Here is a 56,627-nt window from a genome sequence, read left to right as displayed (position 1 = left end):
ACAATTGAACCTGGCTTTTATCAAGTACCAGCAATTTTAAATGATGCCAATCTGCGCTCAAAATATCAGAATGTAGTGAATTGGCAGCGTTTATCTGAATTTGCCGATGTGCGCGGAATCCGCATCGAAGATGATGTATTAGTTACAACAGCAGGTAGCGAAGTATTAACAGCCGCATTACCAAATAGTGCCGATGCTGTCGAAAATCTAGTCAATGCCTGAGTTCATACTGACAGGTATCTTTTGTGGATGCCTAATTACTGGATTCACCTTTGATGAAGCGGATCATTTGATTTCGCACATCACGTTTAGCTCGTGAATCCAGCAAGATTCCTAACATAGAGGCATCGCGCTCATCGTCGGTGTTCATCTGTTGTGCTGGATCTCGATTTACATGCACTTCGGCAATCTTTACGCTTTCTCCAACTACCTCAAAACGCACTTTGAAAATGCAAAAACCAGTCCAACTACGATGCAAGTATAGCCAAGGAGCCTCATAGAAAATAAACCACTTATCTTCCATCTGCTCTGGAATGACTCCAGCAGCAATTCTGTCGAATTCTTCCTGTGAGTAAAGTTTTTCTACCGTTATATTTGTGGACGCAGAAGGCATAGGTTCTGTTTTCCAATCATTCCGTTTGGCTATTCGCATAGTAAAAATATAATATGATGCCTCATGATATCTAAAATAATTCCAAATTCATGATCAAAAACCCCATAGGATTACTACTCAACGTAGTTCTTATCAGCTTCGGACTATTGCCATTATTAGCTCAAGCACAGCAGCCTGTTTCTGATACCCAAGTTGCGGCGATGGTAGAGGCGTTGCGACGGGCTGCACCGCAGACAAAAAATCCCAACGATGGACTTTACAGCGAATGGCAAGTTAAACCAGAAACCCTCAAAGGCTGGACAAAAACTTGTCTCAAACGAGAACTAACACCGACGCAGTTTGAAAACAGCCCTGCGATCGCTCGCCAAGTTGTATCCTGTATCATGCGCCGTGAGTTAAGCAATCAATTGGGCGCCACCAACAACAATGAAATTGCATCTGTGCGTGGCGCAGCGTGTTGGTGGATGACTGGTAACTATACAGGTTGTGACAAAGGCTTTACTGCTGACTATGTGCAAAAAGTTGTCCGCTTTTATCAACAACAGCGTTCAAAATAAGGACTAAAGTCCTTACTACGAACTTGCTTACCCATCAATTTCAACTTGACTAGATAATTGTTTTACCTTTTCTGTAACCCAATCAACACGATCCTTTCCCCAAAATCTTTCGCCTTCCACTACCCAAGTTGGGACTCCAGGACAGCCAAATTGCTCATATTCTGCCAAAGCTGCCACTGCTGCTTGTTTAGCTGCTTCGCCGTATACTAATTCCAGAATGCGATCGCCATTCAGCCCAACATCATTTGCAACTTTCCTAATCACAGACTCATCGTTTACATCAAGTAGGTCAATATACGTCGCTCGAAAGAAAGCTGCATCAAGCAGATGTTCCTTCCCACTTCCACAAGCAGCGTAATACGCTCTCGCCGGAAGTTCTTCCCGACCAAACTTCATTTTCTCCCAACGCTTGACCCACCTACCAAATTCTTCATACTCCTTGAGCCGAATTTCAATGCCGTACTTTTTCGCCCACCGCAGACAATCTTCTTTGTGATACGACGATAACAGGGCGCTTTCACTTCGTCCTTGCAGGTCAGCTACCTTTATACCTCGCTCTTTCGGTATGTAGATTGGTCGTCGTTCAATATCAACTGGCAATCCCTGCAATGCTTTTTCGGCAAGAGCAATACCAATATATGAATTTGACGAGTGGTATATCGAGTAGGAGTAAACTTTGATTCGCTGTGACATATTGGCTCCCGTAGCCACCTAACTCATAATATTACGAATTAGCGAGTATTCAAACATCGGAGTCCTCATGCCCCATGCCCAATAAAGGTAAGTATCTGGTTGCTACAGTCGCGGTGAAAAATATTAAGCTGGTAAATAGCACGTTTAAACTTTAAACGGAAATTCCGAATCGCATTCATCGGCGGTTTAGAATTCCCCATTTGCGAACTACCTGTAATTACATTATGTTTGATGCTCTATCTGACCGTTTAGAATCCGCCTGGAAAAAACTGCGGGGACAGGACAAAATTTCTCAATCCAACATTCAAGATGCTTTGCGCGAAGTGCGCCGCGCCTTGTTGGAGGCAGATGTCAATCTCCAGGTAGTCAAAGATTTTATTAGCGAAGTCGAAGCCAAGGCACTAGGAGCCGAGGTGATTACCGGTGTGCGACCTGACCAACAGTTCATCAAAATTGTTCACGATGAACTGGTGCAGGTGATGGGAGAAGAGAATGTTCCCATAGCAGAAGCCCAGGAACAGCCTACTATTATTCTCATGGCTGGGTTGCAAGGTACTGGTAAAACTACAGCTACCGCTAAGTTAGCCTTACATCTCCGTAAATTAGAGCGTAGCTGCTTATTGGTGGCGACAGACGTATATCGCCCAGCAGCGATCGACCAGCTGGTGACGTTAGGTAAGCAAATTGACGTACCAGTATTTGAACTAGGAAGCGACGCCGATCCCGTAGAAATTGCTCGACAGGGTGTAGAACGCGCTAGGGCAGAAGGTGTAAACACAGTAATTATTGATACTGCTGGACGCCTGCAAATTGACGAAGAAATGATGGCGGAATTAGCCCGGATCAAAGCAACTGTCCAACCCCATGAAACTCTGTTGGTGGTGGACGCGATGACTGGTCAAGAGGCAGCCAATCTTACCCGCACTTTCCATGAGCAGATCGGAATTACTGGGGCGATTCTCACCAAGTTGGATGGTGATAGCCGTGGTGGTGCAGCGCTTTCGGTGCGAAAGATTTCGGGAGCGCCGATTAAATTTGTGGGCGTGGGTGAGAAAGTCGAGGCACTGCAACCGTTTTATCCCGATCGCATGGCATCGCGGATTCTGGGAATGGGTGATGTGCTGACCCTGGTAGAAAAAGCCCAAGAAGAGTTTGACTTAGCAGATGCGGAGAAAATGCAGGAGAAAATTTTGTCAGCAAAGTTTGACTTTACTGACTTTCTCAAGCAGTTGCGGATGCTGAAGAATATGGGATCTCTGGGAGGCTTGATCAAGATGATTCCAGGGATGAACAAGCTCTCAGACGATCAACTCAAGCAGGGAGAAACCCAACTGAAGCGCTGTGAGGCGATGATTAACTCCATGACTCGCCAAGAACGTCACGACCCCGATTTATTAGCCAGTTCTCCCAGTCGGCGGCGGCGGATTGCTTCTGGCTCAGGGTATAGAGAATCTGATGTCACAAAACTAGTGGGTGATTTCCAAAAAATGCGATCGCTCATGCAGCAAATGGGTCAAGGTGGCTTCCCTGGAATGCCGGGAATGTTTGGCGGCGGCGGTATGGGTAATGCCTTCGCAGGTGCAGGCGATCGTCCCGCAGCCCCCGGATGGCGGGGTTATGGTGGTGGTGCCCCAGCCACTAAAAAGAAAAAGAAAGAGAAAAAGAAAAAAGGCTTTGGCAATCTTTAGTCGTTAGTTATTAACTAATGACCAATGACCAATGACCAATGACTAATAGCAGCAAATGCTAGGCAGTGCTAAAATTAGCATTTCGGCCTCAGAATTTATCAGCAGAGGAAACTGACCCTGAATTTCTCGGCAGCAGCCAGATTTAGGTTACTTCCTCAAGAACTAGCTGCTAATTAATATCTAAACAACAGGAGAATGATTCTTCAACCATGATCAAACTGCGCTTGAAGCGATTCGGTAAAAAGCGGGAAGCAAGTTACCGGATTGTCGCCATTAACAACCTCGCTCGCCGCGATGGCCGCCCACTAGAAGAGTTGGGATTCTACAACCCCAGAACCGATGAAGTGCGACTAGACGTTCCCGGCATCGTCAAGCGACTACAACAAGGCGCTCAACCCACTGACACCGTCCGTCGCATTTTAGTAAAAGCCAATGTTTTTGAACAGGTCAGTGCCACAGCCGCATCATAATTCCGAAACAAAATTCCCAACAGCTAGTCCCAACTATGTTGAGCTGGTTCGGTTTTTGGTGCAGCCGTTTTTGGAATCTCCAGAGACATTAAGCGTCGATTGTGAAATTTCTCAGGCCCTCAACCGGGTTTGGGTTCGCATCGCCTTTGAAAGCACAGATAAAGGGAAAGTGTTTGGTCGAGGGGGACGCAATATTCAGGCGATTCGTACAGTAATTGCCGCAGCCGCAGCCGCAGCTGGGCAATCAACATACCTGGATATCTACGGCAGCACCACTCCGGGCCGCGAGGGTATGTCTTTTGATGAAGAGACAGAAGAGCGATCGCCACCGCCGACTAGGAGAGAACCGCGTGGAAATGATGGGCCTAGACCCATTGTTAAACCCCGCCTCCGCTAGGTCAAAACTAGAGAGCAAGTCTGAGCGGTTGTAGTTACCTCCGCTCAGAATTTTTGTAAAGATGGAAAGTCAAAAGGGCGAATAGAATTCGCGGCTACACAAACTCTCGTCCGCGGAGGCGGACTAAGAAAAATTGAGGTTTTGAAACCCACGGAGGTGGGTTTTGCTTATGTACACACGGTTTCTAAGCGCCCTTTTAACTACAGCCGATTTATTTATTGCAAAGATTTTTCCAAAATGTAAGTAATAAAAGCGTAATTTCGCCGTTAGCGAGAAAATACCAACCTTTGTCAAATACAGATCCTCACGAATTAAGAAATACTATGGCAGGTGCCTTAACAATTCAGCTGCCGAATATTCCCAGTGCGATCGCTCTTGCAGGAGATGGAGAAGAAAATCTCAAAATCCTATCTCGGCAGACAGGAGCCACTTTAGTGCTACGCGGACAGGAATTAGTGATTTCTGGTACCGAAGGGCAAATTGATGTGGCTTCTCGATTAGTGCGATCGCTTGAAGACCTCTGGATTAAAGGCAATACCATCTCCAGTGCCGATATTTTAACAGCTCGTCAAGCCATAGATAGCGATCGGCAAGGGGAACTGCAAGATTTACAGCGAGATGTCCTCGCTAAAACTCGCCGAGGTGAAGAAATCCGGGCCAAAACCTTTCGCCAGCGTCAATATATCGACGCACTCCGTAGGCGTGACCTCACTTTTGGTATTGGGCCTGCTGGTACCGGTAAGACTTATCTCGCTGTTGTTGTCGCCGTGCAAGCACTCCTTGCTAACCAGTTTGAAAAGCTAATCTTAACTCGCCCTGCCGTCGAAGCCGGTGAAAAACTCGGTTTTTTGCCTGGAGACTTGCAGCAGAAAGTTAATCCCTATCTTCGCCCACTTTATGATGCTATTTATGAATTCATCGACCCAGAAAAAGTACCCAGTTTAATGGAACGCGGTGTGATTGAAGTCGCACCACTCGCCTATATGCGAGGACGCACCCTCAATAACGCTTTTATAATTGTCGATGAAGCTCAAAATACTACACCCGCTCAGATGAAAATGGTTTTGACTCGTTTGGGTTTCCGTTCGCGGATGGTGATTACAGGCGACATGACACAAACTGATTTACCACTTCACCAACAATCGGGCTTAGGAGTGGCTTTACAAATTTTAAAACACGTTGAAGGCATTGCCTTTTGCGAATTTTCCCAAAAAGATGTCGTGCGCCATCCTCTAGTTCAGCGCATTGTCGCTGCTTATGAACAATACGAAAAATAGTCATTAGTCATTGGTCATTGGTCATTAGTCATTGGTCATTGGGCATTGGGCATTGGGCATTGGGCATTGGGCATTAGTCAAAAAACTAACAAAGGATAACAATTTATGAGTACTACTTTGAAAGAATTTTTAGCAGCTTGCGAGACTTTGGGAACTTTGCGCCTAATTGTTACTAGCAGTGCTGCTGTATTAGAAGCACGAGGCAAAATAGAAAAGTTATTTTATGCAGAATTGCCTAAAGGAAAGTATGCTAATATGCATACCGAAGGCTTTGAGTTTCACTTGAATATGGACAAAATTACTCAGGTGAAATTTGAAACTGGTGAAGCGAAGAGGGGGAACTTTACAACCTACGCTATTCGATTTTTAGATGATAAACAGGAGCCTGCTTTAAGCCTCTTTTTGCAATGGGGTAAACCGGGAGAATATGAACCAGGACAGGTGGAAGCTTGGCAAAGTTTACGGGAGCAATATGGGGAAGTTTGGCAACCTTTACCAGCAGAGATTTAATATAGTTAAACTGATAAGGGTGGAGGAAATCGGATATCTGCACTGAACTGCTCCACATTAACGCTGCGATGAATCGGTAAAACATATTCTAAATTTTCGTGAGGCCGGGAAATAATATGATAAGAAAGCACCTCGCCACCGTTAACTCGCAGCACCGCCTTTATTCCTGCTGTCACCGCCTCATTCACCTCGCCCATAACCCCCCGAATTAATACGGTAATTCGTCCCAAATCAGTATTTTCATAACCAACAAGGGTTACACGGCCAGCTTTACACATAGCATCTCCCACTTCCACTGCTGTGGGAACGCCATAAACTTCAATCATGCCTAGTGCCAATGTCATACTGTTACCATAATCTGGGATTGTAGGATTAAGTATCTTACTACAAACTTTTAATTTTTTACACAAACTTACCAAGCCCCAACTCTTAGAGAGGCTGCGCCAACGGGGCGGGAACTCTTAGAGGTTGTTTGAAAAGTTTTTCGCTGTGACTTTAGGCACTTTTAGATCCCCCCTAACCCACGCCAGGTGCTTCAAGTCGGCGGAGCCGCCCAACGCACTGGCTCCCCTTAAAAAAGGGGGAACCGGAATCAAAGTCTCCCTTTTGAAGGGAGATTTAGAGGGATCTAAAACTTTTGATACCAACAACAGGACTTTTCAAACATCCTCTTAAGAGGGAACTCTTAACAGAAAAAGAATTAGCCCCGAATATAGGGTAACAGCGCCCTATATTTATTTATGAAAAGAGATAAAAATATTTGAAACCAGATAAGTAAGCCACGATGTTTCAATGCGTCATTATTCAAATCCCCTAATTTTAATTATGGGGTATCGAACTGTTCCCTCTTCCCTCTTACTTAATTAAATAATAAACGTTAAATACAAAACTGCTAATGCTTGTAATGAAGGTAATTTGGAGTTTTTGCTTGCTAGTTTTATTCCTCCTGTGGGGTGGTGAAGCTCTTGCAGGAGAGTTGTCTGAACGGTTAGCACATTTTCCCCAATGGGAAAAATTAACTTCAGTGCAACCGGCTTCTGGTGATTTAGTTTACCCGAAATGGATGGCTGGTTCTTGGCAAGTTACGAGTACGTTGGTAGATTTAGTTGCGCCTTTAGCACCAGATATCGTAACTCCAGGGTTTGAAGGTAATCGCCGACAATTAAATCAGCCTGTGAGTTTTGTAGTAAGATTTGTGAAAGAGCAACCACATATTCCTGGGTTCAAAATATTTCCTCAGATAGATTACAAATCCCCAATTTTAATAGCAGATAGAGCCTTTAATAGCTTGAATTTAGCAAGGGCTTATTTAGGGGATGAAGCAGTGTTATTAGTGAAAGTAGATCCAGATTCACCTAATCGTCAGATTACGTTCTTGCGTAACAGTCGCCAACTAGTTTCCATTGTGACTGCACGGGGCACAGAAACTACCCCTGATGGCAAGTTCATCACCACAGAAGTGTTTCAACAACTATTCAAAGGCGGTTCACGCCCTTATTTAAACTCTGTAGAATCTACCACCGCTTATCATAAACTTCCAACAGCTAATCCGGCGATTGAGGCAGATCAAATTACTGCTGTCTATCTTTCACCCCAAGATCCAGATTACTTTAAAGCTGGTTCTCGACCAGTTGCCCTCTATCGCTATCGCCTAGAATTTGTTCCCGCACAAATGTCTACTACTCCAAAAGAGTGATTTAAACATATATCCCTTGACTAGTTTGTAATACGTTTGTAGTATATTAATTCCAAGTTTACGATCGCGCTCTTGGACGGTGTGCATGATGGCCAAATTTCAAGATATTGTCAATTACTTTCGCTCTGACTGGAAGCTGAGTGTTTTCAGTATTACAGCATCCAGCATTTACGAGATTATTGATTTGGTTGTCCCTTATGCGATCGGGCAGATTTTAAACGTTTTGTCTGCTCAACCTTTGGATAAACCACTTCAAAGTGCGATCGCAACTGTTTCTGACATCACCAATTACCCAGTTAGTAAAAGTCTATCTTTGAGTGTATTACTGGGTTTAATTTTTGTTGTCACCGTAGTGAGAGCGCCAACACAACCTTGGTTAACTAATTGGTTTCATTGGAGTATAGCCTTAAGGTTGCGTCGCCAGAAAGCCCAAACAGCCATAGAAAAAATTCTTACTCTCCCACTGGAATTTTATGATGAAAATAACCCCGGACGCATCGCTGGAAGAATAGCTAGAGGTCTAACTAACCACACTTTTACGTACCCCGAAGTTGCCGGACAGTTGATTCCTAGACTAGCTCGTGTACTGGGAATTTTCGTGTTTATCTTGGTGATTGAGTGGCGAATTGCGATTTTATATCTGATTTCTTTTGTAGTTATTCTTAGCTTGAGCTTGAGAAATTTACAGCAGATAATTTGGCACGAAACTCTTCTGGATAAATATTCAGAAGATACGGAAAGCCGCAATTCTGAACTGATCACCAACATCAAAACGGTGAAAGCTTTTGCTACAGAAGCTAACGAACTGAAACGGCAAAAGCTACGTTTGGATCGTGAACTAATGGTGGTTGAGTATCGCGTCCACAAAGGTTATGTGAAACTAGCTACATGGCAAAGGACTGTAATTCAGTTTTGCGTGTTTACTATCCTGGGCTTGACTCTAGCAGCAACTGTAAATGGAAGAATTTCTCTCGGTCACTTTGTCATGACCTTAACTCTTTCTAGCATGGCATATGCCGAATTAGAACCTATTAACACTTTGGCAGAAGTTTTTGCCCGTCGTTATTCTTCCATGCTACGGTTTCACGAATTTCTCCAAGAGCCAACTGCATCTGATTCAGCGAGTCTTTTAGAAGAGAGCAACCAGACAGAATCACCTTATAAATTTACTGGAAAAGTTGAGTTGTCGCACCTCAGTTTTGGATATGATGCCAACCGTCAAGTTTTGCAAGATATTAACTTGTTGATTGAGCCATACCAAACAGTGGCATTAGTGGGGCGTTCGGGTTCTGGTAAGTCTACTTTAGTGAAATTGCTGTTACGATATTTTGAACCTCAAGAAGGTCAAATTCTGATTGATGGTCAAGATATTCGCACTTTGGATGTGGGTAAATATAGACGAAGGCTAGCGATCGTTCACCAAGAAGTAGACGTTTTCAACGGTACTATATTGGATAACCTGACTTATGGTAGGACAAATGCGAGTTTGGAGCAGGTTCACGAAGCCTGTAGAATTGCCAGAGTCGATGAAGTAGTGCAGCACTTACCCCAAGGTTATTACACCGTCGTGGGGGAACGAGGTGTCAGGCTATCTGGAGGACAAAGACAACGCTTGGGAATTGCGAGGGCGTTGCTAGTGGAACCAGACGTACTGATTTTTGACGAAGCCACCTCTAGTTTAGATTATGAGTCTGAGCGTTCAATTCAGCTAGCGATGCGATCGATTCAGGGCACTTGCACCACCATCGTCATTGCCCACCGTCTAAGCACAGTGCGGGAAGCTGATAAAATTGTGGTTCTGGAGCAAGGAAAAATTGTAGAAGTGGGTAGCCACGATGAACTCTTGCGTCACGAGGGTATTTACCGCCGCTTGCACTCCCTGCAAGAAACAGGAGAACTCCTGAGTTAAGGGACATACACATTTAGGATTTTGGATTTTAAATTTTAGATTGACCCCACGAATTAATCGACCTTATTGAGAATAAGGTCGATTTTTTTCCAATTGTCCCCAACAGTATTTTGTACAAGACTGGAAATTCTGAGGGCAAAACTCATACAGTCAGAAGCTTTCACCTGAAGTTGACACCAATGTACGGCGGGCTACGCCTACGCCTACGCCAATTAGACTCTCCGTACAATTTAGTTCTAAATAATACCTATTTAATCAATCAAACAATTTGACATATCAATAACACAAAATTGACATAAACTAAATTAAACCTTTTGAATAAAGCAGCAGTCTAAATTTATAAATCAGTTCAGTTAAATTGCTGAAAATCAACTCACAAAAAATTTAACTGACTTAATCCCAGATAGTTGAACAAAGGAAAATTAGTTATGAAACGGATGCTTGCAGGTGTATTAGTTGCTTTACCACTGTTCATTGCTGCCATGCCAAAACAGGCATCAGCATTAGTAATCGATATTGGTGGGCATCATCATCAAAGGTGGATTCCTGGGCATTGGGAGAGAATACATCACCATAAGGTATGGATTCGCGGTCACTATGAACGTTAGTAATGAATTTAGCTAAATTCACAACCACCTCTATCCAATAATTTTTTTATTAGATAGAGGTGGTGAATTAGCATAGTTTAAACCAAGGTAACTTTGCTGGATAAATAAGTTGGATGCGCCTATAGAACTTACCCAAAACCGCGTTGTAGGGGCAATTCATGAATTGCCCCTACGTGAATAAAGCGCAGCCTCACATAGAATTGGTATAAGGACTTTAGTCTTTATCTTAAGCACTGAAGTCCTTAATACGTACTAGGCAAAGTTACTGTGACAATTCACAATCCTTACCATTTAAACGTTAACACTGGACTTAACCGAACACCGTACTGAAAAAAGCCTGCAAAGCTTAAAACTCAAGCTCTCTAAGGAACACAGGCTAGAACAATGTTTTATTATTAGAATCCATAAAGAGAGCGGTAGAGCCGTAAATAATCCATTCCCCACTGCTAGAATACTAATCAATAATCGAAGTCTTCCAATAAGAAAAACTAAGATTTACTCTTATTGGCTTCTTTCTGCGCCGCCTCACTGTATTTCTTATATAGTTGAGTACGAATTTTAGCTTCCTGATAACGGCTGTGGTTTTGTGGCACTGTGCCCATTAAATCTGAAGCCCGTTGCCACTTAGCAGCTATCTCTAACCACTGAGTTGAGGTTGTGGCTGTTTTACCAGATGTAGAAGCTTGATTTGCAATTCGTACAGATATTGGAAATGGGTCATTAGATGGCTCAGAAAGGCTATTGTTAGGAACACGAGATGGTGTTTGGGCTTTCCTATCGTTAGTCTTTTCTGTAGTTAAAGATTTGGAAGTTTCTAGTTGCATTAGGTTTTTCAGTTTATTACCTAATTGGGCATAAACAACCCAACTAAGCAACAACAGTGAGCATAAACCAGCCGCTGCTAATATCTTTGTTTGAGGTTTATTCTTGTGCTTTTCTTTGTTAATAAGTACTAAAGGACGAGAGACTGAAGTTTTAGGGAAATTTGGTTTTCCTAGTTCAGCTTGAGCTTCTGTTAAATCTTTAATTAGTTGCTTTACAATATTGGGCTGAATTAATGTGATTTCCTGTGACCAAAGCAATTGGTTGTCGCGATCGCTATCTATTTCCTTTAACCAAAGTAATTGTTGTTCCCGAACAATTCGACTGTTGATATTGACTCGGCGAATCTGACGCGGGGCGATGGACTCAAGAATTTGCTGGATTTGTTCTACGAGGGGAGATTGCTCAAGTTGCTCTACCCTAGCCGCCTCGCACAGAAGTTGTAAGACACCATGAGAAAAAATGGCTCTAGTTCTGACACCAGACTTGGCTAGCTTTTCGTTCAATAGCTGAATAATCGCAGCAACGCTACCTTGGTGAGCTTGCCAAGCGATATCGTTTATTCGGTCTACCATCTGAAATTTAGTGATAGCTCTTCCACCCTGACTGATTAACGTACTCATTAATTTAGGGACTCTTTTCTACTGACCTTGATCTTGTCTTCGATTTTACGAGTAAAAAGATGAGTTGCCAAATAAAATCATAAATATAGAGCCTTTCTTCTCGTTCGGCAAGGACGCTCGATTGCGCTCAGTTAATTTGATATAGTACATGATGATGTCTTTTAGCGATCGCCTTTGCTCAGGTTAAGTTCGGCGAATGGATTCTGCGATGGTGTGAAGCACCCCATAAGCGATCGCAAATCTATCGCTAGATAGTATCAGGGTCAACACCATGCGATCGCACAACTGGCACAGCGCTTAATGTTTTGTTACAGGGTAGCGATGGAGCGATGTCTGGCGACAAGCCGCTTCTCTACAAGAGGTTACGCCAACGCCAACGCGTCTACGCACAGTCTAAAGCGTTGTAAGTTTGACTTCAAGAAAGCAAGTGATATTGGGACAATCAAAGTTTGGCAAGAGGTTTAATCAACTCTTCACCATTTTCAGTGCCTCAAGCTTGTGCATAAATAATCCTTTTTGGGAATGTTTCAACTGGAGAAGGAAAGTAAAGTTTGAGATTAAAACAACCTGATATCAAGGGTTTTGCTTGATATCAGTTATAGAACTTTACAATGTGTCCCATTGTTCACAAACCAAACAAAATAGCTGTATCAGGATACTTTTGTGAGGAATTCTCGCTTTTTTTGCCTTTTTTCTACAATGGCAAGATTATTTAGCACAGCGATCGCTACATTAGAAGATATATAAACAAAAATCATTGTTGGTTTTTATTCGTCCGCAGTTCACACAAAACCATGAGTGCAAGTACCCTTATTTTCCACAATCCCTTACTCCAAGGCATTGGTTTACCTCCTTTTGCAGAGATTAAACCAGAACGAGTAGTACCAGCCTTCAATCAGTTGCTGGCAGAACTTGACCAGCAGCTTGCCACCTTAGAGGCTAGTGTAGAGCCTACTTGGAGTGGTTTAGTAGAACCCTTAGAAAAGCTGACAGAACGGCTTACTTGGAGTTGGGGGGCGGTGAATCATTTAATGGGTGTTAAAAATAGCCCAGAACTGCGCGAAGCTCATGAAATCGTACAGCCACTAGTCGTACAATTTATCAACAAGCTCAGTCAAAGCCAACCCATCTACAATGCTTTTAAAGTACTCCGTAGCAGTCATAGTTGGGCAACTTTAGAATTAGCCCAACAGCGCATTGTCGAAGCCGCCATTCGAGATGCAGAACTTTCTGGTATTGGCTTAGAAGGAGAGGCAAGAGAGCGTTTCAACGCTATACAAATGGAGTTAGCAGAACTTTCTACCAAATTCTCTAACCATGTACTTGATGCCACTAAAGCCTTTAGCTTAACCCTGACAACACAAGCGGAAATTGACGGTTTACCACCAAGCTTAGTGAGTTTAGCCGCCCAAGGTGCTCGTGCGGCTGGCGAAAGCAACGCCACACCAGAAAATGGCCCTTGGCGGATTACTTTGGACTTCCCCAGTTACGGCCCTTTCATGCAGCACAGCACCCGTCGAGATTTACGTGAAAAGCTCTACAAAGCTCATATCACCCGCGCTTCTGGTGGCGATTTAGATAACAACCCTTTAATTGAGCGCATTTTGGAATTACGGCAAGAACTCGCAGATTTACTTGGCTTTAAGAGTTTTGCCCAGTTGAGCCTAGCGAGTAAAATGGCTCCCAACGTTGAGGCAGTCAACGCCCTGTTAGAAGAACTACGCGGCGCTAGTTATGATGCTGCTGTTAAAGACTTGGCAGAACTCAAAGCTTTTGCTGCGACACAGGGAGCAGCAGAAGCTACGGATTTAAAACACTGGGATATCAGCTTTTGGGCAGAACGCCAACGAGAAGCAAAATTTGCCTTTACCTCTGAAGAATTGCGTCCCTACTTCCCTCTTCCCCAAGTGTTAGACGGCTTATTTGGACTAGTCAAGCGGCTATTTAGCGTCACTGTCACCTCTGCCGATGGTGAAGCGCCAGTATGGCATGAGGATGTCCGTTATTTCCAAATTGCTGACGAAACTGGTTCTCCCATAGCCTACTTCTACTTAGACCCCTACAGCCGTCCAGCCGAAAAACGCGGTGGTGCTTGGATGGATGTGTGCATCAATCGAGGCAAAATCACTGAAAATGGTGTCACTGCCATCCGCTTACCTGTAGCTTATTTGGTGTGCAATCAAAGTCCTCCCGTAGATGGTAAACCTAGTTTGATGACTTTCTCGGAAGTAGAGACTTTGTTCCACGAGTTTGGTCATGGATTGCACCATATGCTCACCAAGGTTGACTATCCCGGAGCCGCAGGCATCAATAACGTGGAGTGGGATGCAGTAGAACTACCTAGTCAGTTTATGGAAAACTGGTGCTATGAGCGACCCACTTTGTTTGGAATGGCGAAACATTACGAAACTGGTGAAGCCCTACCGGAGCATTATTATCAAAAGCTGCTAGCGGCGCGTAATTATATGAGTGGTACTGCCATGTTGCGGCAGATTCACATGAGCAGTCTTGATTTAGAACTACACTACCGCTATCGCCCTGGTAGTAATGAAACTCCGTCAGATGTACGTCATCGCATAGCCAAGACTACTACCGTTTTACCACCACTTCCAGAAGATTCAATTTTATGTGCTTTTGGACATATTTTTGAGGGTGGTTATGCAGCAGGCTACTACAGTTATAAGTGGGCCGAGGTACTGAGCGCTGATGCTTTTGCCGCTTTTGAAGAAGCTGGGCTAGAAGATGAAGAAGCTATAAAAGCTATAGGTCGGCGTTATCGCGATACGGTGCTGGCTCTTGGTGGGGGTCAGCATCCAATGGAGGTGTTTAAAACTTTCCGGGGTCGTGAACCAAGTACGATCGCTTTACTCAGGCACAATGGTTTAGTCAGTGCTGCTGTAAATTAAAAAGCCTTGCTCTAGTTCCCTCCTTTTTAAGGAGGGTTAGGGAGGATCATTTTTGCGTGGATATCGGCTCAATCCCCATAAGAAACCCCCTCTGCTTTCGTCATAGTAAACTGATTACAAGGCAGAGAGGGTTAATTTTTTATTTTTGTATAGGCAGATTTTAAGGATAATGCTGGCAAAAAACCAGTTTCTCTGATTTAAAACCTGCAAAAACCTATGTTCTGTTTATTTTAACCTGCCTACTCAGTTGAGCCTATTTCCAATCGGGAATCACGGCATCTTCTCCTTCTCCACCAATACCGATTCCAGTGTTAAATATTTTCGCATCAGTGAGATTGAGATCATTCATTGATGCTTGATACACATTAGAATCGTTAATCGTAGCACGAGTAAAATTTACCCCGTTGAGATTGGTTTGCTTCAAATTCACATTGGTTACATAAGCTGATGTTAGGTTAGCACCTGCCAAGTTTGCACCAGTTAAGTCAGCACCTTCGAGGTTAGCCCCTACAAGGTTGGCTCCTTGGAGCTTTGAGCCTCTCAAGTCAGCACCAATTAAATGAGCGCCACTGAGGTTAACTCCCGATAGATTACACTGGATACATTCCCCAGTTGAAAGCAGCTTTTCTAAGTCCTGTGGATTCTCGGCTCTAACCGAGCTAGTGAAAAATAGGGGAGTTGCTAAGGCCATGGCCGCTAATAGCTGGAGTTTCATAATTTTCCCCCTTAATAATCAAGTTGTGTCCGTTCTGTCCCTCACAACTCTATTATCTCACTAAACTTCGTGAGGTCAATCTATCTATGCCCTCAGAAGTTGGTTATGATCTGAAACAGCGATGATGGCGAAGGAAAAAATGCCATTTATTCTGTTTTTGGACGATTTGTAGTCGATAAACCTTAAAAACTGCCAGTGTTAAATCACTGTTAAATCTTTTTAAGAGCTTGCACTACTCGCCATAACTTGGCTATTTTGATGAGTATTTATACTTTATCAATTGATTTCATAACATCTTAGCAAATACTGTTAGGTTAAATCTTCAGAAATTCTCGTATATAGTGATTGACCAACTCAGGCTGTTCTTGCTGCACCCAATGACCACAATTGGGAATGTACTTGATTTGAAAGTCCCTGACATAGGCTGCGGTGTCGTAGGTTAGTTCCTTGCCGAGTGCGGTGTCATTTTCTCCCCAAATCATTAGTGTTAGCACTTCCAGAACGCCCCAATTTGAATTTAGCATTCTCTGTTGAAAAATATTGCGGTAGTAGTTCAACATTGCTGTGAGGGCACCGCGTTTTGCAGCAGCATCTTTATAAGCGTCAATATCCGCTTTGGTAAAAGCACTCTTGTTAACTGCTGTACCTTTAAAAATTGTTTCAATTGCTTGGTAGTCTGAAGATTGTAAAAGTAATTCTGGTATCCACGGTAGTTGAAAGACAAACACGTAGTAACTACGTAGCAACTGTTGGGGAGTGCGTAAGCCTTGGGAAAATTTGGCAGGATGAGGCAGGTTAAGGATAATTAATCGCTCTAGCATTTTAGGGTGAGTATAGGCAAAACTCCAAGCGATCGCACCACCCCAATCATGTCCAACTAAAATACACTTTTGGTATCCTAATGCTTTAATTACTCCTTCAACATCTTTGATAAATTCATCCATTACATAAGCTGATTGCTCATTTGGTTTATCACTCTCGTTGTAGCCACGCAAGTCAAGGGCAACTACTTTAAAATCTTGGGCAAATTCTGGTATTTGATGCCGCCAAGAGTACCAAAACTCAGGAAACCCATGCAACATCAACATTAAGGGGCCTTCACCTTGGGTAACGTAGTGTAGTTTCACCCCATTAGTAGTTATATAATCGTGTTTCCAAGTTAGTTCTATTACAGACATATGTAGTATTTTTTTTGGTGATAGTTATTATGTGTAATGTTTTTCGTAAAAATATCTGTTAACGAGATAGTTTTAAAATAGCAATTCACCTTTGGATAGATATTGGTAATAAATCAGCAGAGTTTCATACAAGTACTAGAATATATCAACCTGGATTAACAAAATACCCTTCATGAAATTTATGATGATTATTTGAGACACAAATAAAATGGGCACAATAGAAACGCGCGGTGTCTGGCTGACGACTACTGATAGTAAAGTTCTCAGGTCAAAGCAACGCATTGCCGAGGCGATGGATTTGCTTGCCGAGACGGGATTTAATGTGGTGTTTCCCGTTGTTTGGAACAAGGCAGTAACTCTGTATCCTAGTCAAACAATGCAGCAGACATTTGGAGTCGAAATTGACCCTCTGTGTGTAGGTCGTGACCCATTAGAAGAAGTGGTGGTTGAAGCGCGGCGAGTTGGGTTAAAAGTCATTCCTTGGTTTGAATACGGCTTTGCTAGTTCCTACAATTTGAATGGTGGTGTACTTTTACAGAAAAAACCGGAATGGGCTGCGCGTGATTGTAACGGTAACTTACTGAAGAAAAACGGCTTTGAGTGGTTGAATGCACTCGACCCCCAGGTGCAGGAATTATTGTTGAACTTGGTGCTGGAAGTTGTGAAGAATTATGATGTGGATGGTGTCCAAGGAGACGATCGCTTCCCGGCGTTACCCTGTGAAGGTGGCTATGATGAGGTAACTGTCACCCGCTATCGCCAGGAATTTGATCACAATCCGCCACAGAACCCCAAGGACAGACAATGGTTACAGTGGCGTGCAGATATTCTCACTGACTTCTTGGCGCGTCTCTACCGGGAGGTGAAAGCGGTGAATCCTAACTTATTGGTAGCGATCGCACCTAATATCTATGATTGGGCATTCCAGGAATATCTGCAAGACTCCCCCGCATGGCTGAAGCGGGGAATAGTTGATATGATTCAGCCGCAGATTTATCGCCGTGACTTTAAAAGTTATCAGGCGATCGCTGATAAACTGGTAAACCAGCAGTTCACAGATGCGACACTGCCGAAGTTAGCGCCAGGAATTCTGATGAAGCTTGGCAGTTATTGTATTAGTCCAGAATATCTGGTGCAGGCAATTGAATACAATCGTCAACTTGGCATTCAAGGAGAGGTATTCTTTTTTTACGAAGGTTTGCGCGAGAATAACAATACCCTAGCTAAAGTTTTGCGAAATGGGCCTTATGCTAAGTCTGCATCATTTCCCACTCTGTCAGATTTGAATGGAGGTGGTGTGAGTAACAAGAGGACATCTTCTATTTGGGAAAGGTTGTTCAAAAAGATTTTTTAAGGAAAAATGCGCGTGGAATCTCAATTATCGGTGGAACGGGTAATTAAAACTCTCAAACAGGATTTACCAACACTTTTTCAAAAAGATATCTCATATCACATCTATACACAAGATATCTATTTTAAAGACCCGGTGAATACATTCCAATACAAATTTAACTATCGCATTATATTTTGGACTTTGCGATTTCACGCTCGGCTATTTTTCACCCAAATTTACTTTGATGTGCATGAGGTTTATCAGTCAGCCGAAGACACTATTTTAGCAAAGTGGACAGTGCGGGGAGTGTTGCGTGTTCCTTGGAAAGCTGATTTGCTTTTTAATGGCTATTCAACGTATAAACTCAACCAAGATAATTTAATATATGAACATATCGACACCTGGGATAGAAAACCAGGGGAGATTTTACGGCAGTTTTGGCAAAGGGGAGAGATGGGTAATTAGATACATGGTGACTTAAAAATTTATCCAGAACAAACTGAGAAACGCCGAAATAAGAAATCAATGCACGTCATCAGTCGGAAAAAGCTACGACAATTCTGCCAAAAACACGCTGATTGCTGTGAAGCACTTGATGACTGGTACATAACTGCTACTAAAGCAGACTGGAGTAATTTGCTAGAAGTTCAAACTATTTATCCTAAAGCCGAAGCAGTAAGCAAGTTTATAGTTTTCAATATCAAAGGTAATAAATACCGCTTAATTGCTAGTATTAACTTTTTAAAGCAGGTTATCTATATAAAATATGTCTTAACTCATGCCGAATATGACAAAGACTCCTGGAAAAATGATCCTTACTTTTAACTCAGACATTTACAGCCAATTGCTGTCTCAATATCAACCTCGGATTATTAAGACAGAAGAGGAAAACGAGAAATTTTTAGAAACTGTTGAAGAACTCCTTTCTCGTTCCCATCTGACTCCTGAAGAAGATGCTTTGTTGGAATTATTAGTAAAACTGATTGAGGATTTTGAAGAAAAACACTATCAGCTTAATGTTTCAACACCTCGTTCAAGACTCAAGCATTTGATGGAAGCTAGGAGTTTGAAACAAGCTGATTTGGTAGAAATTCTTGGTTCAAGCGAGATTTTTGCTAAAATCATGAATGGCGAACTAGAAATCACTAAAAAACAAGCTGAGGGTTTGGGAAAGTTTTTTCATGTTGATGCAAGTTTGTTTCTTTTAGGATGAGCGATCGCTTTTTCCTAGAGGCAACTAATTTATATACATATAGCGATAAGTTGCGTCAGATCATTTTGGAAAGAGGTGCGATGTCCACGACGGGCTACGCCTACGCAATTTTGTTTGAATAATTAAAAAAATACTTTTACGTTTGATAATAAATGGAATTATAAAATTTCCACTTGCGTTTCTTCTGCTATCTTATAAGCCAAATTCTCAAAATCACCATAAACGTTTTTCACTGCCCTAGTATGAGCGCCAATAGCACCATCAGCAGGTTTTAAGTGGAACATAGGTTTATGAGCTTCTTGAGCCATTGGCATCAGGCTTTGGTAGTTTTTGAGTAAAGCTAAACAGTTTGGATCATTTCCGATAGAGAATTGATTTCCACTAGGCTGATTTAAAACCACTTCTTGATAAACTATTGGAATACGAGCAATCCAACGTTCATATGCTTTAACTGGACGATCTAATCTTACTGAGTGTTGTAAAACAATATAACCAACAGGTTGCATTGTTCCATCGGGAAGCTGTAAATCTGTTGCAAAACCTTTCTTATCCGAAGAATTTTTCTTGGCTAATCTTTCTTGCCACTCTTCACGCCAAGTTCGCAATGTAGGGCCAAGGTTACGCAAGCCCTGTAGAGAAAATAAATCTGGTGCAAGAGGAACAACAACATAGTCAGCTGCAATGAGTGCTGCACGATTTAGCGCACCTAAATTAGGCCCTAAATCCATCAATATTACATTTGCATTATGATTAACAGCTGCTTTTTGGAGAATTCTCCAAAAAGCAGAGATTACCCGGAAAGCTCGTTCCTGACCACCTCCACCCAGACAATTAGGCCACTGTGCTGAAAGCTCATCTTCAAAACCAGAAAGCGCTAAATCTCCAACTAAAAGAGCTAATGAATTTAATTCTGGAGACAAGCTTAACTGCCGTGATGACTCAGTTTCTTGAACATATTCTAAATGTGGATTATCAATATCACCAATACCCTTTAACAGGGGTTGTACACAATCAAAAACAGTGGTTGTTTGAACCTTATCTAACCAAATTTGTTCCAAGCGTTCCTCATCTAAGAAAGCAGCAGTGAGGTTAGCTTGAGGATCAAGATCAGCTGCAACCACCCGCAGTCCTAAATCTTGATACATCCATGCCAAGTGATAAACCAAGGAAGTTTTACCAACTCCTCCTTTATTATTGAAGAAAGCAATAATCTTTGTAGTCATGGTTTTATCTTGAGCGTGACTAAGACATGGGCATCTTTGACAGTAAATTCCAGAGGTGGATTACCATTTTTTTGAAGTTGCTGCCGAGCATATTGAATTCCTATACCAAATCTCTGAACATAGCCTAGATTTTTCATCGCTTCGGCAAGGTGAGGATTGCGATAGTCTGTTATCCCTGGTTGTCCAAAGTTTTGCCGATTTACTTGCCCAAAAGGGCCGCCGGGATTTTGAATTTCGATGCGATCGCTAAACCATGTAATTCTTACTGGGGCATTTGTCCCTTCATAAGTGCGATGCATAACCGCATTTCTTCCTAATTGTTGCAAGGCAACTATTGGATAGTCAGGCTGTCGCAACTCTATTGGTTGAGCAGTGATGTCTGTTGCCACTGAAATATGAACTTGAAAAGTTTCGTCCAGCATCCGCAACAAATCTGGAAGCGGGCCGCCAATTTCTTTCTGGTCTTTAATAGGGTCGGTTAACTCCATGCCATCAATGCGAAGAAATTGAACATAGGCACTGGGAACGAATTGTCTAGGATCGTTACCCACAACTAGCACGCCCAAGATAGTTGGTTTAGGCAACAGATCAACTGTTGCAAAACGCATTGATTGAAGTTGTTGTTCAACAGTGCGTTGATTTTCTTGAAGAATATCGTTTGCCAAGGCAGAAGGCAAATAAACTCGACGAAAAATTTCTAAATCGAGGTCATCTAAACTGGCTGATGATAGGGGTCGTAAATCAAAAGGTAAGTCTTTTGAGCGTCTTTTTTCAGCTAAACGACGTTCTTCTTCTGCTGTAGCAGTAGCTCGACGGGGGCCAACTCTGATCCAAACACGTCCATTAAAGCGTACAGGTGGAGCATCTGATGGTTGTACAATTAAAACAGCTAGTTCACATCCGCCAATAGTCCGTTTTTGGACAATAATTGATGGAAAAGGTAAGATGTTGCCATCAGACCGCATATCGGAGAGTGTAAGCAAAAGCTTATCGTCTATGGCAAGGTCAGCGCATCTGCCATTATCGTGAACACCAATAAACAGGACTCCTGCTTGTTGGTGATTCGGTAAGTCATTGGCAAATGCACAAATAGCCTGACGAATTACATTCCGGTCAGATATCGAAGCCTTACGTTCCACCCGATCTGATTCCAGGTCGTTCAGGAGAATTTCTAACTCCCGATCATTCATTGAGGTTCTCCTTTTAAAGACCCGTCAGCCTGTCTATCTATGTTTTCATAGTAGTTGAATTTGCCGAATACTGTTTCAACACCTGCTGCAAATATTGCCCAGTATAAGACCTGGGATTTTTTGCAACTTCCTCTGGTGTCCCCACAGCAATCAATTCTCCCCCTTTGTCGCCACCTTCTGGCCCCAAATCTATCACCCAGTCAGAACAACGAATTACATCTAAGTTGTGTTCAATTACTAATATTGAATTACCTTTATCTACCAATCTTTGCAACACATCTAACAATTTGTGGACATCGTAAAAAGATAACCCTGTTGTCGGTTCATCGATTAAATAAAGTGTCTTACCTGTAGCGCGTCGAGATAATTCTGTGGCTAATTTCACTCGTTGCGCTTCACCACCAGATAAGGTAGTCGCAGGTTGTCCTAGTTGAACATAACCCAACCCGACATCAAATAAAGTTTGCAAACGCGCGATCGCTTTGGGAATATTCTGGAAAAAGTCTAAACTTTCCTCAACTGTCATTCTCAAAACATCAGAAATTGACTTATCTTTGTACTTCACTTGCAATGTTTCGCGGTTGTATCTTGCACCTTTACAAATTTCGCATTGCACGTAAACATCTGGGAGAAAGTTCATTTCAATAACATTCACACCCTGTCCGCTACAAGCTTCGCAACGTCCACCTTTAACGTTGAAAGAAAATTGTCCGGGTTTGTAACCCCTAGCTTTGGCTTCTACTGTTTGGGAAAATACATCTCGAATGGCATCGAAAATTCCTGTGTAAGTTGCAGGGTTAGAACGTGGTGTGCGTCCAATGGGAGATTGATCGATAACGATCGCTTTATCAATCGCGTTTAATCCCTGAATTTTATCCAAATGTCTGGGTAAGGGAACTTTCTTCGTTAAATGGTGTTGCAGAGATGGGTACAGTAACTCGTTAATCAGGGTAGATTTGCCAGAACCAGACACACCTGTAATGGCGACGAGTTTACCTAGTGGAATTTCTACATCTATATTTCTTAAATTGTTGCGATGGGCATTTTTAATCCCTAAACTGCGCCCATTTCCTTCTCGGCGTTCTGGTGGTGTGGTAATTACTCGCCTTCCTGATAAATATGCACCAGTCAAGGAATCTTCCGCCGCTAATAACGCCTGAAAATCACCTTGGGCGACAATATTTCCGCCGTGAATTCCTGCACCAGGGCCAATATCAACTATGTAGTTGGCTGCACGAATTGTTTCTTCATCATGCTCAACGACAATTAATGTATTACCCAAATCGCGTAATTTAGTTAAGGTTTTGAGCAATCTACCATTATCTCGTTGATGCAAACCAATACTCGGTTCATCTAAAACGTAGAGAACTCCTGTTAAACCAGAACCAATTTGCGTTGCTAGACGTATTCGTTGAGCTTCGCCACCGGAAAGGGTCATTGCGGGACGGTCAAGGGTGAGGTAATCTAAACCTACATCTAACAAAAATTGCAATCTAGCTTTGATTTCTCTCAGGACTAAATCAGCAATTTGCAACTGGCGATCGCTCAACTTGAATTGATCAATTCTCTCCCGACAATCCCGAATTGATACAGTAGTTAATTCTAAAATTCCATATTGTCCCAACTTTACCGCCAACGCTTCCGGTTTTAACCGTTTTCCCTGACAAACTTCACACGGCTGATCAATTAAATACTGCTCTAATTTTTGCTTAACTAGCTCAGAACCACCCTCATATTGTCGTTGCAAAATTGGAATAGCACCTTTAAAACTCTGCTTCCTTTGTGCTTCTGCGGCTCGTTCATCTTTCTCTCCATACAGAACAATTTGCTGCTGTTCTTCTGTTAGCTTGCTCCAATTTGTTTGTAACTCAAACCCATAAATCTGTCCCACACTATAGAGTAATTCCAAATAATAAGAATTATCTTTTTCTGACCAAGGCGCGATCGCAGCATAAACTGGCGCTTCCCAGTCCGGTACGATCAAATCAGGCGCAAATCTTCTTAAAGTCCCGATTCCATGACAGTGCGGACAAGCACCATAAGGCGAGTTAAAGGAGAACAATCGCGGCGACAATTCCTCCATTACCGCGCCATGTTCTGGACAAGCAAAGTTTTCGGAAAATACTAATTCTTCTTCTTTTTCTTGTCCGTCATCACCAAGTAGATTCACCAGAATGGTCGCAATACCACCCGATTGTTTGAGACACGTAGACAAGGAATCAACCAAACGCTCCTGAATATCAGCCTTTTTCACCAAGCGGTCAATTACCACTTCGATGGTGTGGGTAAAATTTTTATCCAATTCAATCGAATCTGAGAGTTCGCGTACCTCGCCATTGATTCGCACCCGCACAAAACCTTGGGATGCCAGACTTGACAAAAGCTTACGGTGTGTGCCTTTTTTACCTCGAACAACGGGTGCAAGGATTTGAAAGCGGGTGCGATCGCTTAATTCCATAATGCGATCGCACATCTCATCGATTGTCTGGGGTGCAATACAGCGATCGCATATCGGACAATGGGGTTCACCAGCCCGACCAAACAACAGTCGCAAATAGTCGTAAATCTCCGTCACCGTACCCACAGTGGAACGGGGGTTATGAGACGTTGACTTTTGGTCAATGGAAATTGCTGGACTTAAACCTTCAATCGCCTCCACATCCGGCTTATCCAACTGTCCGAGAAATTGCCGTGCGTAGGCGCTGAGGGATTCCACATAGCGACGTTGCCCTTCAGCGAAAATGGTATCAAAAGCCAGGGAAGACTTACCAGAACCAGAAACGCCAGTAAACACAATCAGGCGATCGCGTGGCAATTCCAAGTCAATATTTTTCAGATTATGCTGCCTAGCACCCCGAATCCGAATGGTATTCTGGCTGTTGTGGCTGGGGTAGGGAAGATGTCCATTCAAGGATGCTGCTAGCTGTTGGTCTGACATATTGGGCGGCAAAGAAGGAGTTTCTGATGAAACAGTCCTTAATAATACTATCTTTAATCGGTTTATAGTAGAACAGTAGTACTGTTTTAGTTAGTTAACGTTCCTTATATCTTGCACCAGGCGACTAGAAGTCGCGGCTACACAGGCAAAACCCGCCTGCGCGGGTTGAAAATCTTGATTTGACCTTAGTCCGCGTAGGCGGCCTACCCTTCGGGTTCTCCAAAGGAGTACGTTTGTATAGCCGCGATTTCTAATCGCTAGGGCTAGGTGCAAGATGTGAGTTCCAGATTCATGCCGCAGACATCCTTAAGAGTCTGCTAATTTGGAAGCATCCCGATTAAATATCCTTCTGAGGGCGAAGCTATGGTATCGCAAATCCAACCGCCGACCCAGCCAGAGGTCATCTACCCAGATAGTGACGGACAACCAGTGGCTAATAATACCATACAGTTTGGCTGGATTGTAGAAATTAAGCAGAATATAGAGTGGCTATTTGCTGACAATCCAAATGTGTTTGTCGCCGGGGATTTATTTTGGTATCCGGTAGAGGGACGCAACAAAATTGTTAACGCCCCAGACGTGATGGTGGTATTAGGTAGACCAAAAGGCGATCGCCTGTGCTATCAACAATGGAAAGAGGAGGGAGTTACCCCACAAGTGGTGTTTGAAATTCTTTCTCCCAGCAACACCCAAAGTGAAATGGACAAGAAATTACTTTTCTATGACCGTTATGGCGTGGAAGAGTACTACATTTACGATCCTGAGAAAAATAATTTGCACGGTTGGTTGCGTGGTGAAGATGGCTTAGATGTCATCCTCCGAATGAAAGATTGGGTGAGTCCTCGGTTAAAAATTCGGTTTGTTCCATCATCAGAGGGTTTACAGCTATATCGCCCTGATGGAGAACGGTTTTTAACTTATACAGAAATTTCCCGCAACGCTGAACAAGAACGACAACGGGCGGAACTTGAACGACAACGGGCGGAACTTGCAGAACAAGCCAGAAGAGATGCCATACCCCGATTATTGCAAATGAGTTTGAGCATCGAACAGATTGCCCAAGCATTGGGATTGTCAGTAGAAGAAGTGCGAACCCTTGCTCAGGAGTAATGCCGTGTGCAATTTTTTAATCAGGCCATTAGAAATTGAAGTTGTACTTGAGATATTCTGATTATGCTAGCCAATGCCGCCACCCATGATGTCACCTGGGAAAAGTTACCTGATGATTTTGTTTTAGACAACGAGCCAGTGGATAACATTAATCAGCCACTCTTGGCTGCTGCTTTAACAGAAAGCTTGGAACTGGCTGGCAGATTGCCCACCAATGCTTTAACCATCACTAATTACGGCATCTGCGCCACCTTAAATAATCGGTTTGTGATCAAAGCACCAGATTGGGGATATGTATCATCTATTCGAGTCTCACGAGAAGAAGTGAAGCGCAGTTATACCCCACAACTGCAAGGCGATATTCCCGTAATTGTGATGGAATTTATCTCAGATACCGAAGGTGGAGAGTATTCCAGTAAACCGACCTATCCCCCAGGTAAATGGTTCTATTATGAGCAGATTTTACAAGTGCCAAACTATGCCATTTTTGAACCAGAGGGAGGAGTGTTAGAAGTTTATCGGCGAGATGATTTAGGATATTATGAACTGCAAACACCGGATGCAAACAATCGTCACTGGATTGCCGAAATGAACTTGTTTTTAGGTGTATGGCAAGGAAGCCGAGAAAACCGCACAGGTTATTGGTTACGTTGGTGGGATGACAAGGGCGAACTATTACTGTGGGGTTTGGAGTTAGCAGCAAAAGAACGGCAAGAGAAAAACGCTGCTCAACAGCTTGCAGAACAAGAACGCCAGCGTGCAGAACAAGAAAGTCAGCGTGCAGAACAAGAAAGTCAGCGTGCAGAGAGATTGGCAGCTCAGTTAAAAGCGCTAGGAGTGGAACCGGAGGTTTAACTCGAAACTTCGTACTTGGAACTCGAAACTCCGAGCTTGGAACTCGAAACTCCGAGCTTGGAACTCGAAACTCCGAGCCTAGAACTCGACACTTCGAGCTTAGAACTCGACACTTCGAGCTTGGAACTCAAAACTTCGAGCTTGGAACTCAAAACTCCGAGATTAGAACTCGACACTTCGAGATTAGAACTCAAAACTCCGAGATTGGAACTTTGATCGCATTCCTTTTTATCAAGCGATCGCCCTGCCCCTATATTTAAAGTCAGCGAGGTGGTTGAAGTACAATTACTTAGAATCGTGCTGCGCCATATCCTCAGCTTTATTCATGTCTAAACTTGTATTTCTCTGGAAAATTTTCATCCCCAAGCATTTCCATTTTATTTTTACTTGATAAATGACCTCTAAAAGTTTTAACTCCTAACTCCTAACTTTTATTAGATTGGAGATTGATCTTCAGTCGTTTGAGATTCACTCACTAGGGGATTGAGGACTACTTCATTAGCAACGCTATCGGGTTTACGGGAGCGAATGGCAGGACGCGATCGCTTGTAACCTGCTCTTTCAGCTTTTTGGTGTTCGTAATCAATTAATCTGCCATAATATTCGTGCTTGCTTAAATTCATCGACAAGAAAATATGCTGGCGGATATTACCAAAACCTTTGCGGTTAAAAAACTTTAGTGCTGAAGTATTGGTGGGATCAGTGTCTACCAGCATAAACCGCGCCCCATCTTCAATCATCCGGGCGACGACTTTATCAACCAACTTGTCTGCTACTCCCCGACGCTGGAACCTCGGACTAACTCCCAACCATAAAATGTAACCGTAAGTCCAGGATGCTTTGGTGATGATGGTTCCCAAAATGAATCCTGCTAATTCTCCGTCTGTTTCGGCAACGAGGCAATATTCTGGATCGGTGTTGTAAAGTCCAATCACCTCCCATTCGTCCCAGGTACGGTATAAATAAGGATATAAATCGCTGGTAAATAACCCTTCTCCCAAGTGGTAAACGGGAGCAATGTCATCAATTCCTAATTCGCGGACATAAATGGCTTCAGTTTCGTCAAAGCTTGACATAAATTTAGAAGTTGTGATTTATTTATACCCGTATTGAACTTTACAAACATCCTCTAATGTATAGGGTTGAGTGAGACTTCTTGAATGCTGTCAAAATTTGGCAATGAGTCTTTCACCACTTCTTCAGTAGATTGTGTGCGTAGTTTACCACCGTAGGCATCGCATCGTTTGGCAAACTGACAATAATCACAGGTTTTGCTACCCTCCACCACTTGAGGAAACTGCTGGTTATTTTGGTAATTTTCCAGCCAATTAGTTAACTGGCTTAATAGTTGATTAAGTTTCTTTGCTGTTAGTGTGTGTTGAGCAGTATTGTAATTAAATTTAATATTTTGCGGCTTGCCCTCAGATTGGACAAACCAGTAAGTCATCGAAATATTTTTTGGCAAGTATTCGCTAGTTTCTGCCAATACATACAGATAAAGCCGTGTTTGCCAGTTGGATTCTAACTTGCGTTGATTGGGTGGTTTAGGATAAGTTTTCCAGTCGAGAATTTGCGCTTGTTGGTTATCTGCAATCAATAAATCATAGACAACCGTCAGCAAATAGTCCTGAACTTGCAGAGTACGGTAGTGTTCACTTTCACGGAAAGTTTGATTATCAGATGCAGCCGTTAAAATTTCTGGGGCTGCATCGGCAAAACCTAGCATCCAGCTTTGCAGTTGAGCATCTGCTTGCAGGAAACTATCAATTGGTAAACCCATTTCTTGCTGCTGCATTAGCAAGTGAAAGCGGCTACCCAAAGTTTGCCGTTCTTCTTGTTCTGGATTTGAGGGCGAATTGAGTTGTTCTAGGTAGGTATGTTGAAATTTACGCGGACAAACTTCTAATAAGTTCAGTTGTCCTTGAGACAGTCGCAGTAGTTGAGTGGGAGTTGACAGCATTCTTCTATTTTAGAAGCGATCGCTTGATATTCAGCCGCAGCGCAGTTAAGGATTTCCAAGAAATAAACGAACCACTCCAGACGTAGAGAACACAGAGAGAGGAGAAATAGAGAGGATTTTTGCGTCAGTTTTGGGATATTTTTTTATTTGCAAGTCCCTTAGTGACACTGAAAGCTTTAGGGGCACTGGAAGATGGAGAGCAAAAATAAAAGGTAAAAGGATAAACTTTGCGTTTCTTTCATCCTTTTACCTTTTTTATGTACCTGATGCTTATTTCATGTTAGCCCTTGCATCCTTCACTGCGGCAAAGAAAAATAATCCGGTGAGTGGAATGCTCAATGCTAGGATAATCGCCGTGACTGGGACACCAAAATCTGGATGTCCGTAACTGAGTTCAAAAATCGAACCTACAGCGGCGATCGCACTTACACAAGAACCACCCAGAAATAAACCGCTTTTTGGAGTTAAATACACTACTAGCCCCCTATGCTATTGGTTTCACCGCTTGATACGAGAAGCCATTCTTAGATAGCTCTTGGACTAAAGTCAAGGAGTTTTCTACACGGTCTACAAATACCACGCCGTTGAGGTGATCCATCTCGTGCTGAATGCAGCGTCCCAGGAGGTCATTAGCCTTTAATGTCCGGGGACGACCGTACTCGTCTTTATAGGCAATTTCCACGACTTCGGGGCGCTTCACGTTCAGGTATACATTGGGAATACTCAAGCATCCTTCTTCGGCAACAGAGATGTCGCGGCTGACTTGTTTAATGGTGGGGTTAATCAACACCAAGGGGGAATTAGCTGCGTTCTCTGGTTCCAGGTCGATGACAATTAGTTGTTTGTGAATTCCCACTTGGGGTGCAGCCAAACCAATGCCATCTTTGCTGTACATAGTTTGCAGCATTTCGCGCACCAGTTGGCGGAGTTCGTCATCTACTTTAGAAATCCGCTTTGCAGCTTGACGCAGCACGCGATCGCCTAAATAATGAAGCTCCAAAGGTGGATTTTTTAACTTTTTTTTCTCTACAGCAATTTCAGAGGGCATGAGTCTCGATGGCTAGATGGTGAAAATTCCTACTATTTTAATTCTATCAATATCGTCACTAGTCAGTTCTCTCGCTACTAATCATGTTTTTGGCTCTGAGTCTCTCCAAAGTTTGCCCTGTCGAGTATAAAGGGTGGTGTTATCTCACGCAGAGAAGCCAGTGCGTTGGGCGGCGAGCCACTCTTGTTGCACCTAGCGTCGTGCAGACCTAACTTCTAATCAACTGCTGTGATTGCATTCTTTGATTTTGAATTTTGAATTTTGAATTTTGAATTACTTATTGGGGTGATGTGTGTTTAAATCTCTCACGAAACTTGACTACCTGCTCAAAGAAACTTTCCTTGGTTTATTGCGGGGAGGTTGGATGAATTGGGCAGCTATAAGTACTGTGACGGTGTTACTGTTTTTATTCGGCTTGAGTCTGCAAACCTCTTGGCAAGTTGAAAAACTCCTCTACCAGTTTGGTAGTCAGCTAGAAGTATCAGTTTATCTCGAACCGGATACGCAAGTCGAAAGTATTGAGCCACTGATCGCAAAAATGCCAGAGGTGGCGGCGATACAAACCATTACCAAAGAGGAAGCTTGGACTAAGTTAGTTAAGGAAATGAGAATTTCTGATATTGAGGGGGCTACGCAGCAGCTAGGTGATAATCCTCTGGTTGATGAGATGAAGGTAAAAGCTCGTAATTCTCAAGTTGTACCAACTTTAGCAACACAGTTGGCTAAGTTACGGGGAGTTGAGACGGTGCAGTATGTGGATGAAGCAGTTAAACGCATTGCCCAATTGCACCAAGGTCTGAACTGGATTACTTTAACAATTACGATTATTTTGACTTTAACAGCGATCGCAGTCACTACCACGACAATTCGGCTGATTGTTATGGCGCGTCGCCAGGAAATTGAAATTATGCAACTAGTGGGAGCAACTTCTGTTTGGATTTACCTCCCGTTTATTTTACAAGGAATTACCTTTGGTTTAGTTGGTGGTGCGATCGCTTGGAGTTTCATTTCTGTGATTCAACAGTTTCTGGGTAAGTTGCTAGTCAATCAACCTGAGTTTATCCAAGTCATCACCAACAGGGTGCAACTCACTCCAGCAGAAATTTTATTATTGCCCCTGATTCTTTTGAGTTTCGGTGCAGCTGTAGGATTAATGGGGAGCTTATTTGCTGTCCGACGTTTTGCTAAAGGTTAGACATTGGGCATGGGGCATTGGGCATTGGGCATGGGTAAAGGAAGAAATCGCTATGAAATCGCAATGGGAATGTTTTTTGCAGAATCTCGGTGTTTGGGAAGGTTCATTTAGCAATTTTTCTCCCCAAGGGATACTTTTAAACGATACTCCTAGTCGTCTTTCCCTAGAAGCTTTGAACAATAACCAGAAAGTGCGCCTAACTTTGAGCCGTTCGGGACAAGATGTGATTAGAGAATTTAGTTCTGTGGGAGGGGGTCTGCTGTTTTTTGAAAATGGTTCATTTTCTGAAGGTTTAATTCAGCTAGGGCCATTTTCCGAATTCGGTGGAGAACTCGCTTTGGTTCATGAAAATCGCCGCTTGCGTGTGGTGCAACTGTTTGATAAAACTGGTCAGCTAAAGGAATTAATCTTAGTTCGAGAACATCTAGCTGGAACCCCAGCAGCAGAACGTCCAACTTTGCAGTTAGATCAGTTGTTGGGAGAATGGCTTGGACGAGCAGTGACAATATATCCAGATTGGCGTTCGCCTGATACTTACTCTACAATCCTAAAATTACAACTTGATGATGCTGGGCGATTAATTCAAACGACCTCTTTTGCAGAACGCACAATTACCTCAACTGCTACCATCAAAGATCCCATCATCCTTTTTGACCAAGATCCCCAAAAGCAGGTGCAAGTATTACTTTTACCAGATGGCGCTTCTGCAACATCCCCTCTCAAGGTGCAGCTACGTCAACCCTTATTTCTGGAAGTGGGTTGGTTAATTCAAGCAAACCTGCGCCAACGGATGATTCGCAGCTACAACGAGAAAGGCGAATGGGTTAGTCTGACATTAGTTACTGAAGAAAAAGTGTAAGGGATTTGTTAGCCTGCGATCGCTTATCCCCGGTGATTTCTCGCTCAATTGCGCTGCCAACAATATAACTTCAGGACTATCTGACAAATACATTTCAATCACTTCTTCGCCATTCTGAATAGCTTCCTCACGAGTTTTGCCATGAGTGCAAGGCATGATAACACGATCAGCAAACTCTGGAATCGTGACTAAGAAAAGCTGATCTTCATCAGACCATTGAATAATCATGGTGTATCGATTCATGAATCCTCATCCCCCCTTAACTCTTCGAGTTCAGTTAATAACTTGGCTAACTGATTAGATCCATCTGTAGAATAACAAATAGCAGTAGTACAACTTACCCCTAGTAAGGAAACCTTAAATGGTACAGACCCCTGCTAAACCCCTGACTCTAAGTGAATTTCTGGATCTGACAGAGACAGAACCTGCCAGTGAATACATTGATGGGCGTATCATCCAAAAACCGATGCCGCAAGGAGAACACAGCGCCATTCAGACCGAGTTAGCACCTGCAATTAACTTGGTCGTCAAACCCAAACAGATTGCACGGGTTTTCTGTGAGCTGCGCTGTAGTTTTGGCGATAATCGCTCAATTGTGCCTGACATTTCTGTGTTTATGTGGGACAAAATTCCCCGCCAAGAAAATGGTAGGGTTGCTAACATCTTCTCAATTGCCCCAGATTGGACAATTGAAATTTTATCTCCCGATCAAAGTCAAACTAAAGTTACCAAGAATATTCTGCATTGCCTGAAGTATGGAACTCAGATGGGATGGCTGATTGATCCTAAAGAACAATCTGTATTTGTCTACTTGCCAGATCAACCAACCACTTTTTACGAAGCACTAGGAACACAATTACCAGTGCCAGAATTTGCTCAAGATTTCAGCCTAACAGTAGAAGGTTTATTTAGCTGGTTGCTGGACTGATTGTAGAGATCAGGCTTCATTTACCATATCTAAAATCTGATTGTATAGGGCTGGAGAGACTCTAAACTCTGATGTAGTAATCAAGGCATCCATCAACGGTTTGACAGCAACGATGAGATTTTGGTGTTTCGCCTCAATCAAAATACCCAGCAATCCAGTAATCCTCAACCCCAGGCGATTAGCTTCTGCTCAACCTCGACGCTCATCAATCAATAGCAAATCAGCATTCAGTTCTAAGGCGAGGGCGATCGCCTCAGACTCTCCAGGGTCTAATCTCACCTCATCTCGAAGGCGTTCAACAATCTCACGGTTTGCAACTATGCCGAACTTCCAGCCAAGAAGCAGTTTGAACTTCAGAGGTTCCCGGAATAGGAGGAGCGATATCGGTAAGTTCACAATATACTGCTTCTGGAATGGTGACTTGAGTGTAGAGTTGAGGCAGAAGTTGCAAGTGTTGAATTGCTGCCAAATTTGTGATTGCCGACGTATCGCTGATAACAATCACAGCCTTCCAAGCTCTCGCAGGTTTTTCAAATCCAATTCAAAGTCCTCAACGTCGTAGGAGTAGAGAGGGATGTTTCGCTGCTTGAGGAGTTGGCGAAAGGTATTGGGTTGCATATCCGCTAGCTGACTGGCGTAGCCTATCGTTAAGCGTCCTGTCTGGAATAGGAACAGCGCAATTTCTTGACAAAACTCGCTTGGGGTAAGCTGAGATGCTTGTAGAATTTCGTCTGAGATTACAACACTCATAGCAAGGCTAGTTTAGCGATTATAACTTTAAGGTAGCCCAAGAAACCTCAAACTACGTTACGGTGCAGTAGCTTTGTTAAACTGCGATCGCACTTCTCATGGTAGAAGTGTTTAAGATTGTGAGTGGAAAAAGATGTTGGGTAACGCTGTCCCTCTACCTAACCTTATATTTTAAAAGTAAGTGGTAGCGTTTGCTGTAACGCGATCGCTAGTCCGCGCCCCGATTGCCACTATTTTCAATGTAACGGCGCAAAACTGAGTTAATCAGTGTTTTGATACTCTGCACCTTGTTCACGAAACCACGTTATCACTTCTGAATCTAACTGAATCAGATCACTGGCTTGTGTTGCCGGAATCCTCAGCGTGGCATTTTCAAAAAACTCATCGCTTAACGGTGGGATTTCTGAGTAATCAATGTCCTCATCCGTCATTGCCTCTAATGCAGCCCAATCAGTACGTGAGGTATTGTTCAAGTCGTTGACGTTCATATCGGTTTGCCCTTCGTGCTGAGATAATGCGGACTATGTTGTTCTGTCGTTCTGTCCAAACGACAACCGCTACACCGTTGCCTAAAAAGCCGATTCCGATCCAGCGATCTTCGCCATAATCAAAACGCTCATCAGAGCTTTATCAGCATGGAATTGTCAAACATTCCGGGGACATCTGCAAAATCAATTCGATGTTTACGAATATTTTCAAGATTCTTTGTTTCGTCCCACTCAAACTGCATGAAGGCTTAATGAACAATACACAAACAGTTAAGCCTATTATCGCTTATTTCAGATGAATGAGAAATCCTGCGTCACCCAACAGCCCGTCGTAGACATCGCTTCATTACTCATCTGCTAACCACTTTTCGTAGTTGCAACTCATCAGTTTTTGCTTAACCGAATCAATGACCTCAGATGAAAAAGTCGTCATTGACCCAACTCGGTAAACGTCATTTAAGACAACGTGGTAATCTTTTCCCGTATACTCAGCAACAACTTGAGCTAAACTGCGATCGGACATATTTGTGTAGAGTATTGACAGCAAAGGTAAATATCTCTGATCATCAATGCCTTGGGGAAAAGCACACTGGATCAACTGATAAGTACTTGCTAAATGGGTTGGGGCTGTATTCTGCATAATTCAGCTATGTTGATTTACGAAACATAAAAGTCAATGCTCCAGGAGCTGATTCAAAACCATGTTTTTCATACCATTTTTTACGATCAAAACCGTCAGGAGCAGGATTATCTCCTGGCCTTTCTAAAACAATATCTATCTTCTTAATTTCCCAGAGACTTTGGCAAGTTATTTCTAATAATTTACTACCATAGCCTTTCCTTTCAAATTCAGGAAAAATTAAAATGTTATCTAAATACCATGCCTGACCATTATATTTATTAGGATTGCAGATACTTGTACCTAAACGAGTACCATCATCCCTAAAAAGTCCATATACTAGCATTCCTTGCTCATATTCATTAGAAACTTCTTTAAAAATAAGATTTTCGCCGTTAAATTTAAATGTTATCAAAATGATGTTCTTCCTATATAGTTTTATTAGTGGAATAATAGAAGAGAGTTAATCACCTCCATTATCTCCAATACCAAATTGAAACTTTTGTATACCTACAGCTAATATCAAATCCATAGCTGTCTTATAGGTACTCATTACTTCACCGCTCACCTGAGCGGCAGAGCCTTTTTTATGCAAAACATATCCTGCACTGGAATGTGTTACAAGATAGTGTTCATTTTGGAAAGAGAAAAAAGCAGTATCCGCTCTTCTAATCGCTATGTTATGGCCTGCACCTTTTAACAATATATATTCAAGTTCCCTAACACTTTCAGCTAGTGATGACCATTTTAGAGGATGAAGTTTGCCATGACTATTTTCAAATTCCACCCCAAATCGAAAAGCCAGTTCAACGGCATTATCATAATACTTGTACTCCTGTCTTACAGGATCACCGAAACAGTATCCTTCAGGTAAAACAAATTTATTTTCGCTGAAAATTGCAAATTCGCAGACTGTTTCAGTTATTTCTTCAATAATTTGATTGCCATCTACATAGAATTCATGGCAAGTTTTAACTACTGCATTTGGATTATCTTTTCCTTTATATCGGTAAATTTTTTTAACTATTTTATTTTCTGCTACTTCAAAATCCTTGTATGCAAATCCCGAGCTAATTTTTTTTAATTGTTCAAATTGCTGTTGTATCACTTTTTTAAAAGCTCCTATACAATATACAAATTGGATGAATTTAACTTATCTTAGTTCAGAATAACAAAATGTGAGCTTTTTTAATTCAGTGTAATTTATGAATTTAGATATGCCTAGCTGAAATAACCTTATTTTTTCTGTATCGCTAGTTTTTATATGAAAAATTCCCTTACACAACAGAGAAAAGCTGTGTTAAAAAGTCTGTCAGCCTTTACATCAAAGAACAACGACGTTGTAACGCTTGCTTGAGTAAAACTTGATATTCTTTATCCCCAACCCGATAAGCACCAAATCTTTCCAAATGGGGATTCATCATTTGGCCATCAAAAAATACAAATTTCCTCTGACGCAATCTTTCCACCAACTTAACCATCGCCACCTTTGAACCTTCGGGAATGCGGTAAAACATCGATTCGCCAATGAAAGCGCCACCAATGACAATCCCTAAAATTCCCCCAGCTAATTCGTCACCCTGCCAAGTTTCAAAACTATAAGCATAACCATTCTGGTAAAGTAGCCAGTAAATCTTTTGCAATTCCGGTGAAATCCAAGTTGTCTCTCTGTCAGCACACCCAGCCACCACAGCTTGGAAGTCCCGATTAATGTCCACAGTAAACCGTTCTTGATTCAGAACACGCTGCAAAGACTTGGGGTAGCGAAACCGCTCATCCAAAGGAATAAAAGTCCGATCGCGACTTCCATACCAACTCAGGCGATCGCGCTCATCAGCCATGAGAAAATAGCCTTGTGCATAGCCCTCAACAATAACGGCGATATCATATTGCATAAATAAATATAAAAAAAACACTAGAGAAACGCAATTTGATGCTAACAGTCAACCTCAGCGTTCCTCTGCGTTTCCCTCCGCGTCCCTCTGCGTTAAAAAAAAATGACTCAACCAATTCCACCCATCACCCTACCACCGCCTGAAAATCCGCAACTCGAAGGTGAATGGTTACGAGAACGCTTACAACGGTGGCTAGATACAGAATTTATCCCCGAAGCCGTAAACCAAAATATTGCCCAACGAGCCGCACAGATTTTTGTGCGTCAACGGATGGAAGGAGAAAACGACCTTGGTTCTCTGGTAATTGCCATTGTCACAGAGATGCAGTCGTATGATTTTTCTAATAGCTTTTATGGAGAGTTTGCGATCGCCAACGCCGTCAGCGATCTACTCTTAGAAAGTCTGGGAATTGATAAGTGTTGTGGTCAATAATTTTTGTCATTTGTCATTTGTCCTTTGTCATTTGTTCTTTACCAATGACTAATGACTAATGACTAATGACTCTTGTTTACCAACTAGACTTAACAACTCCAGGCAAAAGACCTTCATGCGCCCATTCTCGCAGCACGTTCCGAGACAACCCAAAATCGCGGTAAACACCTCTAGAACGACCAGTCAGCCAGCAACGGTTGCGGTGGCGAGTGGGCGCACTATTCCGGGGTAGCTGTTGAATCTTCCGGTGGATTTCCAGTTTATCCAGAGGAGATGCTGCACTTCTGAACTCTTCTAAAAGAGCTTCCCGCTTGTCAGCATACTTTTCTATCAACCTGGTGCGCTTTTTCTCGCGCTCAATCAAGCTCTTTTTTGCCATATATTCTCTAACTTATTTAAAGACACCATTCCTCATTCTACAGTCTCCCCATCAATTCTGGGGTTACTTGTGTCGCTTACCCTACAACTACTGGCTTATTCGCAGCAGGACATAAATCGGCAAGCTCACAAGCAACGCAAACGGGAGAGCGGGCTTTACAAATAGCACGACCATGATAAATCAGCCGAATTGACCAATTTTCCCAATCAGACTGAGGCAATAAACCCATTAAATCTTGCTCAATCCGAACGGGTTCTGTATGCTCAGTTAAACCCAAACGTTGGCACAGGCGCTTGACGTGAGTATCTACTGTCACGCCAGCATTAATGCCATAAGCATGAGCCAAGACTACATTTGCTGTCTTCCGCGCCACACCTGGAAGCTTTAACAACTGTTCCATTTGGTTGGGGACAACAGAGTTAAACTCAGTGACAATCATCCGACAGGCGGCTTGAATGTTCTTGGCCTTATTGCGATAAAATCCAGTTGAATGCACCAAACTTTCTAATTCTACTAAGTCAGCGATCGCTAAACTCGCAGCATCAGGAAACTTACCAAATAAGGCTGGTGTCACCTTATTTACTCGCTCATCAGTACATTGAGCGGAGAGAATAGTTGCCACCAATAATTGTACAGGCGTTGAGTAGTTCAAAGAGCAAGTAGCATCTGGATAAAGACGCTTCAGACGAGCTAAAATTTCTAGCGATCGCTTCCTTAAAGGTAAAAGTTTCTTTTCCCTACTCCCCACTCCCCAATCCCCACTCCCTATTTTCACTGGAATAATTTTTGCACCCATTCCAATTGGCTAGTTAATTGGGTGGTTTCTTTGACTATCAGAAAAATTCCTAAGCCTAAGAGTAACACCAAACCGGTTTGCATTACACCTTCTTGAATCCGGGCTGGCACCGGCTTACCGCGCAAACCTTCAATCAGCAGAAAAGCGAGTTGTCCGCCATCCAAAGCGGGTAAAGGCAAAATGTTGATAATAGCCAAGTTAATGCTGATAATTGCGGCAAAAGACAACAGATTTGCACTATTATCCTCAGCTAACTTTGCACCTATTTTGACAATATTAACTGGCCCAGAAACTTGTCCAGCAGTTTGTTGAAAGTTGGTAATCAATTGTCCAAAACCGGCGAGTGTCCCAACAAATAATTGTTGAAACCTATTAGCAGCAATGCCGAAAATTTCAAAAGGACTATTAGGACGGCGATAAACTGCTGTAGCATTTGGACTGAGTGCCACACCAACTACACCTTTGCCATCGGCTCCGAGTTTTGGTGTTAACTTCAGGGTTTTTTGTTGGTTTTCACGCTGAATTTTCACTTCAATTTGCTGATTAGGATGAGTTTGAATCTCTTTTGTCAGCAAAGGAGTTGACTTATCAGAAGCCGGGAGTTCCTGACCGTTCACAGCCAGAATAATATCTCCTTCCCGAATTCCTGCTTGATAAGCAACAGATTCTTGATTAACAGGCTGTACAAGGACACCAGCTTGATAGTTTAATTCCTTGGGAATGCCGACAATACCCAATTGCAGAGCCAACACCAAGTAGGCAAATATTAAATTTGCGATCACTCCGGCACTGATGACGATCGCCCGGTCTAAAATTGGACGGTTACGCAGCAGATTCGGGTCATTGGGTGGAACATCGCTATCGGGGTCATCATCGGGAAAGCCGACAAAGCCGCCCAAGGGAAAGGCGCGGACAGCATATTCGGTTTGTGAACCTTGGTACTTCAAAAGAACTGGGCCAAAACCCAAAGAAAAACGGTTAACGAGAATGCCTTGAGAACGTGCTGCAACAAAATGTCCCAACTCGTGTACCAAGATCAAAACAGCCAAGACTGCGATCGCTGCTAAAACTGACATAGAGTAAATTGTGAAGATATTAAGATACGGTTATCTCCATTCTAATTGGGCATTGGGCATTGGGCATGGGGCATGGGGCATTATTTCAAGTCAAAAGATGCATTAACAGTTAGTCAGGTAACTGCTTCTCCTCGTGTAAGGTGCGATCGTGGTTGTGATGATGGAAGGAAGTTGGTCAACAGCTTCACATGCAAAAAAAGTCGCGGCAACACTAATCCAGACTGGATCAAAATCTATAGACTTTACGTCCAAACAGCTTTAGTAGAAATTCCTAGCCAATCACTTTCTTTAGTTCGACCTACAACGTATATCCGAAAGATAGCGCTGTTACCCATTACATAGATTTGACGGTTTCTAAGATTATCAAACATAAACTTTTCTAATGAGTAAAATTCATATTTAACTCCATTGAGATCCCAATTCTTAATCCAATTCTCACTTTCTAATTTTCCATAACCTTCAATTTCGTACTGTTGCCACCATAATTCTTCACCTTCTTCAGACACTTGAATCTCTTGTTCAGGAACTTCATTATCAAAATATTCGTTATCCCTATATCTTTGGCTGTACTCATCGGAGAAACCATGAAATTCCCAGGTCTTCATATATCTGGATGACTCTAGTAGTTGCTCAATAAGTAATGCTTTTGTATGAGCCACTTTCCAAACAATATCCTTTACAGGATAATACCCTCTAGAAGAATCTCCAATAACAAATTGTAATTCTTGTAAAATTGGTTCTAGCTCTGCTTTCAAATCTAAAGCAGCTTGACTAGGCGGTTGAATCTTTCTTTCTAGCCGTTTGCCATAACCACAGGTATGAGGTGCAGACCAAAGAGGAGATAGTCCTACCCAGTCGTTAGCTTTAGTTTGACCAATAAGAATTAAAAATGGTTCATCATCTGAGTAAACTTTATCAAGACAATTACCTTCGTTATCTGTAATTAACTCATATACTTGTAACTCAATAAGATGAGCTTGTAATACTTGAATTAAAGAGGAATATTGTTTACTCATCTGTGACTTAAGAAGATGATTAGGCAACTTTCGCTGCCACTCTTGCAAAAACGTATTTATTTCTACATATCTAAAGTAATTTAGTTTGTGAAGATGCTCAGTGATAGTAAAATTATTCTTATCTGTTGCTTCTTCAAATACGAAGGCTTGAAAAGGTTCATCTCCTTCACTTCCAATCCCAGCACTTAATCCTTCAATAAGAACTTCCACTGTTGCTAATAGTTGCTCGGTTTCAGGTTTCATTAATTTTTCCTTCTATGCTTGAGCTAAACTTGCCATAGCCACTGCTCTAACAATTTGATTGCTATCTTCGGTAAGCTGTTGTTTAATTTCTGTCGATGTCGCTGGATTATCTATTTTCAAAAATTATTTATTACATTTACCTATGTATTGTGACATCAACACCCGCCCAAAGTACTGGCTCACCTTTGCATGAGACAAAAAATTATTTATGCAAGAAGCTATTGGTCAAATGACAAATGACAAATGACCAATGACAAATTACAAAACTTCACGACCCAAATAAGGTTTCAACACTTCTGGTATCCTCACCGTCCCATCAGGTTGTTGATAATTCTCCAAAATTGCTGCCATCGTCCGTCCCACCGCCAAACCCGAACCATTGAGGGTATGAACAAACTGGGTACCTTTTTTCCCCGCCTCTTTGAAGCGAATATCAGCCCGTCGCGCTTGGAAATCTATAGTATTGGAACAGCTAGAAATTTCGCGGTATTTGCCAGAAGAGGGCAACCAAACCTCTAAATCATAAGTTTTGGTAGAGGCAAATCCCAAATCTCCAGTACTTAAATTTACTACTCTGTAAGGCAACTGCAACGCCTGTAAAATTGCTTCTGCATTCCCCACCAATTTCTCCAGTTCATCAAAAGACGTACTGGGTTCGACAAATTTCACCATTTCCACCTTGTTAAATTGATGCAGGCGAATTAATCCCCGCATATCGCGCCCATAACTACCAGCTTCGCGGCGAAAACAGGGAGTAAAAGCACAGTGGTAGATAGGCAAATCTTCAGCAGCCAGAATTTCACCCCGATAGAGATTTGTAACTGGAACCTCTGCCGTAGGAATCAGCCACAAGTCGTCATCAGCGCATTTAAAGCTTTCTTCAGCAAACTTGGGTAACTGACCGGTCGCCGTCAAAGACTCAGTATTCACTAACAGGGGCGGACTAACTTCCACATACCCAGCTTGAGTATGAAGAGTCAGCATAAATTGAATTAATGCCCTCTCCAATGCCGCACCAGCACCTATCAAGGTCACAAAGCGACTTTGGGCAACTTTTACAGCCCGCTCAACATTGAGAATACCTAGCTTTTCGCCAATTTCCCAGTGAGGGAGAATATTCGGATTTTGGGGAATATACTCATCACCCCAACGGCGCACTTCTACGTTATCTTCCTCATTCTTACCAAGGGGTGTAGAGTCGCTTGGTAAGTTGGGAAGTGCCAACACAAGTTGGGCAATTTCAGCTTTCAGTTCTTTTTCCTGGGGTTCCAGTTGGCTCAACGTCGCTTTGACAGAATTACCTTCATCCCGCAAAGCTTGAATTTCTGGGTCTTGAGGATTGATCCCAGATTTAATCTTTTGTCCGACAATTTTACCGATTTCGTTGCTACGGGCTTGGAGTTGACTACGCCTCCCCTCAAGTTCCCGTTGTTGCCGATCTAACTTTAATATCGGTTCGATGTCGTATTTACCACTACGACTATTCAATCGTTCTTGAACTAATTGCGGATTTTCCCGTATTTGCTTGATATCCAGCACAGATTTTTCTCAGTTTTTAGCCTATTATCTACCTGCCAACACATCAGCATATACTGATTTTGGCTTGCCATGAGCAGAAAAGCAACCATAAAAATTTTGCTTTGCCAATCTCGCCAGGGAAAAATTTAAAATCCAAAATTTAGTATTACTCCTCCGATTTTCCAGACTCCTGAGTATTGGCAGGTGATGGTAGCCAGTAAGCAAGTACGCCTGATCAACCAGTCCATTACACTGCCTGATTTTGGCTATTCTCGCGTTAGATAAAGATTAGGGAACTACACAATCCAATTCTTAGTGTACTAAAAAACACTTATATACCAAATTTTCAGATTCTTCCGACTCCCCTATCTAAGGTCGGTTAATGCGATTGAGTAGCCAAAGCGACGCCACAAGCCCTGCAAAGTGGGCTGAAACAGTGTTAGTGTTTGCCTGTACCACAAGCATATCTAGACCGCTAATAATCCGGGTGGGGTCAAAAAATTGGGTAGTTATAGCTTGGGGAGATATGGATCTTGCTACCAGCGTCCCAACGATCGCTTGCGCCCCCAAAAGAGTCACCAGCGTTCCCCCTAAATTCACCCACAGCCCTAAACGTAATACTTGCACAGTCTCGCTTTTCCGAGGGCGGTTGCTGGGATTGGAGGATTCCAATTGCTTGCCGATTCTAGTGTAACGGTAAGCTAAATAAATGCCCGCACCCAAAATAACCAATCCACAAATTGCTAAAAATACGCCAAAGCCAGTCCCAGGATTATTACTAGGACTGCCAGTTTTTTGATTAAAGACGGCGAACAGCAGCACAATTATGCTAGAAACAACGCCTAGTACTAGCTGAATCCAGAAGCTAATCCAACCTGTAAGGCGAAAGGTTTGGGCAATTGCCCTAAGAGTTGAGGAAGATGATGGGGCATCGGGAGTTTGTGACATACTGATCACCAATGTGCTGGGCGCTTTCAAAGGACACAAAAACACGGGGACACGGAAAGCCTTGTTGAGATGTCTCGCACTTTGCGTCTCTCTCTTTCCTAGTCTTTGCGTCTTCTTTGATAAATTTACTATCACACTTGCCAAATAAGATAGGACTTACGCACACTCTACGATTCTTCTCTTCTCTACGAGACGCTACGCGAACGCGTAGCGTCTCGTAGAGATGGCGGTTCGATAAATTAAGCTTTTTGGCGATTTTTGCGTAAGTCCTATAAGACAAGAGATTCTCTTGTCGAGGAAATCAGAAATGGTTACTGTTACTGCTTAGTTATGTCCACAGGCGTAGCCGCTTTAACCCAGAAATATGCATTAGCTTAAGCTCTGAGAATGTGCATTGGGAAAATCACTGTAAAACAAAGTGTTTATTAAGTTTTACAGACAAAATAGCATTTTACCTGTAGAATTTCTTCGATGGCATTTTATTGCTTAAGCAGTTCTAACCAGCCCAGCTTGGCATCACTTAACACCAAGATAGTGACTTCGCCACTGTCTGCTCGCTCCTCACCACACCGTATCGAGCTTGGGTAGGGGTACACTGTTTTGTGCCCCTAAAACTCGCAAACTCGTCCCACAACTTCACAGGCGTGGGTAATTGTTTGGTGTTTACGCAATGGATATCTAGTCTAAGTAGCTTTATATATATTACTCACTTAGGAGTAGCACTGTATACTGACTACAAAGATTGTAGACCTTACCCTAAGGCATTTTTTTAGCCATTCACTAACCATGAAACTTGAGGATATATATCAATTCTTTGAGAATCCTCCGCCAACTTACCTTTGTCAGGAAGTAGCAGTTTGTTACATACTGTCTGTTTTATTACAAGGTGAATCCTACGGAACCGAGTTGATTGAGCAATTAGAAACTGAATATCCCACCTATAGGCTTTCAGATACCGTACTTTATAGTGCAATCAAATTTCTGGAAGACCAAAGGGCAATCACTGGATATTGGAAGAAACTCGAAGGACGGGGCCGCCCCAGGCGGATGTACCAAGTTTCTCCAGAATGGCAAGTTCAAGCGCAGGATTTAGCTTTTCTTTGGCAAGACTACATCAACGGGAGGACAAAGTAACGAATAATTGATAATGAATAAGTCTCCTCCAGTCAAACACTAACAATTAGTTATGGATACTGCTATTCTGCCATCTACGTTCCTGCTAACCTTGTTGTTATCGGTTGGGCTGTTTTTCTTTATTCGTGCCTCGACTAAAGACCGCACAGAAACTGCACAACTGGTATCTGAGCAAGACGAAGCTGCTTTAATGTCTCAATTAAAAGAGTATTTTCGATCGCGGTCTTACCGAGTGGCAGCGGTAGACGGAGAACAAAACCAGGTGATTTTTGAAGGTAATGTTCGCCCCAGTTGGTTCTTAGCCATATTTCTAACTCTTCTAGCAGCTACTGGGATTGTTTGTCTATCACTAGTCGTGTCCCTACTTTTTCCTAGCCTCAGTACCCTTGTTCTGGCTATGGTACTGCTGTCGCCTTTAAGCGGTCTATTTTATTGGCAAAAATCTGGAAGACTTGAGAAGGTGTCGCTCAAAGTAGAAACAACTCAGAGCGAACAAACCTCCTCAAGTAGGATCACTGTAGTTGCCCATCGAGATGAACTCAGTGAGTTACAGAGGACTCTACAGCTAAAGGCTGGTGAATAATTGTTGGTTTTTGTGACCATCTTTTAACTATGATATGCAGACTTCTGACCTGACCTACTCTTTAGGCAATGGAAAGTAGGAAGAAGGAAATCAAGGCTGCTGCTTTGTCAGTTTTCCCCACGACACAAGTCGTGGGGAAAAAATTTAAATTCATTAACTTAAATTTGTTGACAGAGCTTGATTAAGCATCTACGGCATAAGAGCACAACTTCACTAGCGCTTTTGGAGGCGCTTGGCTCTATACCTACTGCCTTCTGCATCATGAGACTACTATCAACCTATGTAACCTAGCGTGGTTTGAGACAAGTTGACTTTCCAATTACCTGGACTAGCTTGACTGGCAAATCAGCTACAAACTAAAAAAAAATTAAATTTTGCATAAACTTAGCAATTTTGCCAGTTAATGATAGTCAGGAGCCACATTCAATGCGTAAGATGACCATTTCTGGTTCACCGACTAGCTAAAGCAAGAGGTTCTTGACCTGGCGAAGGTTCTAACACCCTCAAGCTAGGAAACAAGAAATGGTTTTCCTCTACGTATTGAGCACCAAACAGCCCCTTTTCTGCCCAGAAATAACGGTCTGTGGTGTGTTCATTTCGCTTTACGAGTAGCAACGCCGGTGGCAAAATCCCTTCAGCTTGAATGAATCTTCTCGCTGCTGTCACAGGCTTTTCTTCGCCACTTTCGATACTATATTGAGGCACATGTTCCAGAATCCGCCGTCCTTCCTGACGACGCCGACTTTTCCTTTTGCGTCTCCTTGCCAATCTATTGTCCTCCTCTTTCAAGCTATAGATTGTAGTGATAGCTACAAAATCCGTCGTCATTATATAGGTTCTAGTTCAAAATATCAATAGTTTTTAACCTTTTAATATAAGAAAATTAATATCTTTGAAGATAGATAAAACAAAATCACCATTTGAATATAATCCCCTGGTACAAACCATCACGAAGAAGATTTTAGTTAAGCTTTATTAAATGAGTGAGGTAAAAATTAAGTATCCTCTCTTAATCATGCCTCAAAATCTGTAATCTTGAGCAAAAGCTAAAAAATGTTAATGTCTGCCAGTTCCGATTTTCTGGCTCTGTGTCGAGAGCAAATAGCGCTGCTAACCCAAGGGCTGGGAGCAACTTTAAGTATTGTGTACCTAACACAAGAATTGGTAGAGACTCCTTCAGGTGAGGCCAAACTGATTCCTGTGGTGATTTACCCGGAAACAGCATTATTACGGCCAGGGGAGGAGACTGCTGAAGCGACAGTACACAAACAACTTCAAGTTGGAAATGTGTTTGTATTACCCAATCATCAGAGAAAATTATTGACAGCAGGGCCAGAATCTCCAACCTCGTCACGGGAGTATGAGATACCAGATGCGTCTCAACCCCATCTAAATGAGGAATACTTATTTAGTGGCAACCAAATTGTTTTACCTCTGATTTATGAGGGTGTGATGATGGGGTTACTGGTGACAGCTAGGGAAGACCGCGCATGGAATGAACACGAGGAAAGTCAAATTCAACGGATAGCCCAAACACTGGCGATCGCTTGTATTTTAGATCAGCGGCGAGCATGGTTTGAGCAGCAGTTACGTGAGCAACAAATTCTCCAAGAAAAACAGCGCGATTTGCTGGATAACCTGTTGCATCAGTTTCGTAACCCATTAACGGCGTTGCGGACTTTTGGTAAACTACTATTGAAACGACTACGACCAGCAGACCCTAACCGGGATGTGGCAAATAGTATTGTGCGGGAAAGCGATCGCCTCCAAGAATTGCTGCAACAATTTGAGCAAGTAATTGACTTGACAGAAGCAGATTTAGCACCACTACATCTGACGGAAGATGAAGTATTTGTAGAAGCAACTATTCAAAAATCCGCTAAACCACTGTTATTATTGCCGGGAACAGGAGATAAAGCAGTTGACTGCTCGCTAGCAGATATATTAGAACCATTATTAATATCAGCCAAAGCGATCGCCCAAGAGCGAAAGCTAAAACTAATAACTGAAATTCAACATAATTCACCCCTAGTATGTGTCAATATCAAAGCATTACGAGAAGTATTAACTAACATCATTGATAATGCATTGAAATACACTCCCACTGGTGGCAAAATTTTGATTCAGGCGGGACAAGAAAAAGCTAATTTTCAGGGAATTGTCATCAGTGACAACGGCCCTGGCATTCCACCTCAAGATTTAGAGCATCTTGGAGAACGGCATTATCGGGGTGTACAAGCGCAAACAGAAATCCCTGGTACAGGTTTGGGGTTAGCGATCGCTAAACAATTAATAGAGCAAATGCAGGGCGAAATCGAGGTTTTCAGCCCTGCAATCAACTCTCAGCTAACTTCACCCGATGCGCCGGGGACTACGTTTATTATTTGGTTGCCGCAAGTTCAAAATTAGTCATTTGTCATTTGTCATTTGTCAATTGTAAATACTAATTCCCAATGCCCAATGCCCAATGCCCAATGCCCAATAACTATCTTAGTGAAACCAACAAATTCTGATTGATTGTCATTTGTAAATCGGTATTTGGGTCAATGGCGATTAAGTCAACGCTCTTCTTACCCAAGAACAGACCAACCAATGCACCGATACCAGCGCCACCCAAGACTTCTTCTGTGGCAATGGCGTGATCGCCAGTGACAGCAGATATTGCAGTGGCTGCACCTGCACCCAATACAGTATCCTTGATAATCGCACTAGTACTAATACCCTTCTTGACGGTTTCAGTTTTGGTAATCACTTCAGAAGTAGCGTTCAGCTGATACTCTTGACCACTAGCCAAAACTAGTTTCTGGGCAACGAATTGAGAACCGCCTGTAGCAGGTTTGAGTTGACCAATAATCTGACTACCAGCAGGAATCACTACAGTTCCGTCTTGCGTAACCACGTTTTGGGATACTGTCAATGTCAAAGGCGCTGTTTCATCCTTTGTAACCAGAATTTTTTCTGCCTTGTCATATTTCACAGCAATAGCAGTCCCTTGGGGAATTGTGACTGATCCAGCTGTTGTGGTAGTAGACCCGACAGCCGCCACGACATAGGGCGAGTTAATTGCTGAGACTTGATTAGAACTAACCAACGCTTGATAGATAAAAGCTGCTACCTGGGCGCGAGTAGCAGTTGCGGTTGGATTCAGGAACTTCACATTCGGATAGTTGACCACAATTTGCTTTTCAGTTGCTGCGGCGATCGGGCTACGGGCATAGCTAGCAACGCTAGAGGCATCATTGAAATATTGCAGAGTGCTTTCGGTGTTACCACTAGGAGTATATGCCAAACCGTTAGCGAGGGAAACCAAAACCTGCTCGCGGGGAATAGCTTGGTTAGGCTCAAAGCGATTTCCAGGATAACCAGATAAGAAACCTATAGTGTAGGCTTGCTGAATGGCACTGGATGCCCAATAGTTGCTGGGTACATCAGTAAAATTGATTGCCTGCCGTTGCTGTGCTTTTTGGAAAGCTTTGTTGACCATCGCGGCAAATTGAGCGCGTGTCACCGGTTCTTCAGGGCGGAAGCTACCATCAGGAAATCCGGCAATTACACCTCGCTGTGACAACTGTTGAATAAATTGTGCCGCCCAATAGTTAGATGAAACATCAGAAAAAGTAGTTTGAGCCAAAGATGGCGAAGCTGTAATCAAAGGCGCTACAGTACCGACTGTGACGCTCAAAGCCATGAGTGCAGCTGTTCGAGATTGCCAACGATTTAAAGTAAGCATTATTTGTGACTACAGTACAATTACTGTTTTTACTTGTTAATTAACTAGACATTTACTGAAGTGTTAGGTTCCCAATTATTTCTGCTTGTTGTAAAAACCATTACTTTAGACATACAGTCATGAGCAAAAAATATCTGTCAAAGTAAGTAGGCAAGTAGGCGAGAATAAAACAAAGTATATTAAGTAATATAAAAAAGCTTGATATTATTTTGTAGCAAGGGCTTCAGCCATCTCTTATCTACGAGAGGCTGCGCCAACGAGACGCTACGCAAACAAGTGATAAATATAGAAACCTTTAATTATTTACGCCGCTCTCCTTAGATAATAGAAGTATTCTAATCACCGTATTTTCTCTTAGCACAATTAAATAAGCATTCCAATAAATATGGATACTGAGTGAGACGATACAGAGTATAGAATAGTTGCTGTTAAATAGAATTTTTCGGGTTAAAAATGAAAGCGATCGCACACTATAATTAAAGTGGCGATCGCCCTATCAGGGGTGATTAAAGTCACGACTTGCTGATACAGGTGTTGGGGTCGTAGACCCGACAACCACGACATCGGGCAGTTAATTGCTGAAGTTTGACACGATGTAGGGCGAGTTAATTGCTGGGGCTTGATTAGAACTAACCAACGCCTGGTAAATAAAAGCTGCTACCTGGGCGCGAGTAGCAGTTGCAGTTGGATTCAGCAACTTCACATTCGGATAGTTGACCACAATTTGCTTTTCAGTTGCTGCGGCGATCGGGCTACGGGCATAGCTAGCGATATTAGAGGTATCGTTGAAGTATTGCAGAGTCTTTTCGGTATTGCCGCCAGCAGTATATGCCAGACCGTTAGCGAGGGAAACCAAAACCTGCTCGCGAGGAATAGCCTGGTTAGGCTCAAAGCGCTTTCTAGGATAACCTGATAAGAAACCAATGGTATAAGCTTGCTCAATGGCACTGAATCCCCAATAGTTGCTGGGCACATCAGTAAAATTGATTGCCTGCCGTTCCTGTGTTTTTTGGAAAGCTTTGTTCACCATCGCAGCAAATTGAGCGCGTGTCACCGGTTCTTCAGGGCGGAAGCTACCATCAGGAAATCCGGCAATTACACCTCGCTGTGACAACTGTTGAATAAATTGTGCCGCCCAATAGTTAGATGAAACATCAGAAAAAGTAGTTTGAGTAGTTTGAGTAGTTTGAGCCGTTTCAGCGAAAGATTGCGGGGAGCATCCCACTTTGATGGGTTTCCCTTGTAAACTATAAGTCACTGTCCCACAAACAAAACCTGCTGACTTAGACTCTGCATAAGTCCGCGTTGGCGGATTTTGTTTATCTAGCCGCGTCCAATCGCCAGATATTTTTTCTAGAGTTGGATGCTTACTTAAAAACTGTGAGTCTGCAACAATATCGTGAGGCCCCTTAACACTTATCTTAGAACTATTGATGTAGATATTGTAATCATAAACAACGTTTTTGTTTTGAGTGTTACTATTAATTTCCTTGCCAGGAAAAGCATAGAGAATGTTATTTATAATTTGGACATCAGATGACGTATGAGCATATATTTGCGCGCCTTTAATTTCTGGACTCTGATTATTTAAAACAGCAGTGTTATTTACAATATCAACATGATCGCTAAAAAATGCATGAATACCTGAACCACCATTATTAAATGTCAGATTGTTTTTAACTAAAGTACGTCCTGTATATGCACCCAATTGGGAGTTATTATCATTTCTGGAACTATCGATAATAATGCCATTACCGTCTGTGATCCTTCCGACCGCAATCCAAGGGATGTACATCCGATTGTTGTAGGTCTTGTTGTTGGTCACAAACATCTTGTATCCCCGGTTGTTGTCAGAATTCCAATTGCTCAACATCGAAATACCACTATTACCATAGACTGAGTACCAGGCATTATTGAACACAGTGTTATTATCCACCTTCACATAATCAGCCTCGACTACTGAGATACCTCCTCCTCCACAGTCATGCACTTTGTTGTTCAGAATACGGATGTGATGAACATGACCATTTTTTCGTCCATCAACGTTGATGCCGTTTCCATTCGTCAGTGGGTTTTGTTTATTAGTCTTCTGACTCATCGCATAATCAAGGGTTACATTGGCATTGTTCCCGATGACCTCCAGCCCGTTTATTTCGATATATGAAGCTCCATTTGAAATCACGATACCGTTCCATGTATTGTGCTGAATTTTTGGGAAATGCCCAGGATATGCTTTATACCTAATCCATGCTTTTGCATTTCCAGAACGTTTAATATTTACTACACTCCCAGCTTTGGCTGAATTTGTGTATACTCCGTTCATAATTAATACTGTGTCGCCAGGGTTAGTTACATCTGCTGCCTTTTGAATTGTCCTAAAGGGCGATGAGGACGAAACTCCACTATTTTGGTCGTTTCCAGTACCACTAACATAGTATGTTTTCGGAGTCGCGTTAGTGCTGATTAGCTCGCGGTTGGATAGGATCATTTCCTTGTTAGTGGATACCTGACGGACGTTTTTAACTAAAGATACTTTTATCCCTTCTCCCCCAGCCAAAAGACTTAACGCCACGGGAATTGCCAGATATGCGCTGAAACTGAAACCTGGAATTACCACAATAAAATACTCCTTTATCGGTACTCTTCAATAAAAATATCAGGATATTCAGGAATTTTGAATACCCTTTTGGATACAGAGTACAATAGAGCCGACTTTCCTAGCTCCCCCCATAGCGCAATTAAATAAATATTCCAATAAGTATGGATGCTGAGTAAGACGATATAGAGGTAGAATAGTTGCTGTTAAATAGATTTTGTAGGGTTAAAAATGAAGGCGATCGCACACTATAGTTAAAGTGGCGATCGCCTATGGGGGATGATTAAAGTCACGACTTGAATGGAGTTAAATCTAGTAGCGGGATGGTGATACTAAATTCAAGTTAGAATTCAGTGTCAGCTTTAAATCCTGTGCCGGTCTGAGGACAAAAACATTTGCTTCTTTTTTCCGCAACAGAATACTCGCACCCGCACCCGCACCCGCACCGAGAATAGGTTTTAAATCGTCAATTCTGTGGTTGCCAGTAATTAGTGAACCTAAAAGACCAGCACCTCCACCAATCGCTGCGTCAGTTAAAACCTGATTTGTGCTGGGCCCCTGTGAAACTTTTTCAGTTGTGGTATATGTCCGAGAACTTGCATTAATCGATTGACGCTGACCATTGGAAAATTCTAATTCTTGAGCTACAAACCGCACGCCTTTTCCTTTGTTATCATCTGTATCTCTTGTATCTCTTGAATAACTATCTAGGTCAACAGATTCTAGCCGTCCAATTACTTTAGTACCAGCAGGAATCAAGACATTTCTATTTTTGTCGATAATGTCATTGGCTATTCTCAAGGTTAGAGATTTAGTTTCTCCAGGAGCAATAGTAATTGTCTCTTTTTCGTAGGTAACAGGAAAAGCAACCCCAGAAGGAATGGTAACGTTTCCGTATTGCCCAATTCTGTTTTGGCCAATTCTATATTGAGCATTAGCAGGAGCCAAGCCCAATAAGGGGCTAATGACGCTTGTAGTAACAGCCATTGCCATAAGTGCAGCAGTTCCAAATTTCCATTGATGTAGGCGAGTCATAAGAGGGTTGTCCTTTGTGTATGTGATGTATGTAATGACGAGGATTCACTGAGATTGTTTCTGACTGTTTTTGAACCTATCTATAGCCGTATTCCGAATATGAAGGTGCTTGTATAACGTGGAGTATGTGTTGCAGCTACGCCCATCGGAGATATCGCTCCTGAGAATTTGTATCCCGCTAACTGGACTGACAAGAAATAAATTATCCATCTTGTGGGGTGGGCAGGAAAGCCCGCCCTGAATATGGGACGGGTGTTCGCGTAGCGGCACGTAGTGGGGACACCCATCCCACAAGAAAATTTGGGATATTTTTTTATTTGTCAGTCCCTAATGTGCGTCACCAAATAGGGGATGAGATCCTCACATGACGCAAAATAGGTCTAATAGTTTCCAGAGTTGTTTCATTGTTCACGTTCACATATCTACACCACTGAACAGAGGGGAATGGGCTGACTGCAAACTCTTGCTTCTATTCTAGATTTATTTGCTAGGACTTGGGAAAGATTTTTGCTTTCTTTGTCAGAATTCAGGAACGGGTTATTGACAATAAATTTTGATGCGATCGCAGCAATTCTTCTGCTGGGTTAAAATTTATTCAATTGCTATCAATAAGTATGAAATATGGAGGTATGTAGCGGTTCTCAATTGCGGGGAATACTGGAGCTAGTTGTGTGGGCGGGTTAACAGACTTGAGTCAACTGGCGTGCAGTTCGTAGGGCTTCCCGCAACTACAAGAACCGCTATAAACCTCATATTGGAGCCGGAACAATTCCCTAGTGTAACTACATTCTCAAGGGCGAACAGGAGTAGCTGTTATAACCGCCAAAGCTCTTAGTATTTCTTCTCCAAGAATTTTTTCCGAGATATCAGGTATATCCCTAGCAGGGATAGACCCGCTACTGTTCCAGGTTCGGGTATGGTTTTGATTTTGGCATAAATAGCTGTTGTAGCTGTGGCTCCTTCAAGAGCTTTAATACTTATCTGGGAAACGTCTGGATTAAAGCCAGTTAGCTCAAGCGTGTATTTATTACCTTCAAAGGTGAAACTGCGATTACTCAAATTTGTGTCTATAAATACAAAGTCTGCATTCTCTTCAGGAGCTGTTGCTTGGTTAAGTGTATTTACTAGATGCAACTTGAAGTCAAAAACTTCGCTGATTCCAGTGGGAGAACTGAAGGATACATTCAGATTTAAAGGTAAAAATTCAACGCTTGTACCTTCAAATACCGTTCCATTAAAGTAAGTTAAATCAGCTATTTTGAATACAGAGTTGATGTCAGTTGAAAATGAACTTCCATTAAAGGTTAGTTTATTTGGGCCTGTTATTGTACACCCACTAGGAGTATTTTGACTTGGTGGACACACATTAGAATCACCCCAATTAAATGTGTTGCTTCCGACACCTGTATATATGGGATCGGTATCTACACTTCCGGGAGTAGGTTCTCCCCATGTAGCACTAGAGATACCAGAAAAAGTTAGAGCATGTGCTTGACCAGAGAAACCAAATCCTGTAGTCGCACTCACAAAAAAACTAGATATAGCAGTAGCAAAAACCAAACTTAGTTTCATAACTTAGGTTTCAATTCTCATCCTGGAGCTTCTCTCAACGAGGTCTCCAGTCTACGTTAGTAAATTTACGGAAAATACGCCAAATATTTATTGTATTTTTTATAAGATATTTATAAGATATTCACATATCTTATTGAAACATTTATATTTATGAAGCTGACTTTGTGCAGTGTTCAAATATTTTACCATTTTATAGCAGTTGCCAGGTAGCGGTTGACATCAGCTAATCAGAAAACACTGACACCAAGAGACTTTCAACCCTGTTAAGAGTTCCCTATTAAGAGTTCCCTGCTATATATATAATTTAGTAAAATTTTTTGCGATCGCTATCTGACTTGGTTCCCTGATGAATTGTCAAGTTGATATCAAGTTACTCTTTTTTGACACTCCCCGCGCTATTGGGACGAATGTGATTCGTTGGTCGGATTCTCAGCACTGTTTCGGTGACTCAATTTATTTGAGAAGTTCCTAATCAGATTCATCCTTAAGGGTTTTTGACATATGCTTTATAACTTTGACAAAATCTCTGGCAACAACTTACTAGGAACTTTAGATAAAGCCAGATTTTGTCCCTGTATCCCTAATTCATTATGAAAAGCACGAATAGTTTTCACCAGATAATTGAAGGTGGTTTGATAAGCCTCTGGTTGTTTACTTAATCCGTTTAAGGCTTGCAAATGGTTATCTAATGCTACTTCTAAGTGTTGAGAACGTGTTGCTTTGTCGCCATTAAAAGACTTATCTATTACTAGCTGGTAATGGGCCAGTCCCAGATTATTATAAGAGGCAAGCAAATCAAAACTTAAAGGAATACCGCTAAGTGAGTGAGCCAAAGCTATAGCTTCTTCGTAAGCGCTGATGCATAGTTGCAGATACTTTTGTCGTGCCTCTTTAGTTGTGTGAGATAGGTTTGCTAGATGCCAGTAGGCAGTACCCAAATTATTTTGTGTAGCGGCGCAGGCGCTGGGAACATTAGCAGGAGTGCGATACTTGAGAGCTTCGCTGTAGACATCTATAGCTAGCTGGAGATTTTGGGCAGGTTGTTCGTATTGTGCCAGATTCCAACAGGCAGTGCCGATATTGTTTTGAATCATGCCATACTTGAGCGGTTCCTCTTCGGGGTTGTAGTGTATAAGTGCTTCGTTGTAAGCTGCGATCGCTTTCTTTAAATGCACAATCGGTTGATTGTATTGCCCTAGATGCCAGTAAGCAGTACCCAAATTGTTCTGGCAAGCCGCATACTTTAATGAGTCCATATCGGCTGTACGGTAGCTAAGTGCTTCACTGTAAGCTAAAATTGCTTGCTGCCAATTTTCAGATGGGTGAGAAAAACGAGCTAAATCACCATAAGCTGTCCCCAAATTATTTTGCACACGAGCGTAAGTTTCCGAATGTGTCTGAGGCGAAATCATCTTTAACGCCAACTGATAAAATTCTATTGCCTGCTCTATATAAGTTTGTCCTTCTTCAGAATTGGGTGGTGTGCGGTATAGCATCCAGTAGAGTGTACCCAAATCATTCAAGATATCTGGAAGTTGGGGTGAGGTTTCGTCATAGCTAATTGCCTCCTGATAGGCAATAATCGCCACCATCAGGTTTTCTAGGGTTGACTCTCCTTGCTCAATGCGAAGGCGGTATAAAGTGCCCAAGCGATGATAAGCTTCTGCCAGTACCTCCCCTGAAACTTGCTGTGAATGTAATTTTTCAATCTCCAGCAAAATCTGCTGCGGTTGTAAGTAATCCTCTGTATTTTGAGCAATATTTGTATTGATTGTTGCTATTACTAGCTCCGTTAACTCACTACTAATATAAGATAAAGACGACAGCGATTGATTATTACTCCCACTACCAGACCTATTAGTAGATTCTTGCTGTTGTGACGCAGCCTTGAATAAATCCGCTGTTGACGGCGAAACTTCCGGGGTTTTATGTACGCCATTCCCTTGTATCTCTGCCGGAAAATCGGAATTATTCCCAAACTTTAACTCGCTGGCTGCGGTTCTGAGTTCTGCTTGGTTAACTGATTCATCTAGAATCGACTGCTCAATATTTCCTAAATCCAAGCTTCTAGAACGTGAAAAACGTTCTGGATAGCCCGAATTCTGAGTTGTTGGTGTGGGTTCTCCGGCAAACACAAATACGCCAGTACGGCAACGCCAAAATTGTGGTGCTGATTGCTTGATAGCAGATAACCAAGGACGCGGTATCCACAGCAGCAAGTTAGATTCTAGAAATTGACTGGATTCTTGTGTAGAGAAATATTGTTCACTTAAGCGGAGATAGTGCAAAAATAAACGCTGTGTTGCGACTGGTTGCTTGGTGAGATGCTCCACGCCTACAATCTGAAATGCTGGTACTTGAAAAGGTCTTCCAGGGGTATCTTTTGATGCTCCAACAATAGGCGGTGGATAATTAGCTAACCATTGATTAATCTGGATTATGGGATTGGGATCGTTTAAATTCAAACGCAACGTGACTAATCGTGGATAAGCTGGAGTGCTATTTTCCTGAGTATTTGATGACTGATATAGCACCTGTCCAACAGGATAAGCCAATGTCGAATGCAAACGGGCTGCTACCTGATTTCTTAAGTGTAAATTATCACATACGGCTAAAAAAAATTGTCGTCGTAAGCCAAGACTTAGGGCAAGTTTCAGACGGTGGTATACTTGCCGATTCCAAGTAGAATTATTGTTGTGTGCAGTATCATTCACGCTCATAGCGGCTAAAGAGCCAAAACACAGAATATATCACCTTTATGGGCGCATCCAAGTGGACTAAACTCATAATAAAAATGCTTTTTAAGTAGATGTTGTGCTGCTCAGGATAAATTGAGCCTTCATCTCTAGTAAAAATAATAAAGTATATAATTATACTTTAATTCCTAACTCAATTTTAACAAAAAATAAAAAAGCAGGCCCCTCTTAAAATTGGAACCTGAAAAACTATAAATAAAAGATGAAATTTTATTAAAATGTTTTATGCTCAACTGCTCTTAGAAACAAAGAAGGCGACTAGAATCAAGCCGCTAACCAAAGCTGTCGCGGCGATTGCTAGTAAGATATAAGTTCGCTTTTGCCCTTCCGTAGGAGGTTCTGCTTGATAAATCTTTGGTTCGCGGGCAAAATTATTTAGAAGACCGCCTTCTTCGTTTGTATAGGGCATGAATTAATTCCTTTATCTTTATGTTCATTTGTGATGTTACATAAATGCTATATCTGCTTTCAAACTGCTAGACAAAACGTTACATTGGGCATTGGGCATTGGGCATTGGGCATTGGGCATTGGGCATTGGGCATTGGG

62 protein-coding genes and 1 pseudogene (1 of these 63 running past the window's edge) are annotated in these 56,627 nt (G+C 42.4%); 26 read left to right on the top strand and 37 right to left on the bottom strand.

Annotation, left to right across the window (positions count from 1 at the left end):
- A protein-coding gene (locus HWQ41_RS04145; protein ID WP_292760181.1) for an aminopeptidase P family protein crosses the window boundary here: on the top strand, positions 1–222 show its 3' portion. 1,161 nt of this gene lie to the left of the window's left edge; the window shows 222 of its 1,383 coding nt (coding positions 1,162–1,383); its start codon lies off the left edge, out of view; it ends in the stop codon at positions 220–222.
- A gap of 31 nt (positions 223–253) precedes the next feature.
- On the opposite strand, the gene HWQ41_RS04140 is transcribed toward HWQ41_RS04145, so the two are convergent.
- Positions 254–613: a hypothetical protein gene (locus HWQ41_RS04140; RefSeq protein WP_292760180.1), complete on the bottom strand. Its 360-nt coding sequence runs from the start codon at positions 611–613 to the stop codon at positions 254–256.
- Between the two features lie 89 nt (positions 614–702).
- On the opposite strand from HWQ41_RS04140, the gene HWQ41_RS04135 reads away from it, so the two are divergent.
- Complete coding sequence (locus HWQ41_RS04135) at positions 703–1,170, top strand: hypothetical protein (protein WP_292760179.1); 468 nt, start codon at positions 703–705, stop codon at positions 1,168–1,170.
- 27 nt (positions 1,171–1,197) lie between these two features.
- Here HWQ41_RS04135 and HWQ41_RS04130 read toward each other — a convergent pair whose 3' ends face one another.
- On the bottom strand, positions 1,198–1,863 hold the full coding sequence (locus tag HWQ41_RS04130; protein WP_292760178.1) for a DsbA family protein: 666 nt from the start codon (positions 1,861–1,863) through the stop codon (positions 1,198–1,200).
- A 65-nt stretch (positions 1,864–1,928) separates the two neighbouring features.
- Positions 1,929–2,063: a hypothetical protein gene (locus HWQ41_RS04125; protein WP_292760177.1), complete on the bottom strand. Its 135-nt coding sequence runs from the start codon at positions 2,061–2,063 to the stop codon at positions 1,929–1,931.
- Between the two features lie 24 nt (positions 2,064–2,087).
- Between HWQ41_RS04125 and ffh the strand changes: the two genes are divergently transcribed.
- The 5 genes from ffh to HWQ41_RS04100 all read left to right on the top strand — a co-directional run bounded on the left by ffh (position 2,088) and on the right by HWQ41_RS04100 (position 6,205).
- Positions 2,088–3,551: a signal recognition particle protein gene (ffh, locus tag HWQ41_RS04120; protein ID WP_292760176.1), complete on the top strand. Its 1,464-nt coding sequence runs from the start codon at positions 2,088–2,090 to the stop codon at positions 3,549–3,551.
- 209 nt (positions 3,552–3,760) lie between these two features.
- Complete coding sequence (gene rpsP / locus HWQ41_RS04115) at positions 3,761–4,021, top strand: 30S ribosomal protein S16 (protein WP_012409382.1); 261 nt, start codon at positions 3,761–3,763, stop codon at positions 4,019–4,021.
- Positions 3,984–4,418, top strand: a complete 435-nt coding sequence (locus tag HWQ41_RS04110) for a KH domain-containing protein (RefSeq protein WP_292760175.1) — start codon at positions 3,984–3,986, stop codon at positions 4,416–4,418. Before rpsP ends, HWQ41_RS04110 begins: the two co-directional genes overlap by 38 nt.
- 323 nt (positions 4,419–4,741) lie before the next feature.
- On the top strand, positions 4,742–5,695 hold the full coding sequence (locus HWQ41_RS04105; protein WP_292760174.1) for a PhoH family protein: 954 nt from the start codon (positions 4,742–4,744) through the stop codon (positions 5,693–5,695).
- Positions 5,696–5,800: 105 nt separating this feature from the next.
- Positions 5,801–6,205, top strand: coding sequence for a ChuX/HutX family heme-like substrate-binding protein (locus HWQ41_RS04100; RefSeq protein ID WP_292760173.1), 405 nt, complete (start codon positions 5,801–5,803; stop codon positions 6,203–6,205).
- Between the two features lie 5 nt (positions 6,206–6,210).
- Here HWQ41_RS04100 and HWQ41_RS04095 read toward each other — a convergent pair whose 3' ends face one another.
- Positions 6,211–6,549, bottom strand: a complete 339-nt coding sequence (locus HWQ41_RS04095) for a carbon dioxide-concentrating mechanism protein CcmK (RefSeq protein ID WP_292760172.1) — start codon at positions 6,547–6,549, stop codon at positions 6,211–6,213.
- A 551-nt stretch (positions 6,550–7,100) separates the two neighbouring features.
- Here HWQ41_RS04095 and HWQ41_RS04090 point away from each other — a divergent pair.
- The 3 genes from HWQ41_RS04090 (at position 7,101) to HWQ41_RS04080 (ending at position 10,418) form a co-directional block, all read left to right on the top strand.
- Positions 7,101–7,901 (top strand): DUF6816 family protein, encoded by an 801-nt coding sequence (locus HWQ41_RS04090; RefSeq protein WP_292760171.1) that lies wholly within the window; start codon positions 7,101–7,103, stop codon positions 7,899–7,901.
- 88 nt (positions 7,902–7,989) lie between these two features.
- The gene (locus HWQ41_RS04085) at positions 7,990–9,810 is read left to right on the top strand and encodes an ABC transporter ATP-binding protein (RefSeq protein ID WP_292760188.1); all 1,821 of its coding nucleotides are present in this window, start codon (positions 7,990–7,992) and stop codon (positions 9,808–9,810) included.
- Between the two features lie 428 nt (positions 9,811–10,238).
- Positions 10,239–10,418, top strand: a complete 180-nt coding sequence (locus HWQ41_RS04080) for a hypothetical protein (RefSeq protein ID WP_292760170.1) — start codon at positions 10,239–10,241, stop codon at positions 10,416–10,418.
- 488 nt (positions 10,419–10,906) lie between these two features.
- Here HWQ41_RS04080 and HWQ41_RS04075 read toward each other — a convergent pair whose 3' ends face one another.
- The gene (locus HWQ41_RS04075; RefSeq protein ID WP_292760169.1) at positions 10,907–11,863 is read right to left on the bottom strand and encodes a hypothetical protein; all 957 of its coding nucleotides are present in this window, start codon (positions 11,861–11,863) and stop codon (positions 10,907–10,909) included.
- Positions 11,864–12,657: 794 nt separating this feature from the next.
- Here HWQ41_RS04075 and HWQ41_RS04070 point away from each other — a divergent pair.
- Positions 12,658–14,769 carry a M3 family metallopeptidase gene (locus HWQ41_RS04070; RefSeq protein ID WP_292760168.1) on the top strand — a complete coding sequence of 704 codons (2,112 nt, stop codon included), beginning with the start codon at positions 12,658–12,660 and terminating at the stop codon, positions 14,767–14,769.
- Between the two features lie 253 nt (positions 14,770–15,022).
- On the opposite strand, the gene HWQ41_RS04065 is transcribed toward HWQ41_RS04070, so the two are convergent.
- Together HWQ41_RS04065 and HWQ41_RS04060 are read right to left on the bottom strand one after the other, a co-directional pair.
- Positions 15,023–15,484: a pentapeptide repeat-containing protein gene (locus tag HWQ41_RS04065; RefSeq protein ID WP_292760167.1), complete on the bottom strand. Its 462-nt coding sequence runs from the start codon at positions 15,482–15,484 to the stop codon at positions 15,023–15,025.
- A gap of 314 nt (positions 15,485–15,798) precedes the next feature.
- Positions 15,799–16,662 (bottom strand): alpha/beta hydrolase, encoded by an 864-nt coding sequence (locus tag HWQ41_RS04060; RefSeq protein ID WP_292760166.1) that lies wholly within the window; start codon positions 16,660–16,662, stop codon positions 15,799–15,801.
- Between the two features lie 208 nt (positions 16,663–16,870).
- Here HWQ41_RS04060 and HWQ41_RS04055 point away from each other — a divergent pair, with 208 nt between their 5' ends.
- The 5 genes from HWQ41_RS04055 to HWQ41_RS04035 are packed head-to-tail and all read left to right on the top strand — an operon-like array spanning position 16,871 to position 19,330.
- Positions 16,871–18,016: a family 10 glycosylhydrolase gene (locus HWQ41_RS04055; protein ID WP_292760165.1), complete on the top strand. Its 1,146-nt coding sequence runs from the start codon at positions 16,871–16,873 to the stop codon at positions 18,014–18,016.
- A 6-nt stretch (positions 18,017–18,022) separates the two neighbouring features.
- Positions 18,023–18,460: a DUF2358 domain-containing protein gene (locus HWQ41_RS04050; RefSeq protein WP_292760164.1), complete on the top strand. Its 438-nt coding sequence runs from the start codon at positions 18,023–18,025 to the stop codon at positions 18,458–18,460.
- 60 nt (positions 18,461–18,520) lie between these two features.
- Positions 18,521–18,820 (top strand): type II toxin-antitoxin system HigB family toxin, encoded by a 300-nt coding sequence (locus tag HWQ41_RS04045; RefSeq protein ID WP_292760163.1) that lies wholly within the window; start codon positions 18,521–18,523, stop codon positions 18,818–18,820.
- Positions 18,804–19,208, top strand: coding sequence for a transcriptional regulator (locus HWQ41_RS04040; RefSeq protein ID WP_292760162.1), 405 nt, complete (start codon positions 18,804–18,806; stop codon positions 19,206–19,208). The genes HWQ41_RS04045 and HWQ41_RS04040 overlap by 17 nt, the downstream gene beginning before the upstream one ends.
- Complete coding sequence (locus HWQ41_RS04035; RefSeq protein WP_292760161.1) at positions 19,205–19,330, top strand: hypothetical protein; 126 nt, start codon at positions 19,205–19,207, stop codon at positions 19,328–19,330. Before HWQ41_RS04040 ends, HWQ41_RS04035 begins: the two co-directional genes overlap by 4 nt.
- Before the next feature lie 36 nt (positions 19,331–19,366).
- On the opposite strand, the gene HWQ41_RS04030 is transcribed toward HWQ41_RS04035, so the two are convergent.
- The 3 genes from HWQ41_RS04030 to uvrA are packed head-to-tail and all read right to left on the bottom strand — an operon-like array spanning position 19,367 to position 24,559.
- A complete protein-coding gene (locus HWQ41_RS04030; RefSeq protein ID WP_292760160.1) occupies positions 19,367–20,431 on the bottom strand; it encodes an AAA family ATPase in 1,065 nt (354 codons plus the stop codon).
- Positions 20,428–21,621 (bottom strand): ATP-binding protein, encoded by a 1,194-nt coding sequence (locus tag HWQ41_RS04025; protein ID WP_292760159.1) that lies wholly within the window; start codon positions 21,619–21,621, stop codon positions 20,428–20,430. The genes HWQ41_RS04030 and HWQ41_RS04025 overlap by 4 nt, the downstream gene beginning before the upstream one ends.
- A gap of 37 nt (positions 21,622–21,658) precedes the next feature.
- Positions 21,659–24,559 carry an excinuclease ABC subunit UvrA gene (gene uvrA, locus HWQ41_RS04020; RefSeq protein ID WP_292760158.1) on the bottom strand — a complete coding sequence of 967 codons (2,901 nt, stop codon included), beginning with the start codon at positions 24,557–24,559 and terminating at the stop codon, positions 21,659–21,661.
- 363 nt (positions 24,560–24,922) lie between these two features.
- Here uvrA and HWQ41_RS04015 point away from each other — a divergent pair, with 363 nt between their 5' ends.
- The 3 genes from HWQ41_RS04015 to HWQ41_RS04005 all read left to right on the top strand — a co-directional run bounded on the left by HWQ41_RS04015 (position 24,923) and on the right by HWQ41_RS04005 (position 26,740).
- Positions 24,923–25,669 carry a Uma2 family endonuclease gene (locus HWQ41_RS04015; protein WP_292760157.1) on the top strand — a complete coding sequence of 249 codons (747 nt, stop codon included), beginning with the start codon at positions 24,923–24,925 and terminating at the stop codon, positions 25,667–25,669.
- Between the two features lie 63 nt (positions 25,670–25,732).
- Positions 25,733–26,524 carry a Uma2 family endonuclease gene (locus tag HWQ41_RS04010; protein WP_292760156.1) on the top strand — a complete coding sequence of 264 codons (792 nt, stop codon included), beginning with the start codon at positions 25,733–25,735 and terminating at the stop codon, positions 26,522–26,524.
- A 15-nt stretch (positions 26,525–26,539) separates the two neighbouring features.
- Positions 26,540–26,740, top strand: a complete 201-nt coding sequence (locus HWQ41_RS04005; protein ID WP_292760155.1) for a hypothetical protein — start codon at positions 26,540–26,542, stop codon at positions 26,738–26,740.
- Positions 26,741–26,958: 218 nt separating this feature from the next.
- On the opposite strand, the gene HWQ41_RS04000 is transcribed toward HWQ41_RS04005, so the two are convergent.
- From HWQ41_RS04000 to def, 4 genes are all read right to left on the bottom strand, one after another.
- Positions 26,959–27,600 (bottom strand): GNAT family N-acetyltransferase, encoded by a 642-nt coding sequence (locus HWQ41_RS04000; RefSeq protein ID WP_292760154.1) that lies wholly within the window; start codon positions 27,598–27,600, stop codon positions 26,959–26,961.
- A 53-nt stretch (positions 27,601–27,653) separates the two neighbouring features.
- Positions 27,654–28,484: a PD-(D/E)XK nuclease family protein gene (locus tag HWQ41_RS03995; protein WP_292760153.1), complete on the bottom strand. Its 831-nt coding sequence runs from the start codon at positions 28,482–28,484 to the stop codon at positions 27,654–27,656.
- 270 nt (positions 28,485–28,754) lie between these two features.
- Positions 28,755–28,958: a hypothetical protein gene (locus HWQ41_RS03990; protein WP_292760152.1), complete on the bottom strand. Its 204-nt coding sequence runs from the start codon at positions 28,956–28,958 to the stop codon at positions 28,755–28,757.
- A 10-nt stretch (positions 28,959–28,968) separates the two neighbouring features.
- Positions 28,969–29,532: a peptide deformylase gene (gene def, locus HWQ41_RS03985; RefSeq protein WP_292760151.1), complete on the bottom strand. Its 564-nt coding sequence runs from the start codon at positions 29,530–29,532 to the stop codon at positions 28,969–28,971.
- A gap of 292 nt (positions 29,533–29,824) precedes the next feature.
- Between def and HWQ41_RS03980 the strand changes: the two genes are divergently transcribed.
- Together HWQ41_RS03980 and HWQ41_RS03975 are read left to right on the top strand one after the other, a co-directional pair.
- Positions 29,825–30,727 carry an ABC transporter permease gene (locus tag HWQ41_RS03980; RefSeq protein ID WP_292760150.1) on the top strand — a complete coding sequence of 301 codons (903 nt, stop codon included), beginning with the start codon at positions 29,825–29,827 and terminating at the stop codon, positions 30,725–30,727.
- A gap of 52 nt (positions 30,728–30,779) precedes the next feature.
- A complete protein-coding gene (locus HWQ41_RS03975) occupies positions 30,780–31,586 on the top strand; it encodes a DUF3598 family protein (protein ID WP_292760149.1) in 807 nt (268 codons plus the stop codon).
- Here the strand turns inward: HWQ41_RS03975 and HWQ41_RS03970 are convergent.
- Positions 31,563–31,829, bottom strand: coding sequence for a type II toxin-antitoxin system HicB family antitoxin (locus tag HWQ41_RS03970; protein WP_292760148.1), 267 nt, complete (start codon positions 31,827–31,829; stop codon positions 31,563–31,565). The genes HWQ41_RS03975 and HWQ41_RS03970 overlap by 24 nt on opposite strands.
- 118 nt (positions 31,830–31,947) lie before the next feature.
- Between HWQ41_RS03970 and HWQ41_RS03965 the strand changes: the two genes are divergently transcribed.
- Positions 31,948–32,514: a Uma2 family endonuclease gene (locus HWQ41_RS03965; RefSeq protein WP_292760147.1), complete on the top strand. Its 567-nt coding sequence runs from the start codon at positions 31,948–31,950 to the stop codon at positions 32,512–32,514.
- Between the two features lie 9 nt (positions 32,515–32,523).
- On the opposite strand, the gene HWQ41_RS03960 is transcribed toward HWQ41_RS03965, so the two are convergent.
- The 9 genes from HWQ41_RS03960 to aat form a co-directional block, all read right to left on the bottom strand.
- A complete protein-coding gene (locus tag HWQ41_RS03960; RefSeq protein ID WP_292760146.1) occupies positions 32,524–32,667 on the bottom strand; it encodes a DUF3368 domain-containing protein in 144 nt (47 codons plus the stop codon).
- 36 nt (positions 32,668–32,703) lie between these two features.
- The gene (locus tag HWQ41_RS03955) at positions 32,704–33,015 is read right to left on the bottom strand and encodes a hypothetical protein (RefSeq protein WP_292760145.1); all 312 of its coding nucleotides are present in this window, start codon (positions 33,013–33,015) and stop codon (positions 32,704–32,706) included.
- Complete coding sequence (locus tag HWQ41_RS03950) at positions 33,016–33,264, bottom strand: UPF0175 family protein (RefSeq protein ID WP_190728164.1); 249 nt, start codon at positions 33,262–33,264, stop codon at positions 33,016–33,018.
- A 260-nt stretch (positions 33,265–33,524) separates the two neighbouring features.
- Positions 33,525–33,752 carry a hypothetical protein gene (locus HWQ41_RS03945; protein ID WP_292760144.1) on the bottom strand — a complete coding sequence of 76 codons (228 nt, stop codon included), beginning with the start codon at positions 33,750–33,752 and terminating at the stop codon, positions 33,525–33,527.
- A complete protein-coding gene (locus HWQ41_RS03940) occupies positions 33,715–33,846 on the bottom strand; it encodes a BrnT family toxin (protein WP_292760187.1) in 132 nt (43 codons plus the stop codon). The genes HWQ41_RS03945 and HWQ41_RS03940 overlap by 38 nt, the downstream gene beginning before the upstream one ends.
- A gap of 252 nt (positions 33,847–34,098) precedes the next feature.
- Positions 34,099–34,392 carry a DUF3349 domain-containing protein gene (locus HWQ41_RS03935; protein WP_292760143.1) on the bottom strand — a complete coding sequence of 98 codons (294 nt, stop codon included), beginning with the start codon at positions 34,390–34,392 and terminating at the stop codon, positions 34,099–34,101.
- A gap of 7 nt (positions 34,393–34,399) precedes the next feature.
- Positions 34,400–34,786 (bottom strand): N-acetyltransferase, encoded by a 387-nt coding sequence (locus tag HWQ41_RS03930; protein WP_292760142.1) that lies wholly within the window; start codon positions 34,784–34,786, stop codon positions 34,400–34,402.
- A 48-nt stretch (positions 34,787–34,834) separates the two neighbouring features.
- Entirely contained in the window at positions 34,835–35,479 is a 645-nt protein-coding gene (locus tag HWQ41_RS03925; protein WP_292760141.1) for a hypothetical protein, read from the bottom strand.
- 211 nt (positions 35,480–35,690) lie between these two features.
- A complete protein-coding gene (gene aat, locus HWQ41_RS03920; RefSeq protein ID WP_292760140.1) occupies positions 35,691–36,266 on the bottom strand; it encodes a leucyl/phenylalanyl-tRNA--protein transferase in 576 nt (191 codons plus the stop codon).
- A 102-nt stretch (positions 36,267–36,368) separates the two neighbouring features.
- On the opposite strand from aat, the gene HWQ41_RS03915 reads away from it, so the two are divergent.
- Positions 36,369–36,698 carry a hypothetical protein gene (locus HWQ41_RS03915; RefSeq protein ID WP_292760139.1) on the top strand — a complete coding sequence of 110 codons (330 nt, stop codon included), beginning with the start codon at positions 36,369–36,371 and terminating at the stop codon, positions 36,696–36,698.
- Positions 36,699–36,774: 76 nt separating this feature from the next.
- On the opposite strand, the gene rpsN is transcribed toward HWQ41_RS03915, so the two are convergent.
- From rpsN to HWQ41_RS03885, 6 genes are all read right to left on the bottom strand, one after another.
- Complete coding sequence (gene rpsN, locus HWQ41_RS03910; protein ID WP_292724399.1) at positions 36,775–37,077, bottom strand: 30S ribosomal protein S14; 303 nt, start codon at positions 37,075–37,077, stop codon at positions 36,775–36,777.
- Between the two features lie 76 nt (positions 37,078–37,153).
- Positions 37,154–37,873, bottom strand: a complete 720-nt coding sequence (nth, locus tag HWQ41_RS03905) for an endonuclease III (protein WP_292760138.1) — start codon at positions 37,871–37,873, stop codon at positions 37,154–37,156.
- Positions 37,849–38,949, bottom strand: a complete 1,101-nt coding sequence (gene rseP / locus HWQ41_RS03900; RefSeq protein WP_292760137.1) for an RIP metalloprotease RseP — start codon at positions 38,947–38,949, stop codon at positions 37,849–37,851. Before rseP ends, nth begins: the two co-directional genes overlap by 25 nt.
- A gap of 242 nt (positions 38,950–39,191) precedes the next feature.
- A complete protein-coding gene (locus tag HWQ41_RS03895) occupies positions 39,192–40,208 on the bottom strand; it encodes a nuclease A inhibitor family protein (RefSeq protein WP_292760136.1) in 1,017 nt (338 codons plus the stop codon).
- A gap of 258 nt (positions 40,209–40,466) precedes the next feature.
- Positions 40,467–41,747, bottom strand: a complete 1,281-nt coding sequence (gene serS, locus HWQ41_RS03890) for a serine--tRNA ligase (RefSeq protein WP_292760135.1) — start codon at positions 41,745–41,747, stop codon at positions 40,467–40,469.
- Positions 41,748–42,095: 348 nt separating this feature from the next.
- Positions 42,096–42,674, bottom strand: coding sequence for a DUF3611 family protein (locus HWQ41_RS03885; RefSeq protein ID WP_292760134.1), 579 nt, complete (start codon positions 42,672–42,674; stop codon positions 42,096–42,098).
- A 786-nt stretch (positions 42,675–43,460) separates the two neighbouring features.
- Between HWQ41_RS03885 and HWQ41_RS03880 the strand changes: the two genes are divergently transcribed.
- Together HWQ41_RS03880 and HWQ41_RS03875 are read left to right on the top strand one after the other, a co-directional pair.
- A complete protein-coding gene (locus tag HWQ41_RS03880; protein ID WP_292760133.1) occupies positions 43,461–43,808 on the top strand; it encodes a PadR family transcriptional regulator in 348 nt (115 codons plus the stop codon).
- 52 nt (positions 43,809–43,860) lie between these two features.
- Positions 43,861–44,391, top strand: a complete 531-nt coding sequence (locus tag HWQ41_RS03875) for a cofactor assembly of complex C subunit B (RefSeq protein WP_292760131.1) — start codon at positions 43,861–43,863, stop codon at positions 44,389–44,391.
- 450 nt (positions 44,392–44,841) lie between these two features.
- On the opposite strand, the gene HWQ41_RS03870 is transcribed toward HWQ41_RS03875, so the two are convergent.
- The gene (locus tag HWQ41_RS03870) at positions 44,842–45,159 is read right to left on the bottom strand and encodes a DUF3155 domain-containing protein (RefSeq protein WP_041566316.1); all 318 of its coding nucleotides are present in this window, start codon (positions 45,157–45,159) and stop codon (positions 44,842–44,844) included.
- Positions 45,160–45,444: 285 nt separating this feature from the next.
- On the opposite strand from HWQ41_RS03870, the gene HWQ41_RS03865 reads away from it, so the two are divergent.
- Positions 45,445–46,800 carry an ATP-binding protein gene (locus HWQ41_RS03865; RefSeq protein WP_292760129.1) on the top strand — a complete coding sequence of 452 codons (1,356 nt, stop codon included), beginning with the start codon at positions 45,445–45,447 and terminating at the stop codon, positions 46,798–46,800.
- A 76-nt stretch (positions 46,801–46,876) separates the two neighbouring features.
- Here the strand turns inward: HWQ41_RS03865 and HWQ41_RS03860 are convergent, their stop codons facing one another.
- From HWQ41_RS03860 to HWQ41_RS03835, 6 genes and pseudogenes are all read right to left on the bottom strand, one after another.
- Positions 46,877–48,121, bottom strand: coding sequence for an S-layer homology domain-containing protein (locus HWQ41_RS03860; RefSeq protein WP_292760127.1), 1,245 nt, complete (start codon positions 48,119–48,121; stop codon positions 46,877–46,879).
- A gap of 586 nt (positions 48,122–48,707) precedes the next feature.
- Positions 48,708–49,292 (bottom strand): annotated as a pseudogene (locus tag HWQ41_RS03855) (S-layer homology domain-containing protein); the annotation flags it as partial.
- Positions 49,293–51,029: 1,737 nt separating this feature from the next.
- Positions 51,030–51,752, bottom strand: a complete 723-nt coding sequence (locus HWQ41_RS03850) for a conjugal transfer protein TrbI (protein WP_292760125.1) — start codon at positions 51,750–51,752, stop codon at positions 51,030–51,032.
- Between the two features lie 831 nt (positions 51,753–52,583).
- Positions 52,584–53,324 carry a choice-of-anchor K domain-containing protein gene (locus HWQ41_RS03845; RefSeq protein ID WP_292760123.1) on the bottom strand — a complete coding sequence of 247 codons (741 nt, stop codon included), beginning with the start codon at positions 53,322–53,324 and terminating at the stop codon, positions 52,584–52,586.
- Between the two features lie 506 nt (positions 53,325–53,830).
- A complete protein-coding gene (locus tag HWQ41_RS03840) occupies positions 53,831–56,044 on the bottom strand; it encodes a tetratricopeptide repeat protein (protein ID WP_292760121.1) in 2,214 nt (737 codons plus the stop codon).
- A 265-nt stretch (positions 56,045–56,309) separates the two neighbouring features.
- The gene (locus HWQ41_RS03835) at positions 56,310–56,489 is read right to left on the bottom strand and encodes a ssl1498 family light-harvesting-like protein (protein ID WP_292760119.1); all 180 of its coding nucleotides are present in this window, start codon (positions 56,487–56,489) and stop codon (positions 56,310–56,312) included.
- Positions 56,490–56,627: the final 138 nt, after the last annotated feature.

Origin of the sequence: Nostoc sp. NOS(2021), assembly GCF_017115025.1 — a bacterium.
Taxonomy (GTDB): Bacteria; Cyanobacteriota; Cyanobacteriia; order Cyanobacteriales; family Nostocaceae; genus Nostoc.
This window is presented reverse-complemented; position numbering and strand designations above follow the sequence as displayed.

Coding starts and splice junctions, on each gene's coding strand:
- HWQ41_RS04140 (WP_292760180.1), bottom strand. CDS start 613: ATGCCTTCTGCGTCCACAAATATAACGGTAGAAAAACTTTACTCACAG.
- HWQ41_RS04085 (WP_292760188.1), top strand. CDS start 7,990: ATGGCCAAATTTCAAGATATTGTCAATTACTTTCGCTCTGACTGGAAG.
- HWQ41_RS03850 (WP_292760125.1), bottom strand. CDS start 51,752: ATGACTCGCCTACATCAATGGAAATTTGGAACTGCTGCACTTATGGCA.
- HWQ41_RS03935 (WP_292760143.1), bottom strand. CDS start 34,392: ATGCAGAATACAGCCCCAACCCATTTAGCAAGTACTTATCAGTTGATC.
- HWQ41_RS03975 (WP_292760149.1), top strand. CDS start 30,780: ATGAAATCGCAATGGGAATGTTTTTTGCAGAATCTCGGTGTTTGGGAA.
- HWQ41_RS04110 (WP_292760175.1), top strand. CDS start 3,984: ATGTTTTTGAACAGGTCAGTGCCACAGCCGCATCATAATTCCGAAACA.
- def (WP_292760151.1), bottom strand. CDS start 29,532: ATGCCCTCTGAAATTGCTGTAGAGAAAAAAAAGTTAAAAAATCCACCT.
- HWQ41_RS03970 (WP_292760148.1), bottom strand. CDS start 31,829: ATGAATCGATACACCATGATTATTCAATGGTCTGATGAAGATCAGCTT.
- HWQ41_RS04025 (WP_292760159.1), bottom strand. CDS start 21,621: ATGAATGATCGGGAGTTAGAAATTCTCCTGAACGACCTGGAATCAGAT.
- nth (WP_292760138.1), bottom strand. CDS start 37,873: ATGGGTGCAAAAATTATTCCAGTGAAAATAGGGAGTGGGGATTGGGGA.
- HWQ41_RS04105 (WP_292760174.1), top strand. CDS start 4,742: ATGGCAGGTGCCTTAACAATTCAGCTGCCGAATATTCCCAGTGCGATC.
- HWQ41_RS03840 (WP_292760121.1), bottom strand. CDS start 56,044: ATGAGCGTGAATGATACTGCACACAACAATAATTCTACTTGGAATCGG.
- HWQ41_RS04055 (WP_292760165.1), top strand. CDS start 16,871: ATGGGCACAATAGAAACGCGCGGTGTCTGGCTGACGACTACTGATAGT.
- HWQ41_RS04010 (WP_292760156.1), top strand. CDS start 25,733: ATGCTAGCCAATGCCGCCACCCATGATGTCACCTGGGAAAAGTTACCT.
- HWQ41_RS03880 (WP_292760133.1), top strand. CDS start 43,461: ATGAAACTTGAGGATATATATCAATTCTTTGAGAATCCTCCGCCAACT.
- HWQ41_RS03885 (WP_292760134.1), bottom strand. CDS start 42,674: ATGTCACAAACTCCCGATGCCCCATCATCTTCCTCAACTCTTAGGGCA.
- HWQ41_RS04065 (WP_292760167.1), bottom strand. CDS start 15,484: ATGAAACTCCAGCTATTAGCGGCCATGGCCTTAGCAACTCCCCTATTT.
- HWQ41_RS03860 (WP_292760127.1), bottom strand. CDS start 48,121: ATGCTTACTTTAAATCGTTGGCAATCTCGAACAGCTGCACTCATGGCT.
- HWQ41_RS03865 (WP_292760129.1), top strand. CDS start 45,445: ATGTTAATGTCTGCCAGTTCCGATTTTCTGGCTCTGTGTCGAGAGCAA.
- HWQ41_RS04045 (WP_292760163.1), top strand. CDS start 18,521: ATGCACGTCATCAGTCGGAAAAAGCTACGACAATTCTGCCAAAAACAC.
- HWQ41_RS04125 (WP_292760177.1), bottom strand. CDS start 2,063: ATGGGGAATTCTAAACCGCCGATGAATGCGATTCGGAATTTCCGTTTA.
- HWQ41_RS03895 (WP_292760136.1), bottom strand. CDS start 40,208: ATGAAACCTGAAACCGAGCAACTATTAGCAACAGTGGAAGTTCTTATT.
- HWQ41_RS04035 (WP_292760161.1), top strand. CDS start 19,205: ATGAGCGATCGCTTTTTCCTAGAGGCAACTAATTTATATACATATAGC.
- HWQ41_RS04095 (WP_292760172.1), bottom strand. CDS start 6,549: ATGACATTGGCACTAGGCATGATTGAAGTTTATGGCGTTCCCACAGCA.
- rpsN (WP_292724399.1), bottom strand. CDS start 37,077: ATGGCAAAAAAGAGCTTGATTGAGCGCGAGAAAAAGCGCACCAGGTTG.
- HWQ41_RS04000 (WP_292760154.1), bottom strand. CDS start 27,600: ATGTCAAGCTTTGACGAAACTGAAGCCATTTATGTCCGCGAATTAGGA.
- HWQ41_RS03915 (WP_292760139.1), top strand. CDS start 36,369: ATGACTCAACCAATTCCACCCATCACCCTACCACCGCCTGAAAATCCG.
- HWQ41_RS03845 (WP_292760123.1), bottom strand. CDS start 53,324: ATGAAACTAAGTTTGGTTTTTGCTACTGCTATATCTAGTTTTTTTGTG.
- HWQ41_RS04070 (WP_292760168.1), top strand. CDS start 12,658: ATGAGTGCAAGTACCCTTATTTTCCACAATCCCTTACTCCAAGGCATT.
- HWQ41_RS04080 (WP_292760170.1), top strand. CDS start 10,239: ATGAAACGGATGCTTGCAGGTGTATTAGTTGCTTTACCACTGTTCATT.
- uvrA (WP_292760158.1), bottom strand. CDS start 24,559: ATGTCAGACCAACAGCTAGCAGCATCCTTGAATGGACATCTTCCCTAC.
- aat (WP_292760140.1), bottom strand. CDS start 36,266: ATGCAATATGATATCGCCGTTATTGTTGAGGGCTATGCACAAGGCTAT.
- HWQ41_RS04050 (WP_292760164.1), top strand. CDS start 18,023: ATGCGCGTGGAATCTCAATTATCGGTGGAACGGGTAATTAAAACTCTC.
- HWQ41_RS03835 (WP_292760119.1), bottom strand. CDS start 56,489: ATGCCCTATACAAACGAAGAAGGCGGTCTTCTAAATAATTTTGCCCGC.
- rseP (WP_292760137.1), bottom strand. CDS start 38,949: ATGTCAGTTTTAGCAGCGATCGCAGTCTTGGCTGTTTTGATCTTGGTA.
- HWQ41_RS04060 (WP_292760166.1), bottom strand. CDS start 16,662: ATGTCTGTAATAGAACTAACTTGGAAACACGATTATATAACTACTAAT.
- HWQ41_RS03875 (WP_292760131.1), top strand. CDS start 43,861: ATGGATACTGCTATTCTGCCATCTACGTTCCTGCTAACCTTGTTGTTA.
- ffh (WP_292760176.1), top strand. CDS start 2,088: ATGTTTGATGCTCTATCTGACCGTTTAGAATCCGCCTGGAAAAAACTG.
- HWQ41_RS04030 (WP_292760160.1), bottom strand. CDS start 20,431: ATGACTACAAAGATTATTGCTTTCTTCAATAATAAAGGAGGAGTTGGT.
- HWQ41_RS04075 (WP_292760169.1), bottom strand. CDS start 11,863: ATGAGTACGTTAATCAGTCAGGGTGGAAGAGCTATCACTAAATTTCAG.
- HWQ41_RS04130 (WP_292760178.1), bottom strand. CDS start 1,863: ATGTCACAGCGAATCAAAGTTTACTCCTACTCGATATACCACTCGTCA.
- HWQ41_RS04090 (WP_292760171.1), top strand. CDS start 7,101: ATGCTTGTAATGAAGGTAATTTGGAGTTTTTGCTTGCTAGTTTTATTC.
- HWQ41_RS04135 (WP_292760179.1), top strand. CDS start 703: ATGATCAAAAACCCCATAGGATTACTACTCAACGTAGTTCTTATCAGC.
- HWQ41_RS03945 (WP_292760144.1), bottom strand. CDS start 33,752: ATGAACGTCAACGACTTGAACAATACCTCACGTACTGATTGGGCTGCA.
- HWQ41_RS03965 (WP_292760147.1), top strand. CDS start 31,948: ATGGTACAGACCCCTGCTAAACCCCTGACTCTAAGTGAATTTCTGGAT.
- HWQ41_RS03995 (WP_292760153.1), bottom strand. CDS start 28,484: ATGCTGTCAACTCCCACTCAACTACTGCGACTGTCTCAAGGACAACTG.
- HWQ41_RS04015 (WP_292760157.1), top strand. CDS start 24,923: ATGGTATCGCAAATCCAACCGCCGACCCAGCCAGAGGTCATCTACCCA.
- rpsP (WP_012409382.1), top strand. CDS start 3,761: ATGATCAAACTGCGCTTGAAGCGATTCGGTAAAAAGCGGGAAGCAAGT.
- HWQ41_RS04040 (WP_292760162.1), top strand. CDS start 18,804: ATGATCCTTACTTTTAACTCAGACATTTACAGCCAATTGCTGTCTCAA.
- HWQ41_RS04100 (WP_292760173.1), top strand. CDS start 5,801: ATGAGTACTACTTTGAAAGAATTTTTAGCAGCTTGCGAGACTTTGGGA.
- HWQ41_RS03950 (WP_190728164.1), bottom strand. CDS start 33,264: ATGAGTGTTGTAATCTCAGACGAAATTCTACAAGCATCTCAGCTTACC.